16 protein-coding genes, 11 tRNA genes and 2 rRNA genes (2 of these 29 running past the window's edge) are annotated in these 57,671 nt (G+C 49.3%); 1 reads left to right on the top strand and 28 read right to left on the bottom strand.

Features of this window, described 5'->3' with window-relative positions:
- The 15 genes from ACT89M_RS24555 to ppc form a co-directional block, all read right to left on the bottom strand.
- On the bottom strand, positions 1-16,585 hold the 5' portion of the coding sequence (locus ACT89M_RS24555) for a non-ribosomal peptide synthetase (RefSeq protein ID WP_308723185.1). The gene continues 2,354 nt to the left of window position 1, outside the view; the window shows 16,585 of its 18,939 coding nt (coding positions 1-16,585); its start codon is at positions 16,583-16,585; the stop codon falls past the left edge of the window.
- Positions 16,586-16,624: 39 nt separating this feature from the next.
- Positions 16,625-18,358, bottom strand: coding sequence for an ABC transporter ATP-binding protein (locus ACT89M_RS24560; protein ID WP_308723184.1), 1,734 nt, complete (start codon positions 18,356-18,358; stop codon positions 16,625-16,627).
- Positions 18,355-20,184 carry an ABC transporter transmembrane domain-containing protein gene (locus ACT89M_RS24565; RefSeq protein WP_154891782.1) on the bottom strand — a complete coding sequence of 610 codons (1,830 nt, stop codon included), beginning with the start codon at positions 20,182-20,184 and terminating at the stop codon, positions 18,355-18,357. The genes ACT89M_RS24560 and ACT89M_RS24565 overlap by 4 nt, the downstream gene beginning before the upstream one ends.
- Positions 20,174-23,482 (bottom strand): non-ribosomal peptide synthetase, encoded by a 3,309-nt coding sequence (locus ACT89M_RS24570; protein ID WP_487344861.1) that lies wholly within the window; start codon positions 23,480-23,482, stop codon positions 20,174-20,176. The genes ACT89M_RS24565 and ACT89M_RS24570 overlap by 11 nt, the downstream gene beginning before the upstream one ends.
- Positions 23,483-23,634: 152 nt before the next feature.
- Positions 23,635-38,487 (bottom strand): amino acid adenylation domain-containing protein, encoded by a 14,853-nt coding sequence (locus ACT89M_RS24575; protein WP_487344862.1) that lies wholly within the window; start codon positions 38,485-38,487, stop codon positions 23,635-23,637.
- Between the two features lie 642 nt (positions 38,488-39,129).
- Positions 39,130-40,413: a diaminobutyrate--2-oxoglutarate transaminase gene (ectB, locus tag ACT89M_RS24580; RefSeq protein ID WP_308723180.1), complete on the bottom strand. Its 1,284-nt coding sequence runs from the start codon at positions 40,411-40,413 to the stop codon at positions 39,130-39,132.
- Between the two features lie 866 nt (positions 40,414-41,279).
- Complete coding sequence (gene glmS, locus ACT89M_RS24585; protein ID WP_308723178.1) at positions 41,280-43,112, bottom strand: glutamine--fructose-6-phosphate transaminase (isomerizing); 1,833 nt, start codon at positions 43,110-43,112, stop codon at positions 41,280-41,282.
- A 156-nt stretch (positions 43,113-43,268) separates the two neighbouring features.
- The gene (locus ACT89M_RS24590; RefSeq protein ID WP_154891779.1) at positions 43,269-43,514 is read right to left on the bottom strand and encodes a hypothetical protein; all 246 of its coding nucleotides are present in this window, start codon (positions 43,512-43,514) and stop codon (positions 43,269-43,271) included.
- Positions 43,515-43,545: 31 nt separating this feature from the next.
- Entirely contained in the window at positions 43,546-43,698 is a 153-nt protein-coding gene (locus tag ACT89M_RS24595) for a hypothetical protein (RefSeq protein WP_186331813.1), read from the bottom strand.
- 180 nt (positions 43,699-43,878) lie between these two features.
- A complete protein-coding gene (glmM, locus tag ACT89M_RS24600) occupies positions 43,879-45,219 on the bottom strand; it encodes a phosphoglucosamine mutase (RefSeq protein WP_154891778.1) in 1,341 nt (446 codons plus the stop codon).
- Positions 45,220-45,296: 77 nt separating this feature from the next.
- On the bottom strand, positions 45,297-46,796 hold the full coding sequence (locus ACT89M_RS24605) for a CdaR family protein (RefSeq protein WP_487344863.1): 1,500 nt from the start codon (positions 46,794-46,796) through the stop codon (positions 45,297-45,299).
- On the bottom strand, positions 46,789-47,628 hold the full coding sequence (gene cdaA / locus ACT89M_RS24610) for a diadenylate cyclase CdaA (RefSeq protein ID WP_090924354.1): 840 nt from the start codon (positions 47,626-47,628) through the stop codon (positions 46,789-46,791). The genes ACT89M_RS24605 and cdaA overlap by 8 nt, the downstream gene beginning before the upstream one ends.
- Positions 47,629-47,917: 289 nt before the next feature.
- Positions 47,918-48,532, bottom strand: a complete 615-nt coding sequence (locus ACT89M_RS24615; RefSeq protein ID WP_090924355.1) for a zf-HC2 domain-containing protein — start codon at positions 48,530-48,532, stop codon at positions 47,918-47,920.
- 135 nt (positions 48,533-48,667) lie between these two features.
- The gene (sigW, locus tag ACT89M_RS24620; RefSeq protein ID WP_090924356.1) at positions 48,668-49,234 is read right to left on the bottom strand and encodes an RNA polymerase sigma factor SigW; all 567 of its coding nucleotides are present in this window, start codon (positions 49,232-49,234) and stop codon (positions 48,668-48,670) included.
- Between the two features lie 255 nt (positions 49,235-49,489).
- On the bottom strand, positions 49,490-52,282 hold the full coding sequence (gene ppc / locus ACT89M_RS24625; protein WP_154891776.1) for a phosphoenolpyruvate carboxylase: 2,793 nt from the start codon (positions 52,280-52,282) through the stop codon (positions 49,490-49,492).
- A gap of 581 nt (positions 52,283-52,863) precedes the next feature.
- On the opposite strand from ppc, the gene ACT89M_RS24630 reads away from it, so the two are divergent.
- On the top strand, positions 52,864-53,223 hold the full coding sequence (locus tag ACT89M_RS24630; protein ID WP_145334652.1) for a WGxxGxxG family protein: 360 nt from the start codon (positions 52,864-52,866) through the stop codon (positions 53,221-53,223).
- Positions 53,224-53,466: 243 nt separating this feature from the next.
- Here the strand turns inward: ACT89M_RS24630 and ACT89M_RS24635 are convergent.
- The 13 genes from ACT89M_RS24635 to ACT89M_RS24695 form a co-directional block, all read right to left on the bottom strand.
- Positions 53,467-53,537 (bottom strand) — tRNA-Gly (locus ACT89M_RS24635).
- A gap of 11 nt (positions 53,538-53,548) precedes the next feature.
- Positions 53,549-53,622, bottom strand: a tRNA-Pro gene (locus ACT89M_RS24640).
- Positions 53,623-53,638: 16 nt separating this feature from the next.
- Positions 53,639-53,715, bottom strand: a tRNA-Arg gene (locus ACT89M_RS24645).
- 6 nt (positions 53,716-53,721) lie between these two features.
- Positions 53,722-53,796, bottom strand: a tRNA-Gly gene (locus ACT89M_RS24650).
- A gap of 11 nt (positions 53,797-53,807) precedes the next feature.
- Positions 53,808-53,888: transfer RNA gene (locus tag ACT89M_RS24655), tRNA-Leu, on the bottom strand.
- A gap of 12 nt (positions 53,889-53,900) precedes the next feature.
- Positions 53,901-53,973 (bottom strand) — tRNA-Lys (locus ACT89M_RS24660).
- A 9-nt stretch (positions 53,974-53,982) separates the two neighbouring features.
- Positions 53,983-54,057, bottom strand: a tRNA-Gln gene (locus ACT89M_RS24665).
- 8 nt (positions 54,058-54,065) lie between these two features.
- Positions 54,066-54,141 (bottom strand) — tRNA-Val (locus tag ACT89M_RS24670).
- 45 nt (positions 54,142-54,186) lie between these two features.
- Positions 54,187-54,258 (bottom strand) — tRNA-Glu (locus ACT89M_RS24675).
- A gap of 10 nt (positions 54,259-54,268) precedes the next feature.
- Positions 54,269-54,341, bottom strand: a tRNA-Thr gene (locus tag ACT89M_RS24680).
- A 3-nt stretch (positions 54,342-54,344) separates the two neighbouring features.
- Positions 54,345-54,420, bottom strand: a tRNA-Asn gene (locus ACT89M_RS24685).
- Between the two features lie 84 nt (positions 54,421-54,504).
- Positions 54,505-54,621, bottom strand: a 5S ribosomal RNA gene (gene rrf, locus ACT89M_RS24690).
- A 139-nt stretch (positions 54,622-54,760) separates the two neighbouring features.
- Positions 54,761-57,671, bottom strand: a 23S ribosomal RNA gene (locus ACT89M_RS24695) (it continues 17 nt past the right edge of the window).

Consider the following 57,671-nt stretch of genomic DNA (forward strand, 5'->3'; position numbering starts at 1 on the left):
TATCCAACTGATTTTCATGCACATATTCCATAAACGGCACAATTAACGCTGGCGTCGATTCAAAAAGGGTCACCCGCTCCTGCTCGATCCAGTGATGCAGACGCGACGGGTCAATCCGATCGTCCTTCGGCACAATGACCATCGTGCCTCCGTTGTACAGCGTGCGTGCGATATCACCCACGAACACATCAAACGAGAAGCTGGCCAGCTGTAGCAACCGTACCGGGAACTGATCTAATCGGTATTCCCGTCGGTATCCTGCCGCCGTATTCACCAGGCTGCGGTGCTCGATCATGACGCCTTTAGGCTGTCCTGTCGTTCCCGACGTGTAGATTACATAGGCCAGATCCTCTGGACGGGCTTCGTGGAAGCTGTCCATACCAGAACTTATCGGCGCATTTGCCCGCTCCTCGCTGTACGATGCTTCGTCATCGAGATACAACACTGCAGACAACGCCAGTTCCTCTTCACCCAGCCATGTTTCAGCACGCTCTCGCAGTGGCGTTTGCGTTAATAGTACCTTCGCTCCACTGTCTTCGAGCATGAACCGCACACGGTCTGCCGGGTAATCCGGATCGAGCGGTACATACGCGCCGCCTGCTTTCCAGACAGCCAGCACAGCTACCAGCAAATCCACCGAACGTTCGGCAAGAATGCCGACGATGGATTCACGACCAATGCCACTTGCACGTAGCGTAGTCGCCAAACGGTTCGCCCGCTCATTCAGCTCCGCATACGTTAGACGGTCGTTCTCGTACACAACGGCCTCCGATTCAGGCGCTTGCTGCGCCTGTTCCTCGAACAGACGGTGAAACGTAGCTGCAGGAGCAGCTTCCACTTCTGAAAGCGCCGGGTTAAACACGCAGAGAATTTGTTCTTTTTCCACAGTGGTTAAGATATCCAATTCAGCAATGGTCCCTGACGGGTTACGGAGAATGGACTCGAGCAGTTGCAAGTAATGAGATGCCATTTTCTCCACCGTTTCGGTTTTATAAAGAGCTGTGGCATATTCAAACAGATATTCCAACCCTTCCTCAATCTCCGTGACGTCTAAACTTAGATCGAATTTAGAAACAATCTCTTCGCTGGCGTACGTCGATAAGCGGAGTCCAGGAAGCTGAATTTCCAAATTCTCTGTATTCTGCAAAGCAAACATCGTATCAAACAACGGATTACGGCTTAGATCCCGAGCCACACTCACCTTATCTACCAGTTCTTCAAACGGATAATTCTGATGTTCAAAAGCACCCAGGGTGGTCTCCTTGATTTCCTTCAAATAGTCTAGGAACGTCTTATCGGCAGCCGGATAACTGCGAATAGCCAAAGTATTAACGAACATGCCGATCAATGGCTGAACGTCACTATGATTTCTTCCCGCAATCGGTGTACCGACGACCACGTCTTCTTGTCCTGTGTATTTCTGCAACAATATCGTATATCCAGCAAGTAGAACCATGTAAAGTGTTGCACCGTTCTCGGATGCAAGTCGTTTCAGACCCTCGCTTTGCTCGCTATTCATAAACAATTGAAGTGTACGTCCCTCGTAACGCTGCATTGCCGGGCGCGGATAGTCAGTCGGCAATTCCAAAACTGGCAGTTCTCCGCGGAACATGTCCAGCCAGTAGGCTTCTTGCTTGGCAAGCTGCGCCTTCTGCTCGTTTGATTGTTGCCATACCGCGTAATCTTTGTACTGAATGCGGAGCGGATCAAGCGACTTACCGCTGTACAAATGTACGAATTCTTCGATTAGTACGTCCATCGAGACACCGTCAGATACGATATGATGCGTATCAAACATCAGAATATGCCGGTCCGGCGCCAGTTCGGCAAGACCTACACGCAGCAGTGGCGGCTTCGCAAGATCAAATGGACGAACGAATTGGCGCACCGTCTCTTCCGCTTGATCTCCGCTGATATGCACATATTCCACATCGAAGACGACTTCATCATAAATCCGCTGAATCGCTTCGCCTTTTATCATCTCAAAGCCAGTACGCAGCGTTTCATGACGAGCTACGAGTTCTCGGAATGTTTCCGCAATCCGCTGTCGGTCAAGCTCACCTTCGAGCAACATAGCTCCCGGTATGTTGTAGCTCAGCTCGGCTCCTTCCAGCTGGTTCAAAATATAAAGACGTTTCTGAGCGGAAGAGAGCGGATAATACGCGCTCGGTTCCGCAACCGGAATAGCTGTGAACGAGCCGTTCTCCAGCTTCTCCATAGCCGTGGCCATTTCCTCAACCGTGGAGTAGCGGAATACGTCGCGAAGCGGGAATTGTACGCCTAGCTCTTTATGCATTTTGCTGACCAGCGTTGTCGCCCGCAGAGAGTGTCCGCCCAGATCGAAGAAATTGTCGGTTACGCCCACTGTTTTCTCCCGCACAAGCACATCTTGCCAGATAACAGCCAGCTTGGCCTCCAGTTCGGTGCGCGGAGCCACATATTCACGACCTCCATCTGCTCCCGTCTCTGGTGCCGGCAGTGCCTTCCGGTCGATTTTTCCATTCGGCGTCAGAGGCAGATGCTCCATTTCTACGAAGTATGACGGGATCATGTACCCCGGCAACTCGCTTGAGATGGCTCGTTTCAGGTCTGCTACGGTTAAGCCTTCTTCCGCAGTATAATAGGCGCACAATGCTTTCTGACCTTCTTGATCTTCCCTTACTACAACGACGGTTTCCTTCACACCCGTTGCACGCAGCAACTTTGCTTCGACTTCGCCTGTTTCAATCCGGTAACCCCGGATTTTTGCCTGGTTGTCCATCCGACCAATGAAATCCACGTTGCCGTCTTTCGTCCATCTTGCCAAGTCTCCCGTGCGATACAAACGCTCACCTGCTGAGAACGGGCTGTCTACGAACTTCTCTTCCGTCAGCTCTGGACGGTTCAAGTATCCGCGCGCGACCCCAATCCCGCCAATAACCAGTTCGCCCAGCACCCCGACAGGCACCGGATTCAGGTGTGCATCCACAATGTAAAACTTCGCATTTAGCCATGCTTTTCCGATAGGCACATGCCCCGTCTCGGGAAGCATTTCCAGTGACTCGTCGTAGAAACTGGAGTCAATCGCCGCTTCCGTTACACCATAAGCATTGATAATTCTGAATTGCGAGCCAAAGCGTTCCTGCAAGGTTCGATAATCTGCTACGCTGCAGCTGTCCGAACTTGTGATAAGCAGCTCCATCCCGCTCATATTCAGCCCCAGCTCATGCACATATTCCATAAATGGCACAATCAGCGCTGGCGTCGATTCAAAAATAGTGACCTGCTCTTGCTCAATCCAGTGGTGCAAACGAGACGGATCGATCCGGTCATCCTTCGGCACAATGACCATCGTGCCTCCGTTATACAGCGTGCGCGCAATATCGCCCACGAACACGTCAAACGAGAAGCTGGCAAGCTGCAATAGCCGCACCGGGAACTGATCTAATCGATATTCCCTCCGGTATCCTGCCGCCGTATTCACCAAACTGCGGTGCTCGATCATGACGCCTTTAGGCTGTCCTGTCGTTCCCGACGTATAGATTACGTAGGCCAGATCCTCTGGTCGGGCTTCGTGGAAGCTGTCCATACCGGAGATTTTACCGGAGACGGAGTCCGAAGCTATACCAGATTTCACCGTGAAATCCTCCTGCTCATCGCTATACGATTCCTCGTCGTCCAGATACATTACCTTCGCCAACGCTAGTTCCTCTTCACCCAGCCATGTTTCAGCACGCTCTCGCAGTGGCGTTTGCGTTAATAGTACCTTTGCTCCACTGTCTTCGAGCATGAACCGCACACGGTCTGCCGGGTAATCCGGATCGAGCGGTACATACGCGCCGCCTGCTTTCCAGACAGCCAGCACAGCTACCAGCAAATCCACCGAACGTTCGGCAAGAATACCGACGATGGATTCACGACCGATGCCACTTGCACGTAGCGTAGTCGCCAAACGGTTTGCCCGCTCGTTCAGCTCCGCATACGTCAGACGGTCGTTCTCGTACACGGCGGCCTCCGATTCAGGCACGCGCTGCGCCTGTTCCTCAAACAGACGGTGGAACGCAAGCGCAGGAGCCGTTTCTGCTTCCAGTTGCACTGGATTAAAGCCACCGAGAATTTGTTCCTTTTCTGCCGCTGTCAGCAGTTCCAACTGATTCACACAGATGTTCGGATTAGCCGCGACCTGCTCCAGTGCCCGGGCAAAATGACCGTGGATCGACCTGATATCTTCTTCTCTGAAGGTCAGCGCATTGTACGTAAACCGCAGCCAAATATGCTCTTCCGGAATGACAGTAATGTCCAGGTCGTAATTCGTTTGCTCCGGTGACTGGATATTAGCGATTTTAAGCGCTTCTTTGTCCCCGCCAACAACCTGCTCAATCTGTTCCTCCATCGGATAATTTTCAAAGACCATGATATGGTTAATCAAGTCGCGCTTTTGCTTACTCAGCGACTGAATTTCGAACAACGGATATGTCTCATAAGCTCCCGATGTCAGTGCCTGATCCTGAGTATTTCTCAAAATATTAGCTACCGTTTCCGATGGTTTGCTTTGAATACGAACCGGAATGGTATTAATAAATAAGCCAATCATACTTTCGATGCCTGGAATTTCAGCCGGACGCCCGGATACGACCGAACCGAATACGACATCCTCACTGTTGTTGTATATTTGCAGAACCAGTCCCCATACGGTTTGCATGAACGTATTAAGCGTCACCTGCTGCTGGCGTGCCACCCGTTCGATTTTCCCGGTCAATTCCTTGCTGAGTTCCACATCCATTTCAGCCATCTCAAAAGCATGCGGATTCAGCTTCATTTTTTCCTGAGGCAGTTTGGTCTGCTCGTCGTAACCCTTCAAATACTCGGACCAGTAGTGTGAAGCTTTCGCAACATCTTGCGTTTCCAGCCATTCGATATACTTGGAGTATGAAGTAACCGGTGGAAGCTCCAGCTTCCGATTCTCTTGCAACGCGAAGTAGGTGTCGAACACTTCCTTGATCATAAAAGACATGCACCAGCCGTCCATCAAAATATGGTGGTGACTCCAGATCACATGGTAGGACTCGTCGCCTGTACGCAATACGGTCACTCGCATCAAAGAGCCTTGAGCCAAATCGAACTTGTTCGCTTTATCGGCGCTAACGAAATCGGCTATGGTCTTCTCCAGGTCTTCACCGCTTACCGAGCGAATATCTTCAAAGTACACTTCACACTTTCGCTCACGGAATACCACTTGAATCGGCTCGTCTCTCCAGCCCGTAATAAAGTTGGTCCGCAATGCCTCATTCCGTTGCACCAACGTATCCAATCCTTTAGCAAAGGCTTCGACATTCAAGCTTCCGTACAGATCGAAGGTCACCTGTTCGAAGTACGCTTCCGAATCAGCATCCAGCAGGCTGTGGAACAACATCCCTTTTTGCAGTGGAGTCAGGATATACACATTCTCCAGTTCGCCAATCGCCGCTGTCTGTTCAGCTAACTGATTTAATTCCTCCACTGTCACATCTCGAAGCAGTACATCGCTAGGTGTAAGCTCTGGTCGCTCTTTCGAAACACAATGAAGGATGACTTCGCGTAAACTCGATTGAAGCAAGGTTCCTAATTTCTCTATCGTTTCCCTTTTATACTGGGTCTCCCCGTAACGGATCGTGAATTCCAGCATGCCTTCTGACACCATACCATTGATATCGAGGACAAAATCCATCACTGCATTCGGGCTTGAATCCGCGCCCGCACTAAATGGAGACGGCTGCACCCCGTTGCTTTCAACATCCTGGTCGAACTGACCCAAGTAGTTAAAGCTGATCTCTGGTTCCAAAGTAAAGGCCTCACCGTCACGCGGTGCCGACAAATAACGCAGGATGCCATAACCGATTCCTTTGTTCGGAATACGGCGCAAGCTTTCTTTCACCTGTTTTACCTGATGACCAAGAGCCTGAACATGACTCAGCTCCAGTACAACAGGGAATTGACTTGTAAACCAGCCTACTGTACGTGTAATGTCCACATCTGGCAAAAGTTCTTCCCGGCCGTGGCCTTCGAGATTCACCAGCACACGTTCCTGACCGCTCCAAGCTTGTACCGCAAGACCAAGCGCGGTCAGCAACAGATCGTTCATTTCCGTATGGTATGCACGGTGTGCCTGCTTCATCAGCTGTTCCGTTTCCTCTGCCGACCAGCGAACAGTCACAAGCCCACTGTCCATCAGCCTGGATCTGCCTTGTTCAAAATCTTTCGGAAGCGATTCATAGGTCAATTGCTCGACTTGTTGCCAGTACGCTCTTTCGCTATCTATTGCCGAGCTGTTGGCATAATCAGCGAGCTGTTTTGCCCACGTTTGGAATGAATCCGTTTTGAGCGGTAGACGAATTGGCTGTCCTTGCAAAGCCTGCTCATAGCCAGTAGCCAAATCCTCAAGCAGAATCCGCCAGGATACACCGTCTACAACCAGATGATGAATCGCAATCAGCAGATGATCGCCGTCGTCACAGTGGAACAAACCGAGCTTCACCAAGGGGCCGTTTTCCAGATCGATGCTCGCTTGAATGTCATTCGCCTTAGCCTCTACCATTTCTTTAACGTCGCGGACTCCCTTGAGATCGATAACTTCCAGATCGAACAGCGCTTCATTCTCCAGGGCGCTTCGGTTCCAAGCTGTATAACCGTTCTCGCTTTGACGGTAAACCGTGCGGAGAGCGTCGTGATGCACAACTAGCTGATGCATCGCATGGCGTAATGCTTCTTCGTCAAAACCTTGCTTGGAAAATTGCATGAACGCCTGGTTGCTATGATGCACGTCAGCCGGATTTTGTCCAAAGAACCAGTGCTGAATCGGAGTTAAGATCACCTCACCCGTTACTTCGGCTTGGCTAGCCGTTTTTTCCACCGTTTGCAGTCTTAAGCTAAGGGCAGAAATTGTCGGGTAATGGAACAAATCTTTCATGACCAACTTGTAGCCCGTTTGCAAAAGACGGGACGATACCTGCAAGGCCTTGATCGAATCACCGCCGAGCGCAAAGAAATTGTCCTTTGTGCCGACCTGATCCACACCAAGTACAGACTGCCATACTAACGCAAGTGCTTGCTCAGCATTAGTACGTGGTGCCGTGTATGCAACCTCGGCGCGAATACTCCCTTCCGGCACAGGTAACGCTTTTCGGTCTACCTTTCCGTTCGGCGTAAGCGGCATCTGATCCAGACGCATCATGCGCGCAGGCACCATATGGGAAGGCAGGGCTGTGTCCAGATGAGCCACCAGTCTTTCCAGATCGAAACTTGATTCGGCTACGACATACGCGCACAAATATTTCTGCCCCCGCTCATCCATCCGATCCATGACAAGCGCTTGACGTACACCAGCCACATTATTCATGGCTGCTTCAATCTCACCAAGCTCGATCCGGTAACCGCGAATTTTCACCTGGTTGTCGATCCGACCGATGAAATCTACGTTGCCATCAGGCATCCAGCGGGCCAGGTCACCCGTCCGGTACAACCGCTCCCCAGCAGAGAACGGGCTATCTACGAATTTTTCCGCCGTCAAATCCGGACGGTTCAAATAACCGCGGGCTACACCCACACCGCCAATAACAAGCTCACCGGGTACGCCGATTGGCACCGGCTTCAGGTTCGCATCCACGATATAGAACTTGGCATTCAGCCACGCCATCCCGATCGGCACACTCCCCGTCTTCGGCAGTTTCTCCATCGGCTCATCATAGAAACTGGAGTCAATCGCGGCTTCCGTTACGCCGTAGCTGTTAATAATACGGAACTGGGATCCGAAGCGCTCCTGCAAAGTACGGTAATCTGCTACGCTACACGCATCGGAACTTGTGATCAGTAACTGCATCGAACTGATATCGAGACCTTCGGCATACACATGTTCCATAAACGGTATGATTAACGCCGGAGTCGATTCAAACACCGTTATGGCATAGTCACGAATCCAGCCGTACAGCCGGCTTGGATCAATTCGGTCATCCTTCGGTACGATGACCATGGTGCCGCCATTATACAGCGTGCGCGCAATATCGCCGACGAACACGTCGAACGAAAAGCTCGCGAGCTGTAATAACCGAATCGGAAACTGATCTAGACGGTATTCCCTCCGGTAGCCAGATGCCGTGTTCACCAAGCTACGGTGTTCCACTGCCACGCCCTTCGGTCGGCCTGTTGTACCTGAGGTGTAAATGACGTAAGCCAAATCACCCGCCTTGTTCACATTTGCAGGATTGGATGCCGGATCTGCTACTTGTGTGCGCTTCTCAGCTTCTGCTGTGGCAGAGGTTTCGGCAGCAGCCAATTCCACTTCCGCCTGCAACGTAGCTCTCTCTTCAGCGCATGTTTCACCCCAAGCTTGTGTACCTACAGCCCCATTTTCCCCTGCAAGTCCGTACGTTGTCTCGTCATCAAGCGCAAGCACCGTTTGCAGCATCAGATTTGTATCAGTACGCCAGACTTCTGTTTGCTCCAGCAGGCAAGTCTGCGTGAGCAGGACAGATGCACCACTGTCCGCGAGCATATACTCAATTCGTTCCGCAGGGTAATCCGGGTCAAGCGGTACATAAGCGCCGCCTGCCTTCCATACGGCAAGCACCCCAATCAATAGCTCCGTGGAACGACCAGCCAAAATGCCAACCACCTGCTCAGACTTCACTCCGTGCGTCCGCAGTATATATGCCAAACGGTTCGCTTTGGCGTTCAGCTCCGCATATGTCAGCTTGCTATCTTCGTAGACAACGGCCAGCGCTTCTGGCGTACGCTCCGCCTGTTGCTCAAATCGCTCGTGGAATGTTCTCTCCCGCCAAGCTTCATGTGCTTCCGGACCTGTGCCCTCTTCCTCTCCGGAGGATTGTTTCGCGAGAGCCAGAGACGACACGTCAAACCCAACCAGCAAATCATGCTTTTCGTCATCCGTCAGGAAATCCAGATCCGCAATCCGTGCTCCAGGCTGAGCCAGAATCGACTCCAGAAGATGCTCGTAATGCCCTGCCAGCCGTACGATCGTTTCAGGTCTGAATAGCGAGGTAGCATACTCAATCTTGCAAACCAGTTCTCTCCCTGCTTCCACAATATCCAAGCTAAGATCAAACTTTGCTGTCTTTTCCTCGATGTCGAACAGCGACCATTGCAAACCTTCCATCTTTAAATCCAAGCTCTCGTGCTTTTGTAAAGAAAACATCGTATCAAACAGCGGATTCCGGCTCAAATCCCGGTTCACCTGAAGTACTTCCACCAGTTCCTCAAACGGATAGTCCTGATGCTCATAGGCTCCAAGCGTTGTTTCCTTCACTTCCTGCAAGTATTCCATGAACGTCCGCTCTGCCGCTGGACCCAAACGAAGAGCCAACGTGTTGACAAACATGCCGATAATCGGTTGCAGGTCGGCGTGTGAACGGGCGGCAATCGGCGTGCCGATTACGATATCCTCCTGTCCCGCATATTTATGAAGCAATACGGAGTATGCGGCCAGCAAAAGCATGTACAGCGTTGAGCCCGTATCACCTGCAAGACGTTTAAGGGCTTCACTTTTGGCTTCATCCAGTGTAAACGTGAGCGTTTGACCGTCAAACTGCTGAACAGCTGGACGCGAGAAGTCAGATGGTAGCTCAAGAACCGGAAGCTCGGAGCTAAATACCCCACGCCAGTATTCCTCCTGTTGCTCAACGCGCTGTCGCTGCTCCTCGGATTGTTGCCAAACGGAATAATCCTTGTATTGAATATGCATCTCCGGTAACTCTTCCCCATTGTAAAGCCGCACGAATTCACGCAGTAGTACGTCCATAGAAAGGCCGTCGGAACCAATATGATGAATATCCAGTGCGAGCAGGAACTGCTCTTCTCCCAGTTCGATCAGCAGGGCACGTAGCAAAGGCGGCGCGCTCAAGTCAAAAGGCTGAATAAAGCCTTCAAGAATGGACGCAATCTGATCTTCACTGGCTCGAAGCTTCTCGATCTTGAAAGCGACATGTGGATGGATACGTTGAACCGGCTCTCCATTTATGATTTCAAAACCGGTGCGTAACATATCATGACGGGCCATCAAGGTATCCAGTGCTCTTTCCACTCTGGCCTCATCCAGAACACCTTCTAATCGCAAGGCGCTTGGGAGGTTGTAATTCAGCTCCAAGCTATCCAGTTGGTTCAGGACATACAGCCTTTTTTGCGCAGAAGAAACCGGATAGTATGCTTTGTCCTCCGCTTTGGGAATGGAAGTATGTTTCGTTACTTCTAAGCTGGCAATAGCCTCGGCCATCGCCCCTACCGTCATATAGCGGAATACATCACGTAACGGGAGTTCGACGTTCATCTCCTTCCTGATTTTGCTGACAAGGTTTATTGCCCGCAAGGAGTGGCCTCCGAGCTCGAAGAAATTGTTCAGGACTCCAATGCCAGAATAGCCCAGCACTTCCTCCCAAATTTTCACGAGTTGAGCCTCCAACTGGTTACGCGGTGCTACGTATTCAATGCCTGTTTCCATGCCACCTTGTGGCTCAGGCAACGATTTGCGATCGACTTTACCGTTGGACGTCAGCGGCATACGCTCCAGCTGCACGAAGTATGACGGGATCATATATCCCGGCATTTCCTCCGCCAACGCAGTTCTCATGGCACTGACTGTCAGCGTACAATCCGCCACAAAGTAAGCGACAAGCGCCTTCTCACCTCCGCTGTCCTCACGAGCGAGCACCACTGCCTCTTCCACGCCCTCTACATTTAGAAGCTGAGTCTCGATTTCGTCCAGCTCAATCCGGTAACCGCGGATTTTCACCTGATGGTCGATCCGGCCTAGATATTCGATGTTGCCATCCGGTAGCCAGGCCGCCAAATCACCCGAGCGATACAGTTTCTCCCCCTCCGCAAAAGGAGAATCGACGAACTTCTCCGCTGTCAGATCCGGACGGTTCAGATATCCTCTAGCTAACCCTTCCCCAGCCACATACATTTCGCCGGACACGCCAATCGGCACAGGACGGCGGTTTTCATCCAGAACGTATACGCTCAGCGTAGGGATCGGTTTACCGATATTACTTTTGGCTGCCTCTATCTCGACCCACGTAATTTCCTTATACGTCACATGAACCGTTGTCTCCGTAATACCATACATGTTGATCAGCTTCGTATCAGGGTATTTCGTCTTGTAGCCCTTGAGCAGCAATGGACTAAGCGCTTCTCCCCCAAAAATGACATTGCGAATCCTCAGATCATATGCATGATCCGTCAATACCTCCCGCAACAGTTGATAAAAGTACGTTGGCGTCTGGTTCAGAATGGTGACTTGTTCGTGGCCTAACAGTGCCAGGAAATCGGCTGGATTTTTCGCTGTGAGTGGTGGTACAATGACCAACTTACCTCCGTACAGTAGTGCTCCGTACATTTCCCAGACAGAGAAGTCAAAGCAGAATGAATGGAACAACGTCCAAGTATCAGACGGTCCAAAGTCGAACAGGTTTTTGTCATTAAACAGGAGGCGCACAACGTTTTTATGCTCGATCAACGTTCCTTTCGGTTTGCCCGTCGTTCCCGATGTGTAGATGACATAGGCCAGATTGCCCGGGCCAGAGATCGGTTCCAAGTTTGAGACATCCAGTGCACTTCCCAAGTCCGCTTTGCCATCTCCCCAAACAAAATCATCCAATTCAAGCCGGGTTCCAGCGAAGTCCGTCTTCTCATGCAATTTCTTTTGAATCAGCAATAATGGTGCACCGGAATCCTCGATCATGAAACGAATACGCTCTTCCGGATAGTCGGGATCGACAGGCACGTAAGCTCCGCCCGCTTTGAGAATCGCCAGAATGCCGACGACCATATCAAGCGAACGTTCGGCCAAAATGGCCACCAACTGATCCGCTTCGACTCCGGTCTCCCTCAGTTTTCGTGCGAGGCGATTCGATTGTTCATTTAACTCGCGGTAAGTCAATTGCTTCTCATTCATAACAGCCGCCACGTTATTCGGGTAGAGCTCTGCTTGTTCTTCGAACAGTCCGTGAATGGTTTGCTGACGTGGGTAGTCCGCCTCCGAATCGTTAAACCCGTGCATCAGCTCGTGGATTTCCTCACCCGTAAGCATCTCCAGTGATGCAATGTCCCTGTCCGGTGCTGCTACGATGGTTTCGAGCAACTTGTCATAATGTCTGGCGAACCGCTCCGCAGTTTCCTGTTTATACAGAGCCGTAGCGTACTCCAACCGACATTCAAGCTGACCATCCAGCTCCGAAATATCTAGTAGCAAATCGAACTTGGATGTTCGGTTTTCCAGCGGATAAAAAGATTGTTCAAGTCCCTCGATGACAATTCGCTCGTTCTCCGTATTTTGCAGGGAGAAGAACGTATCAAAGAGCGGATTCCGGCCAGTCGCGCGCGCAATGTGCAGACTCTCCACCAAGTCTTCGAACAAATAATTTTGATTTTCAAAAGCCCCAAGTGTGATGTCCTTAACTTCATCAAGGTAGGAAAGGTAAAGCTTGGAACGCTCTGGACGGCTACGAATGGCCAGTGTGTTGATGAACATTCCCACGATAGGTTGCACTTCTTCTTGCGTTCTTCCGGCAATCGGCGTTCCTACGATCAGATCTTCCTGGCCCGAATATTTATGCATAAGGATGGAGTACGCCGACAGTAGCACCATATACAGGGTCGTTCCCGTCCGTGCCGCAAGTTCTTTCAACTTCTCCGTTCGTTCTTTTCCGATATAAAACTTCACAGTCCGGCCGTCAAAGCTCTGCACCGCAGCGCGCGGGTGATCCGTCGGTAGCTCCAAAACAGGCAATTCACCCGACAACTGTTCCAGCCAATACTCCTTCTGCGGCTCAAGCATCAGCCCATAGGCTTCGGAATGTTGCCACACAGCATAGTCTTTGTATTGAATGTTTAGCGGAACCAGCGTCTCACCCCGATATAAGCGGCTGAACTCGTCGAAAAGCAACGCAGTCGAAATGCCATCGGAGACGATATGATGCATATCAAACAACAGAATGTGGCGATTCTCGGCGACTTGGATCAGGCCGATACGTAGAAGTGGCGGCTTGGTCAGATCAAACGGGCGATAATAAGCCTCCACCATTTGATCGAATTCCTGCTCGCTCGCCTGGAAATAATCCACGGCAAACTGCACCTCATCATAGATGCGCTGCACAAGCTCGCCCTGAACCTGCTCGATCCCGGTGCGCAGCGTCTCATGGCGCTGAATCAGTGCCCGGAATGCTTGCTCGACGCGCGTATGATCCAATGCACCTTCGAGTAGAAGCGCCGCTGACATATTGTAGCTACGCTCGGCTCCATCAAGCTGGCGCAGGATGTACAAACGCTTTTGTTCAGAGGAAACCGGATAGTACTCTGCCTGGGCTGCCTTTGTAATCTCGTATGTCTCCTGCTGCTTTAAGCCACCGATTCTCTGGGCCAACTGTTCAATCGTGGTGTAGCGAAAAACATCCCGCAACGGAACCTCGACTTGCAGTTCCTTCCGAATCTTGGAAACCAGTGAGGAGGCCCGCAAGGAATGCCCTCCCAGGTCGAAGAAATCATCTTGAACGCCAACTCGCACAATACCCAGCACCTGCTGCCATATGAGAGCAAGTCTTGTTTCGAGCCCTGTGCGAGGTGCCACATACTCATGCCCTGCTTCTACCTCTCCGCTCGGTTCAGGCAATGCTTTACGATCAATTTTACCGTTCGGCGTAAGGGGAAGCTTATCGAGTGATACGAATCGAGCCGGGATCATATGGACAGGTAGCTCTTCCTTCAATTGAGACAGCAGATCGCTTATCTGCAAAGATACATCGCTAGCAACGTAACCACACAAATACTTCTGCCCCTGCTCATCCGTGCGGTCGATCACTACAGCCTGATTAATACCAGGATAACGTAACAGAGCCGTTTCGATTTCCCCGAGTTCGATTCGGAACCCGCGAATTTTCACCTGGTAGTCGATCCGGCCGATGAAGTCCACGTTTCCGTCTTCCAACCAACGAGCCAAGTCCCCTGTACGGTACAGACGTTCGCCCGGCACAAACGGGCTCTCTACAAACTTCTCAGCGGTTAAGTCGGGACGGTTCCAGTAGCCGCGCGCTACCCCAGCACCACCAATAACAAGTTCCCCCGGAACCCCTATAGGCACTGGCTTTAATGCAGCATCAACAATATAAAATCTGGCGTTCAGCCAAGCTTTGCCGATTGGCACATGGCCCGACGTCGGCAGTTTGTCCAACGGCTCATCGTAAAAGCTGCTGTCAATCGCCGCTTCTGTAACACCGTAGCTGTTAATAATGCGGAATTGTCCGCCGAATCTTTCCTGTAACAAACGATAGTCGTTGACACTGCAAGCATCCGAGCTGGTAATCAGCAACTGCATGGAGCTAACGTCCAGCTTTTCTTCATAGATATGTTGCATGAACGGCAAAATGAGCGCAGGTGTCGATTCAAATACCGTAATGTTATGATCCCGAATCCAGCCGTATAAACGGTTCGGATCAATCCGATCATCCTTCGGCACAATCACCATCGTACCCCCGTTGTACAGCGTGCGTGCGATATCTCCGACGAATACGTCAAACGAGAAACTCGCCAGTTGCAATAGCCGTACCGGGAACTGATCCAAACGGTACTCAAGGCGGTATGCATCCGCCGTATTTACGAGACTACCATGCTCAACCATGACACCTTTCGGATGTCCCGTTGTACCCGAGGTGTAAATTACATAAGCCAAGTCTTGCGGAGCACTGTCGACAGAGTCAAATTCCATGCCAACCGCGTCCCCGGTATAAAGCTGCTCATCGTCCATGGCATAAATCGCTTGAAGCTTCAGCCTGTCATCAGCCAGCCAACCTCCGGCCCGCTCCAACAAATGACGTTGCGTAAGCAACACCGATGCCTCGCTGTCGCTTAGCATATACTCGATTCGCTCTGCCGGATAATCAGGATCTAGCGGCACATAGGCTCCGCCCGCTTTCCATACAGCGAGTACCCCTACCAGCAGTTCGACCGAACGTTCCGCCCAGATCCCAGTAATGCTCTCCTTTCCCACGCCCTGTTCACGAAGGAGAGCAGCCAGACGTTCGGCGCGCTCGTTCAATTCGCCATACGTCAGCTGCTTGTCCGTGTAGATGGCTGCAGGATGATCCGGTATTTCCCTAGAAAACTTTTCAATATATCGATGAAACGCTTTTCCCTCGTTAAGCTCTGTAACTGGCGGGTTAAAAACGTCCAGAATGCGATGTCTCTCCTCATCACTGAGCAGAGAAAGTTCACGTACCCGTAGTTCGGGAGTCTGAAGAAACTGATCCAGCACAGTTACATACTGTTCCATAATCCGATCGATCTCTGCCTTTCCGAACAGACCCGTACGGTAAGAAGCATGGAGAATGACATGTCCTTCATTCAGCATATGGTCGAAGCGTAGCAATAAATCGTCCATCTCATGTCTGGCAAAATGAGCCTCCAGACGTACTTTGATTTCTTCGTACTCCTCAATTTTCAGAGGCAGATATTCCAGAGATGTGCGGAAAAGCTCTGAAAGATCGTTCCGTCCATGTTGCTCACGCAAATCCTGGATCAATTGGTTATACGGATATTTCTGATACCGCAGATCCGCCGTATTTTCCTTGGAAACGGTCTGGATCAGGGACATCAGATGAGCGTCTGGATCAAGATGAATCCGTGTGGCCACAGTGCTGACGAACATACCAATGGTTTCTTTTTCCTTTTTGCTGGTACGATTGGCGAAAACCGTGCCGACCGGCACATCGGTGCTGTCAGTCAGCTTGTACAGCAGGGCGTACATGGTGGACAGAAATAACGTATATAAGCTGACCTGATATCGTTCACTGAAGGCCAGAATGCGTTCATACCGGGAACCGTCCAAAATGATGGCGAGTTTATTGGACTCACTGCCAACGGAGAATGATGGCACCGATTTAATGCCCGTCGTTTCAGGCAACGTACTGTACTTTGTCAGCCAATATTCCTTGCCTTTTTGATAACGTTGTGATTGCTCATACTCTTGCTCAGCAGAAATATAATCCAAATAGGAGGGAGCCTGATCATTACCTGAGATATCTTTATCTCCGCCATTCTCATTCTCATTCTCTTTGACTTTGCCTTTTACCTTACCTTTGTCTTTGCGCAGTTTCAGATATTTTTCCATCACGGCATGCAACAAAGCATTTACGGACAAACCGTCAGCAATGATATGATTTATCGTCAAATTAAGCCATACCTGACCGTTCGCAAAATGAATCATTGTAAATTGGTAAAGGTTTTCGTCAAACACGCTTACCGGTTTTTCGCTTACTTCGTTTACCCATGTATAAAATTGTTCAGTTGTATCTAATTCGAGGTGGCTTATCCTGGCTTGCACATTCTCCAGTTCTTCAAACCACTGTGTTGGATGTTGTAAATCTCCACTAAGACGGATGCGGAAAGCATCATAGGTTTTGACGATTTCACCCGTCGCTTGCTCCAGAAGCGGTGTGTCAATCTCACCCGTAATTTGGTAAGTTGCGGAAAGCATCGTGATGGACGTACCCGGATTCATAATTTCCATAAACCATATTCGGCGCTGGGCTTGCGTTAATCCGTATTGCTTGTTGGTATTTTCTCTCACATCGACACACTCCCGTTTTAGAGATTGTTTGTTAATCAGCTAACTGTAAAGCCGGGCGTAATAACCTCCGAGCGCGAGCAGATCCTGATGCCGGCCCCGCTCAACGACTGTCCCTTGGTTCATAACCGTAATCAAATCTGCATGTTCCACGGTGCTGAGACGGTGCGCGATCAGAATAGTCGTACGCCCCTTCATCAGTACGTTCAGAGCCTGCTGTACCCAATGCTGGGATTCGTTATCCAGTGCAGAGGTTGCTTCGTCCAGCAGGAGAATTGGTGCATTCTTAAGAATCGCCCGCGCAATCGCAATGCGCTGCCTTTGTCCGCCTGACAACGATGCGCCTCTCTCTCCAACCGACGTTTGATACTGCTCAGGAAGTTCCTGAATAAAATGATGAGCGTATGCCGCCTTGGCAGCTTCGACAACTTCTTCATCCGTGGCTTCCGGCTTGCCATAGCGGATATTTTCCTCAATCGTGCCTGCAAACAAGAACGGCTCCTGCGGAACATAAGCAATCTGCCTGCGGATTTCCTCCAGTGTGTAATGGCCAAACGCTTTGCCTTGGAGCAGGATTTCTCCACTGTCCACCGGATAAAAGCCGAGCAACAGCTTGATCAGCGTACTTTTGCCGCTACCGCTGGCTCCCACAATTGCTGCGACCTGGCCGGGAAACACCTTCAAGGACATGCCTTCAATCACCTTTTTATCCATCTGATAGGAAAATTCCACATCGCGAAACTCCACCGCAGCATCCGAAAAATGTTTACTATCTGGAGATCCTAGTCGCTCTGGTTCCTCTTCCTCTGCAAGTACCTCTTGAATCCGGTGAGCCCCCGCGAGCGAATTCTGGGTCATGGACAGAACCATCCCCAGGTTCAATAAAGCGTGCGTCAGATTCACTTGCAAAACCGCCAGGGCAGCAACACTCCCCATTCCCATAAGTCCATAGGCATAGAGAAGACTACCGATGACGATAATGCCACAGAACGTGACGTAACTAATAAAATGATTCACCGCAGCCTGCATGCCGTTCTTCTGTGCAGTTTGCCGAAGCGTCTGGGTCATCTGTTCGTTCAACGTCTCATACTGGCTATAAATCGAACGGATTCGAAACAGTTTCACCATCTGAATGCCGCCCATAAAATCTTTGAATTTTTCAGTCATTTTACCAAGCGTTTGCAATCCTTGTTCGGACAAGACACGAATATCTCGTGCAAATTTCAGGCTGACCGCGGAGGACAATAGCAGAATGACAAAAGATACGCCAGCAAACCGCCAATCGATCAACACCATGGAAACAATAGAGCCGATGCAAAAAACAACTTGTAACAACAGAACGAAGTAAACCTGTGAAAATGTAAACTCAACTGTCGTTACGTCGTTGTTCACCCGCGACAACAAGTCCCCATGGTGCGTCTGCTCCAGAAATCTCGGACGTACTCGGCACAGCTTGTTATAAAGACGCTCGCGGATGTTCAGTACAGTCAGCTCGACACTACGCTGGTACAAGTAAATGAACCAGGGCGAAATAATATTTTCCAGAAACAGCGCCGTGCCCAAAATGATAAAAGCATTCACCATCAGGGACGTATCTCGGGACACGGCGAAATCAACCAAGTTATGTACGACCAAACTGAAGGCGATCAGAAACAATGTCTGGGTGAGAGCCGTTACAGCCAGGCCGGTGGCGTACTGATTTTTTTGCTTGCGGTTCATAAATGTCAGCAAATAGCCAAGTTCTTTAACTTGCGAGATCCATCCGCCCTTTTTCATGTGTGCGCCACCTCCCTGCGTTCGGCGGACTCGGTAAACTCCTGGTAGTAAGACTGGGCATACAGCCCATTCATCCCCAGTAATTGTTCATGAGTGCCCTTCTCCACAATATTTCCCTGTTCCATGACCCAAATCTCGTCGACACTTTGTACCGTAGAAAGTCGGTGAGCAATAACCATCGTTGTTCTCTGTTTCATCAATACACCCAGAGCTTTCTGAACCGCACTTTCCGACTCCGGATCAAGGGCCGACGTAGGCTCGTCCAACAACAGCACGGGAGCATCCTTTAAAAAGGCCCGAGCCATGGCGATACGCTGACGCTGTCCGCCGGACAAAAATCCTCCGCGCTCTCCGACATACGTCTGGTATCCATCAGAGAGCTGCATAATGAAGGAATGCGCCTGAGCAACTTTGGCAGCTTCAATAATCGCGTCCATCGATGCTCCCTCCTGCCCGTAGCCAATATTTTCGGCAATCGTCCCGCTAAACAAATACGAATCCTGAGTGACCACGGAGAAATGTGACCGCAGTTGCTCCGGATCGGCACCATCAATCTGGCTGCCAAACACGCGGATTTCGCCTTCGCCTTTCTCCGGTAGCGGATAAAAGCCGCAAACCAGCTTAAACACCGTGCTCTTCCCTCCGCCGCTCGCCCCGACAAGAGCAATCGTCTTACCTTCCGGTACCGAGAAGCTAACATTCCGCAGGATCGGAGAGTGATCTTCATATCCGAAGGTCACGTTCTTGAATTCAATAGGAGCTGCGTTCGCCTTCGGAATTAAACGGCCATTTTCTGTTTCGGTTGGTTGCTCAACGATGTCGGAAACCCTTCTCAAGGCACCGGCCATTTCGAACGTACGCGTGATAAGCTCGGGAATATGTTCCAGCGGTTCCAGACACAGATTCAGCAAGTATAAGAAGGCAACGAGTTCTCCCGCTCCTAGCTGCCCTTGATAGATCAAATAACTTCCGTAACTGACTGCAAAAATGATCGGACTGATCATCAGTGTAGATAGCAACGGGTTGACCCAGGCTTCCCGCTTTTTTACCGCCAGTTTTTTTTGAGCTGTCAATTGCAGCAACACTTGGTAGGATCGAGATAACATCCCGGATAACAGGTAGCTTTTTACAACAGGCATCCCCCCGAGCGTATCCTGGAGGTTAACGTTCATTCGGCCCATATTGGTCTGAGCTTCCTCCGTCAACCGCTCCAATTGCTTGCCAATCCACTGAGAAACCAGCAAGGCTACCGGAAATAACAGCAGACTGTACAGCATCAGCTCCCATTGGAGGTAGATCAAATATGCGAAACAGCCAATGAACAATAGCGGATGATAGAACCACTGGGCAAAATCCCGCATCATAAACTGCTGGATGAGCTGCAGATCATTATTGATCCGTGACAGCATGTCACCCGAGTGCTGTTTTTCCAAATCGGAGACCCGAAGTTTACCGATATGACGCATGACATCGTTACGGACATCCTGAACCGCAGAGGCACTGCTTCGCTCCACGCCGAAACTCATGAAAAACTTCGCAGGTACACCGATCAGGATGACCACAAAGACCGCATACACGATCTGTAACACGATTGGCCCTGCCCCTTTCTCGGCCTGCGTGGTCAGTTGCTCGATCAGACTTCCCGTCCATATCTCAATGACGGCCGCAGCAATTGCGGACAATATACCGACGATCATCCAGCCCTTGTGACGGCCTACATAAGACATCAGCCAGCGAAACGCTTTCCATGTGGCGTAAGCGGTGTGACGCTTGGAAGGTTCCGCTGTGACTTGTTCTCGAACGAATGGTTGCCGCTCAGCTTCCATGTAGTACTCCAGCCTCCGCCTCAATCTGCCGCTTAACTTGCTCTAAAATATCCCGGATGACGACGGCCGTTTCGTCCACACGCACAAGCTCTAATAGTTCTTCATGCGCGCCTTCCAAACGATAGTCGGTGTAAGCTTGCCTTGTCGCACGCCTCCAGGATGGCAATTGGTGCTCCAGACGAAACGCCTCGCTGTCCTTCGCAATCAATTCATAAATCCGGGCCGAGATCGTTCCAGAATTAATAAGCTGTGCCTCGTACATCAAGGTCGCTTTAACCTTACGATGAACCCGCTCCCGTACGAGTGAGTTACTCATTAATTCCTTCTCTTCTTCGTCAAAATCGGCAAGCATTTCTTCAAGCTCTTTCTCTGACGTTTCAGCAGGCGTCAGCGTTTCCTTAATCCACGAGTCCACCATAAGCACGTCCGTTACGACATGCCCTCTTTTTTCCATCACTTTAGCTACCTCAAACGTCAGGTTGCCTCCAAAGCAATAACCGAGTAACACGTAGGGCCCTTCTGGCTGGATGCGAACAATCTCATCCACATAGCGGTTCAGCATGGACTCGTAATCGGTGGCATCGTCGATAAAATCAATACCGTAGAGTATGAATCGTCCATCGAGCCTACTTGCGAGTTCCCGGTAACCTATGCCGAAGCCGCTACCGGGAGGGAAGCAGAACACGTTAAGATCACCTGTTTTATTCAACTTAATGAAAGAGTCTCCCCCTTGATCTAGCCCCATATCTCCCTCTCCAAAAGCCATGGCTTCAACGGTGAAATGATGGAACTCGCGGTTCAGCGGGATCTCAATTCCTGTTTCATCGTAAACAGCTTGAACGAGCCTCATCAGGCTTAACGAATTGCCTCCAAGTTCAAAAAAGTTATCCTTTACGCCAACCTGCGGAACGGCAAGCGTATCTTGCCATACACGGGTGATTTTCATCTCAAGCAACGTTCTCGGCGCGACATATTCGGCTTCCCTGGCCGCGGTTTCCCCTGGCGCGGGTAATGCTTTGCGGTCAATTTTCCCGTTCGAGGTCAGCGGCATCTGCTGAAGCTGAACGAAGTGAGAAGGAATCATATACCCCGGAAGTTGCTTGGAGAGTTCCTCCTTAAGTTCATGCGCCGAAAACCTGGTTTCTGCGACGTAATACGCAACAAGAAGCTTATTACCGTTCGCGTCGTCGCGATCAAGCACTTTGGCTTCCTGCACAGCTTCAATCTTCAGCATCTGGTTCTCGATCTCATCCAACTCGATCCGGTACCCACGAATTTTCACCTGATGGTCGATCCGGCCCAGATATTCGATATTGCCGTCTGGCAACCAAGTCGCCAAATCGCCCGTGCGGTACAGTTTCTCCCCCTTTACAAACGGGGAATTGACGAACTTCTCCTCTGTTAGATCCGGACGGTTCAGGTATCCTCTCGCAAGGCCTTCCCCGGCAACGAACATTTCACCCGCTACACCAATTGGAACGGGTTGGCGGTTTTCATCCAGAACATACACACGAAGCGTAGGGATAGGCTTGCCGATATTACTCTTCGCCGCCTCTATTTCGGTCCACGTAATTTCCTTATATGTCACATGAACAGTCGTTTCCGTAATGCCGTACATGTTGATCAGCTTTGTCTCTGGGTACTTCGTCTTGTAACCCTTGAGTAATAACGGACTGAGCGCTTCGCCTCCGAAGATGACGTTACGAATCCGTAGATGATATGCATGATCGACCAAGACCTTACGGAGCAACTGGTAAAAATACGTTGGCGTCTGATTCAAAATCGTAACTTGTTCGCGGCTTAGCAGCGTCAGAAAATCAGCGGGACTTTTCGCCGTCAGCGGTGGTACGATGACCAGCTTACCTCCATTCAGCAACGCTCCGTACATTTCCCAAACAGAGAAATCAAAGCAGAAGGAGTGGAACAGTGTCCATGTGTCAGCTGGCCCAAAATCGAACAAGTTCTTGTCGTTAAACAGAAGGCGCACGACATTTTTATGCTCAATTAGCGTTCCTTTAGGTTTACCAGTCGTTCCTGACGTGTAGATAACATAGGCCAAGTTCCCCGATCCAGATATCGGTTCTAAGTTTGAAGAGTCCAGTGTACCTTCGGAGCCGAGCCCATTCTCTTCCCAAACAAAATGATCTAATTCAAGCCGAGTCCCTGCGAAGTCGGTCTTTTCATGCAAATGCTTTTGAATCAGTAATAACGGTGCGCCTGAATCTTCAATCATGAATCGGATGCGCTCCTCTGGATAATCGGGATCGACAGGCACGTAAGCCCCGCCGGCTTTGAGAATCGCTAGGATGCCAACAACCATATCAATCGAGCGTTCGGCTAGAATCGCGACCAGTTGATCGGCTTTGACTCCTGTCTCCCGCAACTTCCGCGCAAGGTGGTTGGATCGTTCGTTTAATTCGCGGTAAGTCAGCTGCGCTTCATTCATGACAACGGCTACGTTATCCGGGTAAACCACTGCCCGTTCTTCAAACAAGCCGTGAATGGTTTGCCCGCGTTCAAATCCGGTTTCGGTGTCATTAAATTGATTCAGGAGCGTTTCCCTCTCATCTGGAGATAGTACATCGGCTTGTCCAAGCTCCAGATCCGGCTGAAATAAAAGTAAGGATAGTAGTCGAACCAGATGATCAGCTGCCTGTTCCACAAACGCATGCTCATACCGTTGCCCGTCATAGCTTATCTCCAACTTGATCGAGCTGTCTTCGCGGTCGAAGCGAAAAATCATATCGTTCACCATCCGGTTGCTCAGCGGTTCAGGATGAATCGGGGCGAAGGTGACCACGGTATTAATGACCGGGAAGCCGTCCTTCGTGTAACCCAGATGGAGCGGCTCCACCATTTTCCGAAAAGGCAGGTGCTGATGATCCAATGCCTCGCCGATGGAGGTTTTAATTCCTCCAAGTAACGTTTTAAGCGTTGTCTGATGGCTTACAGCCGTTTTGATGACCAGGATTTCATGGGACGTCGGCATCTCATCCGCTTCTGCATGATAAGAAGGCATACCGACCAGTACTTGACCCTGCCCTGTATATTTGAACAGCAGGCCTTTTACTCCTGCCAAAGCAACCATGTATATCGCCAAATCGGAACCACTCGCTAGGCCAATAATTCTCTCCGAGAGCTCGCTTGGCAGAATGCGGTGAAGCAAGCCCGGCTTGGCCTGGACTTCCCCACTTGCAGATAATTTGGAGGATTGACTGTAAGGAAGGAAGCTCAGGCTGTCACTGGCATCAAACTTGCTGCTCCAGTACTGTTCTTCCTTTTCAAATAAAGATTTCATGGATACCTCCTCTAAAATGAAGTGACCGCATGCCCCGCGCAGATCCAAAATGTTTGTTTTCGGATCTGTGCATCTATGGGCTTGCATGTTGTTCGTCATCTTACTTGGTATGCGTGCAGATTTCGCTAGACATCAAAGGTACGTCTGTAGAGTTAAAACGCGAATTCGATTGTATCCACCGCATTCTTTCCGTCTGTCTCCGGTTTATGGCATTCAATGCGGTTTAGCTCAAGGTGTGGATTTTCCACGATTTGAGACAGCACCCGCAGGTAATCCTCGGACAAGGTACGAATCATCGTCTCTTTGAACAGTTTGGTGGCATAGAAGAAGCCTCCGCTCAGCGACCCGTTGTTTTCATACATAAACAGGGTTAGATCAAACTTGGCTTCTTCCAACTGGTCGAGTTCAACATTTTTCAGGTTGACCCCTTCCAGTTCGACGTCGTGTTCTTCGATATTTTGCAAGTCGAAAACAGCATCGAATAACGGGAAGCGCCCTGGTTCCCGCTTCACATTCAAACGCTCCACAAGCTCTTCGAACGGATAATCCTGGTTCTCAAAAGCACCCAAAGCTGTCTCCTTCACTTCTTCAAGGTAGGACAAAAACGTTTTGTCGCCTGAAGGACGATTGCGGAGCGCCAACGTATTAACAAACATCCCGATGACTGGCTCCAAATCGGCATTCGTTCTTCCCGCCACCGGGGTACCCACGATGATATCCTCTTGTCCGCTGTACTTGGAGAGCAACAAGGTATACGCCGCTAGTAGCACCATGTACAGCGTGCTTTCTTGCTGAGCTGCCAATTGACGCAATCGCTCAGATAGAGAAGCATCAACGTCGAAATCCAGATGCATGCCTTCGTAATCGCGAATCGCAGACCGTTCATAGTCCATCGGTAAGTCGGCCCTTGGGAGCTCGCCTTCAAAGGCTTTCAGCCAGTACGCTTCCTGCCGCCCGATCCGGTCTTGGTAATCCTTAGAGTGTTGCCAAACAGCATAATCTTTGTATTGAATCCGTAGTGGAGGCAGTTCTTCACCGGCATATAAACTTGAGAACTCATCCATCACAATTGCCATCGATACGCCGTCGGACACAATATGATGCATATCGAACAGGAGAATATGCAGGTCCCGCTCCAGTTCTATAACCCCGGCGCGCAGAAGTGGCGGCTTGCCAAGGTCAAACGGGCGAACGAAGCCGCGAATGGTCTGCTCCATTTGAGTCACATCCTCTGGATCTGCTTGATGGTGTTCGATAGCAAAATCAACCTGCTGGTAAATGCGCTGAACCGCTTCACCCTTCATAACTTCAAAACCGGTACGTAGTGATTCATGGCGAGTTATCAATTTACGCATGGCATCTTCAAAACGCTCTAAATCAAACTCACCTTCCAACTGCACCAGTTCCGGCATGTTATAAAGCTGGTCTGCTCCGTCCAGCGTGTGCTGAATGAACAATCGCTTCTGCGCAGAGGAGAGAGGGTAGTATTCTCTCACATCCGCTTGAGGAATGGCGTCATGCTCCCGTCGCTCCATCCGGGCGACTACCTCGGCCATCGCTGCAATGGTCGAGTGACGGAATACGTCGCGCAGCGGCAGATTGACATTTAATTTCTTAAATACCTTGCCTGCCAATGACGTTGCCCGTAGAGAGTGACCACCAATGTCAAAGAAGTTCTCATACACGCCGATCTCCTTCGTTAGCCCCAGCACCTCTTGCCAAATCGAGGCCAATTTCATTTCCAGTTCATTGCGCGGTGCGACATACTCCGCTCCGCTTCCTGCCTCCCCTTCCGGGGCTGGCAACGCCTTCCGGTCAATTTTTCCGTTTGGCGTCAGAGGCAGATGCTCCATCTTCACGAAGTACGATGGGATCATATACCCTGGCAACTCCTGTGCCAGCGCTCCACGCAGATCGTTTACTGCCAGATTCGTTCCTGTATCCGGTGTGTAATATGCACATAGCACTTTCTGCCCGTTTGCGTCATTTCGAACCAGCACCACGGCTTCGCGTACATTTTCCACCCGCAAGAGTTGTGACTCGATCTCGCCCGTTTCGATCCGATACCCCCGGATTTTTGCCTGGTTGTCCATCCGACCGATAAAGTCCACGTTGCCGTCTTTTGTCCATCTCGCCAGGTCTCCCGTGCGATACAAACGCTCACCTGCTGAGAACGGGCTGTCTACGAACTTCTCTTCTGTCAGCTCTGGACGGTTCAAGTATCCGCGTGAGACCCCAACTCCGCCAATAACCAACTCGCCCAGCACCCCGACAGGCACGGGATTTAAATGTGCATCCACAATGTAAAACTTCGCATTTAACCACGCTTTGCCGATAGGCACATGCCCTGCCTCGGGAAGCATTCCCAGTGGCTCATCATAGAAACTGGAGTCGATCGCTGCTTCCGTTACACCGTAGGCGTTGATGATTCGGAATTTCGAGCCAAAACGTTCCTGCAAGGTTCGATAGTCTCCTACGCTGCAGCTGTCTGAACTTGTAATGAGCAGTTCCATCTGACTCATATCCAGCTGATTTTCATGCACATATTCCATAAACGGCACAATCAGCGCTGGCGTCGATTCAAAAATGGTCACTTGCTCCTGCTCGATCCAGTGGTGCAGACGCGATGGATCGATCCGGTCGTCCTTCGGCACAATGATCATTGCGCCTCCGTTATACAGCGTGCGTGCAATATCACCCACAAATACGTCAAACGAGAAGCTGGCAAGCTGCAATAGCCGCACCGGGAACTGATCTAATCGATATTCCCGTCGGTATCCTGCCGCCGTATTCACCAGACTGCGGTGCTCAACCATGACGCCTTTGGGCTGTCCTGTTGTTCCCGACGTATAGATCACGTAGGCCAGATCCTCTGAACGGGCTTCGTGGAAATCATCCATGCCAGAACTCAGCGGCGCATTGGCCCGCTCCTCGCTGTAGGATGCTTCGTCATCGAGATACAACACTTCCGCCAACGCCAGTTCCTCTGCTGTGAGCCAAGCTTCAGCACGCTCTCGCAGTGGCGTTTGCGTGAGTAGCACCTTCGCTCCACTGTCTTCGAGCATGAACCTCACGCGGTCTGCCGGGTAATCCGGATCGAGCGGTACATACGCGCCGCCTGCTTTCCAGACGGCCAGCACAGCTACCAGCAAATCCACTGAACGTTCGGCAAGAATGCCGACGATGGATTTCCGGCCGATGCTACTTGCACGCAGTGTAGCGGCCAAACGGTTCGCCCGTTCATTCAGTTCCGTATACGTTAGCCGTTCGTTTTCGTACACAACAGCCTCCGATTCAGGCGCGTGTTGCGCCTGTTCCTCAAACAGACGGTGGAACGCAACCGCAGGAGCAACTTCCACTTCCAGCTGCACCGGGTTAAATGCGCTGAGCATTTCTTTTTCCTCAGCCGTTAAAAAGCTCAGCTCAGCAATCTTCGCATCCGGACGGCTTACAATCGTGACAAGCAACTGCTCATAATGTTTGGCCAGCTGTTCGATGGTTTCCCTTTTATAAAGAGCCGTCGCATATTCGAAGCTGTAATCCAAGCCGCCGTTCTCCTCACCCACATCCAAGCTAATATCAAACTTGGCGGTATCCATTGCGCTCGGATAAGAAGTCAAGCGGAGCCCTTCCAACTCGAATTCCTCGTTCTCCGTATTCTGCATCGTAAACAACGTGTCAAAAAGGGGATTACGACTTAAATCACGGGTGACTTGCACCTTGTCCACCAATTCTTCGAACGGATAGTTTTGATGCTCGAAAGCATGAAGGGTCGTTTCTTTAATCTCGTTCAGGTATGACAGGAATGTCTTCTCCGAAGACGGATAACTGCGAATCGCCAGTGTATTCAAGAAAATCCCGATTAACGGTTGCACATCTCCATGGTTCCTTCCGGCAATTGGCGTACCAACAACTACATCTTCCTGACCTGAATATTTGTGCAGAAGCACGTTATAAGCAGCAAGCAACACCATGAACAGTGTCGTGCCCGTTTCTGAAGCCAACTGTTTCAGGGCATCGGTTTTCGAAGCTTCTAAGAAAAACTCCAGTGTGTGACCATCGTAGCTCTGCACAGCAGGACGCGGATAATCGGTTGGCATTTCCAGCACCGGAAGTTCTCCTTGGAACATGTCCAGCCAGTACGTTTCCTGATGCTGAAGCCGTTCCTTCTGCTCCTGTGAATGTAGCCAAACGGAATAATCTTTGTACTGAATGCGTAAAGGCTCCAGTTGTTCTCCCCCATATAAGCGGACGAATTCTTCAACAAAGATCTCCATCGATACACCGTCGGAAATAATATGATGCATATCGTACATTAGAATATGGCGTTCCGGAGCAAGCTGGACAAGGCCTACTCTCAGTAACGGAGGTTTCGCCAAGTCAAACGGACGGACAAAACGATGAACGATCTCTTCGACCTCTTGCTCATCTGCTGAATAGAACTCCACGGCCAAATTCAAGTCTTGGTAAATCCGTTGCGCTGCTTCGCCATCCACCATCTCGAAACCGGTGCGCAACATTTCATGTCTATCCACGAGCTTACGGAATGCGTCTTCGAACCTTGCACGATCCAAAGCCCCCTCTAGCACCATGGCTTCCGGCATGTTGTAACTAAGCTCCGCACCTTCTAGTTGATTCAAAATAAAGAGACGTTTTTGAGCAAAAGATTGTGGGTACACCTCACGTCTCTCCGCCAGCGGAATAGCAACGAATTTCTGCTCATCTAGCCGGGAAATGGCAACCGCCATGTTCTCGATCATAGAATGACGAAACACCTCTCGCAGTGGCAGATCCACGTTCAACTCTTTATGAATCTTGCTGACCAGTGTCGTTGCCCGTAGGGAGTGACCGCCGATGTCGAAGAAGTTCTCGTACACGCCGATCTCCTTCGTAAGCCCCAGCACCTCCTGCCATATCGAGGCCAATTTTCTTTCTAGCTCATTGCGTGGTGCGACATACTCCGTTCCGCTTCCTGCCTCCCCTTCCGGCGCTGGCAACGCCTTCCGATCGATCTTTCCGTTCGGCGTCAGAGGCAGACAGTCCATTTCCACGAAGTACGATGGAATCATGTATCCCGGCAACTCTTGTGCCAGTGCACCTCGCAGAACGTTCATTGCCAGATCCGTTCCCGTATTCGTTGTGTAATACGCGCATAACATCTTCTGTCCTTCTCCATCAGTTCGAACCAGAACGACTGCTTCGCGGACACCTTCCACACGCAACAGCTTCGCTTCGACCTCACCTGTTTCAATCCGGTAGCCCCGAATTTTAGCCTGGTTGTCCATTCGACCGATGAAATCCACGTTGCCGTCTTCCATCCACCTCGCCAAGTCTCCTGTACGATACAACCGCTCACCTGCGGCAAACGGACTGTCTACGAACTTCTCCTCTGTTAATGCTGGACGGTTCAAATATCCGCGCGAGACCCCAACTCCGCCGATAACCAGTTCGCCCAGCACCCCTACAGGCACCGGATTCAGGTGCGCATCCACAATGTAAAACTTCGCATTCAACCACGCTTTTCCGATAGGCACATGCCCTGTCTCGGGCAGCATTTCCAGTGGCTCGTCGTAGAAACTGGAGTCAATCGCCGCCTCAGTCACGCCGTAAGCGTTGATGATTCGGAATTGCGAGCCAAAACGTTCCTGCAAGGTTCGATAATCGGCCACGCTGCAGCTGTCCGAACTAGTGATGAGCAACTCCATCTGACTCATATCCAGCTGATTTTCATGCACATATTCCATAAATGGCACAATTAACGCTGGCGTCGATTCAAAAAGGGTCACCCGCTCTTGCTCGATCCAGTGGTGCAGACGCGACGGATCAATCCGGTCGTCCTTCGGCACAATGACCATCGTGCCTCCGTTATATAGCGTGCGTGCAATATCGCCCACAAACACGTCAAACGAGAAACTGGCTAGCTGCAACAGCCGTACCGGGAACTGATCTAATCGGTATTCCCGTCGGTATCCTGCCGCCGTATTCACCAGGCTGCGGTGCTCAATCATGACGCCTTTGGGCTGTCCTGTCGTTCCCGACGTATAGATCACGTAGGCCAGATCCTCTGGACGGGCTTCGTGGAAATCATTCATATCAGAACTCATCGGGGCATTGGCCTGCTCCTCGCTGTAGGATGCTTCGTCGTCGAGGTACAGCACTGCCGACAAAGCCAGTTCCTCTTCAACGAGCCAAGCTTCGGCACGTTCTTGAAGTGGTTTCTGGGTGAGTAGTACCTTTGCTCCACTGTCTTCCAGCATGAACCGAACGCGATCTGCCGGGTAATCCGGGTCGAGCGGTACATACGCGCCGCCTGCTTTCCAGACAGCCAGCACGGCTACCAGCAAATCCACCGAACGTTCGGCGAGAATGCCGACGATGGATTCACGGCCAATGCCACTTGCACGCAGTGTGGCCGCCAAACGGTTTGCCCGCTCGTTCAGCTCCGCATACGTTAGGCGGTCGTTTTCGTACACAACGGCCTCCGATTCAGGCACGCGCTGTGCCTGCTCCTCGAACAGACGGTGGAACGCAGCTGCGGGAGCCGTTTCTGCTTCGGGTTGCGCCGGGTTAAATGCGCTGATCAATTCTTCCTTTTCCGCTATAGTCAACAGGTGTAGCTCAGCAATCTTCGCATCCGGACGGCTTACGATCGTCGCAAGCAAATGTCCGAAATGAGCCTGCAACCTTCGAATCGTGCTTTCTTTGTAAAGAGCCGTTGAGAATTCAAAGTTGCACTCCAACACGCCGTCTTCTTCTGTAACATCCACACTCAAGTCGAACTTGGCTGAGCCGTAGTCACTAGAGTACGGTGATAACTTCAGTCCTTTCAGTTCTACCTTTTTTTCCTCCAAGTTTTGCAGGGAGAACATCGTATCAAAGAGCGGGTTGCGGCTCAGATCACGAGTGACTTGCACTTTGTCGACAAGCTCTTCAAACGGGTAGCTTTGATGCTCGTAAGCTCCTAAAGTCGTTTCTTTCACTTCTTCCAAATACGAAAGGAAGGTCTTGTCCGAAGTCGGATAATTGCGAAGCGCCAGCGTATTAACGAACATTCCGATTAAAGGCTGCGTGTCTACATGTGTTCTGCCCGCAATCGACGTTCCGACGATCAAATCGTCTTGACCTGTGTATTTATGCAATAGCACGGTATATGCCGCAAGTAACACCATATATAGCGTCGTTCCTCTTTGAGCGGCCAGTTGCTTCAAACATTCGTTCGTCTTCTCATCGACGAAAGATGTTAACGTCTGTCCTTCAAAACTTTGCACGGCAGGACGCGGGTAGTCGGTCGGCATCTCCAGCACTGGCAAATCGCCTTGGTAACGTTCCAACCAATAGCTTTCTTCCCGTTTCGACTGCTCCTTTTGCTCGTCTGACTGTTGCCATACCGCATAGTCCTTGTATTGAATGCGTAAAGGCTCTAATGTCTCGTCGCTGTATAGACGGACGAGTTCATCGACGAATACGTCCATCGAAACCCCGTCAGAGATAATATGGTGCATGTCAAACATCAGTAAATAACGTTCGGTCGCCAGCTCTACGAGTTTCGCTCGCAGCAGTGGAGGCTTCGCCAAGTCGAAAGGCTGGATGAAGGCCTGTACAACGTCTGGCGCTTCTTCCTCGTTCGCATGGCAGTACTCCACAGCAAAGTGGGCACTCTCATAAATGCGCTGTACTGCTTCGCCTTGCACGATCTCGAAGCCGGTTCGCAGCGTTTCGTGCCGTGCAATCAGTCCGCGGAAAGCCTTTTCCAGCAGACTCCGATCGATTGTTCCTTCCACCAGTAACACACCAGGCATGTTGTAGCTCTGATCTGCTCCTTCCAGCTGATTCAGGATATACAACCGCTTCTGAGCTGATGAAAGTGGATAATATGCTCTTCTGTCTGCCAACGGAATCGACGAGAACATCTGCTCTCCGATCCGGGATATGGCTAGGGCCATCTCTTCAATTGTCGAATAGCGAAATACGTCCCGCAGAGGCAATTCAACGTTCAACTCCTGGTGCACCTTACTTACGAGTGTTGTCGCCCGAAGTGAATGGCCGCCAAGGTCGAAGAAATTATCATGAACGCTAATGTGCGCGAGTCCGAGTACACTTTTCCAAATATCAGCCAGACTGGCTTCGAGTGGGGTCCGTGGTAGAGTCCCCTCTTCTCCAACCTGCAAGCTCTCCTCTGGCGCCGGGAGAGACCTGCGGTCAACCTTGCCGTTCGTTGTCAGCGGGAGTTGCTCTAGCTGGATCAAGTATGACGGAATCATATAGGCCGGTAGCTCCTGGGAAAGTACACTCTTCACCTCAGCCGCTGGAAGCTCAACGTCTGCTTCATAATACGCACAAAGTTGCTTTTCGCCGGAAGCACTCTCTCTGGCAAATACCGTTGTTTTCCGAATGCCTTCCACTTTCTGAAGCTGAGCTTCAATCTCGCCGAGTTCAATCCGGAAGCCACGAATTTTCACTTGGTCATCCGTCCGTCCAACGTATTCAATCGTACCGTCCGGCAACCATTTCGCTAAATCCCCCGTTCGGTACATGCGTGCTCCCGGTTCAAAAGGATGTTCCACGAATTTCTCTGCCGTCAGCTCAGGCCGGTTATTATAGCCCTGTACCAAGCCTTCTCCACCAACGCATAATTCGCCAGCCACACCGATCGGCAGAAGTCGGTTCCGGCTGTCCACGATATACACCGTTGTATTACTGATGGGTCTTCCTATAGGAACGGTAACGGCTGCGTCATCAATGAAGTCGACCGGAAGGTATGTGGTATACACTGTGCTTTCCGATGGGCCATACAGGTGGTTAAGTTTTCCCGGTCCGATATGGGCGAGTGCTTTACGCACATGGCCAACCGACACTCGCTCTCCTCCGAACAATATTGCCCGGACATCTCGCAAGCAGTCGATGTTCACATCTATAAGCACGTTGAAAAACGCCGTCGTTATCAGCATCACAGAGATATGCTCACGCTGAATGAGATCTGCAAGCTGACCAATCTCCAGCACAGTCTCACGGGGAACTAGTACCAACCGTGCTCCGTTGGTTAAAGCACCAAAAATATCGAAGATCGCTCCGTCAAACGAATAACTCGAAAGCTGGAGGACATGATCGTGCTCCGTGATGTCGATATAATTCGTATTTCGCACGATACGCACGATGTTACGATGTGAAACAAGGTTGCCTTTCGGCTTGCCCGTCGTGCCTGACGTATAGATGATGCATGCCAGATCTGTCGCTTCTGTGCCTGGATGTAGATCAGTGCTGTCCTCGTGATAGAAAAATTCATCATCCAATAAGATCACGGAGTCCGAATCCGCCAGACGTTCACGCAAGTGGCTCTGGGTCAGCATGACCTGAGCTCCCGAATCATCGATCAGAAAACGGATACGCTCCTCTGGATATTCTGGATCAATTGGTACGTAACCCGCCCCGGCTTTGTGTGCCGCCAGCATACCCACCACCATTTCAATGGAACGCTCAGCCATAATAGCGACTAGTCTCCCTCGGGTTATCCCGTGACTACGCAAGGTACGGGCAAGGCGGTTGACACGTTCATTCAGAGCGCGGTAGGTCATCTCGTGTCCATTCAAGGTGACAGCAGTTGCATCCGGGATGCGCCCCGCTTGTTCCTGGAACAATTGAATGAGCGTCTTATCGCGAGGAAACGCTGTGGTGGTATCGTTAAAACGTTCGAGTAGGTCCGTCTTTTCTGCCTCCGTCACAAGTTCCAACTCACCCACCGCAATTTTCGGATTAGCCGTCACCTGCTCCAGCAGATGTACGAGATGCCCCTTCAGTCGCTCGATACTATCTTTGTCGAACACTTCAGCATTAAAATCGAACCTGATTTCGATCTCGGCTCCTGGTGATACGGTCACGTTGAAGTTATAGTTCGTCTGCTCCTCCATCTGAACGTCTGCGATCGTCAGTTCCCCATGGTTCTGGTCGCCCGCTTGCTCCATCTGTTCATCTACAGGATAATTCTCGAAAGCGATGATATGGTTGATCAGGTTCTGCTTTTGCAAGCTGAGGGCTTGAATCTCATACAGCGGATAGTAATCATAACTCCCGGACTCCAGCGCTCGCTCCTGAAGCTTCACCATCAAGTTGGCAAATACGGTGTCGGCTTCACTCGTGACACGAACCGGAACTGTATTGATAAACAGACCGATCATGGACTCGACGCCTGGAATCTCCACCGGTCTTCCGGCTACAACGCTACCAAATACGGCATCGTGGGTTCCGTTATATTTTTGCAACATCACACCCCATGTAGCCTGCAAAAGTGTATTTACCGTAACCAGGTGCTGTTTCGCTACCTGATCCATCCGTTCACTTAAATCCTTGCCCAGCAGAGCTGTGACGTGATCGGCTTTAAATCTGTTATGCGGCGCTGATTCCTTTTGCCCGGGGAGTACCGTTTGCCCCTCATAACCTGCCAAGAATGCCGTCCAATAATCGGATGCTGCCTTATCGTCCTGCTTCTCCAACCATTCGATATAAGTACCGTAATCTGCTCTTTTATCTACCACCGGTTGCTCACCAGAGATCAAAGCAGAATACACCTCGAACAGCTCCTGTGTCAGCTGAGACAGACACCAACCATCCATTAAAATATGCTGGAAACTCCACAATACATGGTAGCTTTGCTCTTCAGTACGGTGGATCGTAAAGCGAACAAGTGCATCATGTTCCATGTCGAAGCCGCGAAGTTTGTCATCCTCGGCCTTTTTGTCCAGATAGGCCTGTTTCTGTTTTTCATCCATTTTCAAATGAAGCAACTCTTCATATTCGAAGCCAACTGGTTTATCACGGTACACAATTTGCAACGGCTCCCCTGTCGGACCTTTCACAAAATTCGCCCGTAACACCAGATGTCGTTTCGCAAGCTCCATCCAGCTTTTCTCGAAAAGCTGGACATTGAGTGCTCCCCGCATCGTAAATCGCGTCTGCTCGAAGTAAGCAGCTGTTTGCTGATCAAGCGCGCTGTGGAACCACATACCCTTTTGCATCGGCGTAAGCGAGTAAATATTTTCGATTTCCCCGAGATGACCGGAACGCTGAGCGATTTGCTCCAATGCTGTAATGGTCAAACCTTTAAATTGTACGTCGCTTGGTGTCAGTTCGGTATGTTCTTTCCCTACACAGTGCGCTATGAGCTCTCGGAGACTTTGCTCAAGTCCTTGAGCAAAAAATTCCATTGTTTCCTTCCGATACTGCTTTCGACTGTAGCTAAGATCAAGCGATAAAGCTCCGTCCAGCACCATGCCGTTAATATCCAGCACAAAGCTGCGGGCCTGCCGATCACTAGCCGGGCTACCACTGGAATAAGCAGATATGCCGATCTCATCTTGATTGACATCATCGTCGAACTGACCGAGGTAATTAAAATTAATTTCCGGCTCTGCGCCCCAAACCAAGCTATCCTCCGACTTGGAGAGATAACGGCATACGCCATAGCCAAGACCTTTGTTAGGAATGCGGCGCAAGCGTTCCTTGACCTGTTTAATCTGGTAGGCCAAATCCCGATCGCTTTCCGGCTCCAGGACCACTGGGAATTTGGTCGTAAACCAGCCAACTGTGCGATTAATGTCGATATCAGTTCCGATGGATTCACGTCCATGTCCTTCGAGATTGATCCGCACACGTTCGTGTCCTGTCCAATTACGAATGGCTATGCCGAGCGCCGTAATTAAAATATCATTCATTTCAGTGTTATAAGCTCGGTGAACCCGCTTCAGTAACAGCTCTGTTTCTTCGGGAGTTAGACGGACGAATAGTGATTCGCTGTCTTGTTGTGTCGTCATATCCGTCTCCATATCCTTCGGTATGGCAGGAACCTCAATTTGTTCCACGTCCTGCCAGTAGGCTCGCTCCTTCGCAAGCTCTGCACTTTGTGCGTAAGCGGCCAATTGTTCTGACCAAGTGCGGTACGCATCCGTTTTCGCCGGGAAACGAATGTTCTCGTTTTTGACTGCCTGCTCGTAACCCAGTGCGAAATCCTCCATCAAAATACGCCAAGATACACCGTCCACCACGGCATGGTGAACCGTCAGTAACAGATGATCGCCATCCGCACACTGAAAGAGTCCCGCTTTCATAAGAGGCCCATTCTCCAGATTAATACCTGCTTGAATGTCCGTTGCCTTCGCTTCCACAACCTGCCCGGTGTGTTGCTCATCCTTGAAGTCGAACACATCCAGCGTGAACAACCCGCCTTCCTGAATTGCTCGGTTCCGGGCACTGAACCCTTGTTCCGTCTTACGGAATACTATTCGCAAAGCGTCATGATGTTCGGCCAGCTTTTGCAGTACATGTTCTACGGTTTCTTCGTCGAATCGGTCCTTTCGGTACAGCATCACCGACTGATTGAAATGATGGGAATCCACAAAGGAGCTCTCGAAAAACCATTGCTGGATCGGCGTCAGTACTGTTTCACCCGTAACTTCTCCTTGATCGATGGTACGTCCAATCGGTTTCACATGCAGACTGAGCTGTGAGATCGTCGGATATTTGAACAAATCCCGGATTTCCAGCTTGTACCCGGCTTGATGAAGACGCGAAGATACTTGAATGGACTTAATCGAGTCTCCACCAAGCTCAAAGAAGTGATCCGTTACCCCAACGCGATCAGCGTTCAATACGGCCTGCCATACATCAGCAAGAGTCCGCTCCACTTCATTTCGGGGAGCTACGTACTCGCCTCCAATCAGTGCATTTCCTTCTGGGGCAGGCAAAGCCTTGCGGTCAATTTTGTCGTTCGGCGTAAGGGGCATCCTTGGAAGCTGAACAAAATGGGCCGGAATCATGTAATTCGGCAAGTTTTGTGCCAGCGTGCTTCTCAGCTCACCTAGTGTAAGTGGGTGGCTCGCGACCAGGTAAGCACACAGTTCTTGGCCGCTTTTGCCTTCCCTCGCTATTACGATTGTCTCCTGTACAGAGTCAATCTTCAGAAGTTGCTCTTCAATCTCCCCGATCTCGATTCGGAATCCACGGATTTTAACCTGATGGTCGATCCGTCCCAAATACTCCATATTTCCGTCTGGAAGCCAGCGGGCCAGATCTCCCGTCCGGTAAAGGCGTTCTCCCGGTGCAAACGGATGTTCCACGAACTTCTCTGCCGTTAGCTCCGGTTGGTTCAGATAACCTCTCGCAAGTCCCACACCTGCTACGCACAACTCGCCGTCCACTCCTAGAGGTACAAGTTGCAGGTAGGCATCCAGAATAAAAATCTGGTGATTCGCCAGTGGACGCCCGATCGGAATCACTCTGTGTTCCGGTTGCTCCTCATTCGCATCCCAAAGTGTCGTAACAATGGACGCTTCAGTAGGACCATAAGCATTGAAATAGTGAACCTTCGTTTTCCACTGTTGCACGAATTCGGCTGATACTGCCGAGCCTCCCGTTACGAGTTTCGTTAAACTAGGGAGTTGATCCGGGTGCAAATAAGCGCTATACGTTGGCGGCAAAATGGCCGCTGTAATTGCATGCTCATTCATATAACGCTCGAACAAACGAGTGTCGAGAATCGTTTCGGCTGTAGGAATGTACAAAGTCGCACCAAAGTAGAGCGCTTTGAACATTTCCCAGCAGGATGCATCGAATGACAGGCTGGCGAATTGAACAATTCGGTCTCGCTCCGTAATACCAAGCCTGTCCGCAAACATCAATTTCAAGCTTACCAAACCCCGATGCTCCAGCATGACTCCTTTGGGTTTGCCTGTCGTACCTGACGTATAGATGACATAAGCGAGGTCATTCGGACCACTAGCGAGCTCCAGATCCGCCCCATCGTTGTCATAGGAGTTCTCGTCATCCAGTGCAAGAACAGTCCCTTTGAAAGGTACTTGGTGCATCAGTTCCCTTTGAGTCAGCAGTAACTGCGCGTTAGAGTCATCCAGAATGTAACGGATTCGTTCTTCGGGGTATTCGGGATCAATGGGCACGTAAGCACCGCCAGCTTTTAGAACCGCCAAAATACCAACAACCGTCTCTAGCGATCTCCTTACCATCAAGCCGACCAATTGATTGGGTAATACGCCGACGGATCGTAGCGTTCTCGCCAGCCGGTTAGCTCGTTCATTCAACTCCGCGTATGAAAGTTGCTGATTCTCAAAAACAACTGCCGTCGCTTCTGGCACCCTCTGTACCTGTTCTTCTATGAGTTGATGGATTGTCCAATCCCGGGCATAGTCCTGCTTGGTATCGTTAAAGCTTTGGAGCAATTTAATTTTCTCTTCTTCAGACAACATATCAATCTTCACGATGTCCAGTTCCAGCTCGTGGAGACCCACAGTTAGCAAGCTGTTGAGATGACCAACAACCCGAGTCATGAATTCAGAATCATATAAATGCTCGTTGTATAAAAGAGCTAACTGTATGGTCCCGCCGGTTATGCTGAACTCAAAAGAACAATCCGTGACCACATATGGTGTGATTTCATCCGTGTGTAGCTCCTTTAGAGATACTAGTGTATGGATGATTGGCTTCCCGTCCTCATATTGCAAGTCCAGCTTCTCCGTCATTTTCGAGAACGGAATATGTTGATGCTGAATCACTTCCGGTAAGGAAGTCCTCAATTCATTCAGAAGTGTTTTAAAAGTCACACCCGCCGCAAACGAGTTTTTTAATATGACGGTATGATTAATGGAGCGTCGCTGTTCCGTCTTTTTCGGTACAATCGGCATACCAACCAAAATGTCGGAAGCGCCTGTATATTTATATAAAAGTGACTGCACACCCGCAAGCATAATCATAAACGTCGCCAGCGGAGTCCCCTTACTCATTTGTAGGACACGTTGCGACGCTTTCTCTGAAAGCGAACCACTAACGGTTGTCATCATGGGTCTTAAAGGGCTTTGCGTTTTGCTGTAAGGTAACCGCGTCAGAATATCATCATCACTACCGAGTTTTTCGTTCCAAAACAACGTTTCTTTTTCAAAAGCCACCTGGATCGTTCCCCTCTCTTCATCGGTAAAAGCAATCCGGCAGAGCCTATGCCGCAGCAATGCTCCCCGCCTTTTCAAAATGTGATAACAATAGCTATGGCTTATGCCAAATCACCGCTCTGCTTATCCAATTGATTGCATATGGCAATCTTCTGCCTGGTAACGATCTCGAACGACTACCCTGCTTGAAAAAAATAGAGACATCGTTTACGCAAAAGGTGTATCTGTTACTGACTCCCTTGCTTCAATATGTTTACTGTGAACACAGATGCCCGAAAACGGACCTTGCATTTAACCTTGGATTCGGAATTGGAATTAGAGGTGGACAAGGGAGGCTCCTCCCATTGATGTAAGACGTGCTGTAGGATTCCAGAGGCAGCAGAAAATCAGCCGTACCTTCGGATTTTGCAACGGAGTTACCTTGATCAAAACCTATGTTAAGGGGCATTGATACACTCTATGTACGCTTAATGAATTCCCCCGCAGTCCCGATGTGGATAAGTCAAGATCAGGCCGCGGGGTAGTGATCTTTTCCCGGGCGATTACATGTGAAGATGGTATTTCATGAGGTTCACAAAAATGCTCTGTATTAGATGAACGGGTTAGCCCTAGGAATAGAAATGAATTCCATGTTGTCTGACGCGCGGCCCCCTGAAAGAAGTTCTAGCCCTATTACCAGTGCACCCGTCAGTTTGACCAAGCTTAGGTTGTTACCAGCAAACGCTGGGCCTCTTGAGAGATTACCTGCTGAATACTAGACTTGATAATATCGCAACCAGCAGCCAGATTCTCCATGGAAACAGTCAGCGGAGGCATGATCTTCAGGACGAGATCCCCTCTGCCGGCCCTTTCAATAATAAGCCCATTCTCAAAACTGATCTCCGACATCCGCTTCGCCCCGGCTTCATCCGTAAAGCCCGAAACGTCAATGCCCCAGATCAGGCCAATTCCGCGGATGGTGATGGAAGGATGTAAAGGTTTGATTTCTTTATCAAGGAACGCTCGCACGAACTCTTCCTTCTGCTTCACCTGTTGTTCCAAGGCTACTCTGTCCCGGAACTCAAGAGCAGCCTTGGCAGCCACAAAAGCGAGCTGGTTGCCGCGGAAGGTACCGTTGTGTTCCCCTGGCGTCCAGATATCCAGTTCAGGCTTCAGGAGCAGGAGGGACATTGGCAGGCCGTACCCGCTGATCGACTTTGACAGGGTAATCAGATCCGGCTCAATCCCCGCACGTTCGAAGGAGAAGAATTCGCCAGTTCGGCCGCAACCGACTTGAATCTCATCGGTAATGAGCAGTATATCGTGCTTGCGGCAAATCTGTTGCAATCCGCGTAACCACTGTGCGTCAGCAACATGAATGCCGCCTTCAGCTTGAACTGTTTCGAGCAGAATGGCAGCCGGCTTATCAACTCCGGAGTGCGAATCCGTTAGAATATTTTCAATATAACCAAGTGTATCCATATCTGCGAAAGCTCCACTCGGATGTGGTATGAAGGTAACTCCATCCAGAGGAAGCCCCGCTCCTTCCCTCATCGACTTAGAGCTTGTTGCCGAGAGGCTGCCAAGTGACATGCCGTGGAAACCACCCATGAATGCAAAGATGCCGGTTCTTTTCTTCGCCTTGCGTGCAAGCTTGAGTGCCGCTTCCACTGCATTTGTGCCCGTCGGACCGCAGAATTGAAGCTTGTAATTCAGCTTCTTTGGCTCCAAGATCCGTTCCGAGAAGCTCTGGATGAATTCGCGCTTGGCCATTGTGTACATATCGAGACCATGCATAATCCGATCGGAGGTCAGATAATCTAGAATCCGACCTTTAATATAATCGTTGTTATGACCATAGTTCAGTGCTCCAGCACCTGCAAAAAAATCAATGTATGCTCTTCCATCCTCAGCATATAACAGGTCTTCCTTGGCCCGGTCGAATACTACCGGAAAGCTTCTGCAGTAAGATCTTACGTTAGATTCCAGCTTTTCAAAAATGCTCACGCGCTTCATCCTCCATCGTAATTGGGATAAGTTTAGCTTCATTCTTTCTGAAACTTCTGGCGTCATCGAGCAAAAAATTCTTGGCTGTCGTTACCACAATTGTCGGTCCTCGCATGCCGGCTTGCTGGGTATCCAGTAGACTGGTCTCTCGCGCACAGCTTAGGTATGTATAAAAACCCACCAATTCTATTTTTTTCAATAATTGGAAGGTCGACCTGCGTAGAATTATATCAAATTTCCAAAGAATGTATAGTAAAATTTTGGTTAAATTAGATCTTTGAAGTATAAAGTGTTAATATTTCGCCTTAAATTAACACAATTAGGAGGGAAATAAGCAGATTTTGTCATCAATCGAGGAATTAAACAGGAGTAATTTACCAATAATCCGAATGGTACTAATGGTATATATTACCTTCACTTTCTCCGTCGAAGCTTTGAATCCTTTCACTTTACAAAAATTTAACATGATTGTCCTAAATTGATCTCGTTAACTTATATAAGCAGAAGAATTTAAGAAGTTATACTTTTCATTTTAATTTACTTTTGTTTTGTAAAGATTAGCAGAGCTAAAAATTACGTTGATGTCGATTTAACAACTATTTTATGAAGTGCATTACTTGCGATTTCGATACGTGGAAGGCTCTCTCTTCTTCATTTGGCTTCGTCTTTTTCTTTCATTTTCACTACAACGAATGATTAAGGCTGTATCGTATATTTTGAGAACTAAAAAAAGGAAGCCACGAGTCAATCTCTCGGGCTCCCTTTTCGATGTTAAAACTTTTTTCGTACCATACGATTCAAAACTCTTTTACTGGTTCACAACTTTTTCATCACTGAACATGTGCTTGTTCATTCAAGCCAGGGTTTTACTCAACCGTTACACTTTTCGCCAAGTTACGTGGTTTATCGACATCGTGACCCAGAGCGAGGGAAGCGTAATATGCCAGCAATTGCAACGCTACAACAGACAGAGCTGGGCTTAGAAGTGGCAGTGTCTTAGGAATCGCAAACGCTTGGTCAACGGATTTAAGCAATGGAGCTACGTGCTCTTCGTACGTAATCGCCAGTACGTCTGCGCCACGTGCTTTTACTTCTTTGATGTTACTTACCGTTTTCTCCAGTACGTTCTCCTGTGTTGCCAAGGCAATAACAGGAATACCGTCCTCGATCAACGCGAGTGTACCGTGTTTCAACTCACCTGCAGCATAAGCTTCAGAGTGAATATAAGAGATTTCTTTCAGTTTCAATGAGCCTTCTTGTGCTACCGCATAATCCAAACCACGGCCGATGAAGAAGAGATGTTCATGTTTAGAGATTTGCTCCGCATACCCTTTAATCGCATCCGCTTGCTCCAGCATGGATTCCACTTGTTCAGGCAGTGCTTGCATCGCTGCCAGTGTGTGTGCAATCTCATCCGGTGTTTGTGTACCACGTACTTGTGCAAGGTACAGACCAAGCAGGTTGAACGCGATCAACTGGGACGTGTAAGCCTTAGTGGAAGCCACTGCGATCTCAGGTCCAGCCAATGTAGCAATTACATCGTCTGCATCACGTGCAATCGAGCTACCCACAACATTTGTAATCGCCAGTACATGCGCACCGTTAGATTGAGCTTCACGCAGTGCTGCCAGCGTATCTGCTGTTTCACCGGATTGGCTCACTACGATAACAAGTGTATCTTTGTTTACAATTGGTGAACGGTAACGATACTCGGAAGCAACATCCGTTTCAACCGGAATACGAACCATTTGTTCAATCACTGTACGTCCAACCAGACCAGCATGGTACGCCGTACCACATGCGATGATTTGAACGTTACGAATATTTTTAATTTGCTCTTCCGTCATTTTGAGCTCAGGAAGCTGCACTTTTTTGCCTTCATTGTCGATGCGACCCAACATTGTATCACGATATGCTTTTGGTTGCTCATGAATCTCTTTCAACATAAAGTGCTCAAATCCGCCTTTTTCCGCGGTTACTGCATCCCAATCGACACGAATCATTTCCCGAGAAATAAAATTGCCCTCAATCGTCATCAATTCGACAGCATCATGTGTCAATACAGCCATTTCGCCATCATTCAGAATGTACACATTACGTGTATGTTCCAGAATTGCCGGAATATCGGAACCAATGAAGTTCTCGCCTTCACCAACACCAATAATCAATGGACTAGCTTGACGCACAGCAACGAGTTTCTCAGGCTCATGCTCTGTCAATACACCCAGTGCGAATGCACCACGCAACAACGTGATCACTTTTTGCACAGTTTTAACAATATCACCATTGTATTCACGTGCAACCAGGTGAGAAATGACTTCAGTATCTGTCTCGGAAGTAAACGTGTGACCTTGAGAGATCAGCTCATCCTTCAGCTCCAGATAGTTCTCAATAATCCCGTTATGCACAACGGAAAACTTCTGGCTTCCATCCGTGTGTGGATGGGAATTCTCGTCCGATGGTTTACCATGCGTAGCCCAGCGAGTGTGTCCGATTCCGGCATTACCTACCAGCGGAGCACCATCCAGCTTTGCTTCAAGATTCGCCAAACGTCCAAGAGCTTTGGTAATTTGCAGACCTTGCGGTGTAAATACAGCGATCCCTGCAGAGTCATAACCACGATACTCGAGCTTTTTCAATCCTTCAACCAATACCGATTGAGTGTTCTTATTACCAATATATCCAACAATACCGCACATAATTTAGTTCCTCCGTTTGTATATGAATACTGTGTCTGGAAGAGAAACAGGCAGAGGTGGACGTATTGGAAAATGATAGATTGCTTACCGTATCATGAATATCATTTCCTATTCAATTATCAATGATCAGAACGGCCTTCTGCCGCCCTGTTGTGTTCATGCTCTATTACGAATGCAATCATGAATGTACATCATTTTCCCGTCCGCGCGCTGTTTACGCTCTTCAAGCACATTCATTTTGAATTTTATCTGATCCTTTGCACCTACCGGCGCGTTGTGTGGACAGTCACCTATCCATTTTCCGCAATCCGGTTTACGGCTCTGGTGCATCACCGGGAGGTCCCCGCCGAACAATCCGAACACCTCCACCTCGTCAGCTTGATTGCCGTCCATGTTTCCCATGTTATCTCCTGATTAGCAAAAGAGACATCCATCAACATGCGTCCCGCGCAACTCCAAGCTCTGGCGCTTGTGTAACTGTAACCTTACAATCCTCACTTTCCGTGTCTGAATGACGACTCCACTCATTATATGCACCTGAAGTCCATTTTGCAATGGAGCAAAGTACCTGTAACCATTTCAGCATATTTACCCACGCTCCCAGCCAAATAATCAGACCCATAGTCTTATCTGGCCAGGACGCAGGAACAATGAATGAATCGTTAATATATGGAATTAAATCAGCCTCTGTATAACCATATGCCAAGATCTCAATTTTGTGAAAAATAACACTCAAATCGCATGACAACAGGCTTTTTTCAGTAGGTTATACCAGTTCTTTTTGCACAACATCTGCAATCTGGGATACAAACTGCTCCAGCTCATCCTTATCTGGCCCTTCAGCCATAACACGGATCAAGGACTCGGTACCCGATGCACGAACAAGCACACGACCATTATCCCCCAGTTTTTCTTCTACTGCAGCGATCGCTTCTCCGATGGCAACATTGCCTTCGTATTTGCTCTTGTCTTCAACACGAACGTTAACCAGCACTTGTGGGTACTGTGTCATGATTGCTTTCAACTCACTCAGCTTTTTACCTGAAGCTTTCAGTGTGTCGACAAGTTGAATCGCCGTTAGCATGCCATCTCCCGTTGTATTGTAGTCCAGGAAAATAACGTGACCCGACTGTTCGCCGCCCAGGTTATATCCACCACGACGCATCTCTTCCATCACATAGCGGTCACCAACAGCCGTTTTGGCTGTTTTCAGCGCAAGCTTCTCTGTTGCTTTGTAGAAACCAATATTACTCATAACGGTAGACACCACCGTGCTATCTTTCAGCTTGCCTGCCCGATTCATCGCGTCTCCGCAAATACACAGAATAAAGTCTCCATCCACTTCGGCACCCGTTTCATCAATAGCAATCAGACGATCGGCATCCCCGTCAAAAGCAAGGCCAAGATCCGCTTGATGTTTCAGCACCTCTTGTTTTAAATGCTCCGGATGAGTCGAACCGCACTGCTCGTTAATGTTCAGACCGTTCGGCTCAGCGCCAATGGCAATAACTTCAGCCCCAAGCTCACTGAATAATTTTGGTGCCAGCTCATATGCCGCACCATTGGCACAGTCAAGTACAATTTTGAGACCTGAGAACGACTCGGATACAGTGGTTTTCAGATAATCCAGATAACGATAACGAGATTGTTCATCCACCGTCACCGTTCCAAGACCTGCACCAACGGGGCGTGGCAGTTCATCTTTTGCCGCATCCATCAGCTCTTCGATCCGGTTCTCCGTCTCATCCGATAGCTTGAAGCCATCTCCACCGAAAAATTTGATACCGTTATCCTCAACAGGATTGTGGGAAGCCGAGATCATTACACCCGCGTCTGCTTTGAGCAAACGAGTAATATAAGCGACACCTGGTGTAGACACAACGCCCAAACGAATTACATCCGCTCCAATAGACAACAGACCCGCTACGAGTGCTGATTCCAGCATAAGTCCGGAGATTCGTGTGTCCATGCCGATCACTACTTTAGGTCTTTCCACCCCACCTGCAAGCACATAACCACCACAGCGTCCGATGCTGTAAGCCAGCTCCGCCGTCAATTCTTTATTCGCAACCCCTCTTACACCATCTGTACCAAAATATTTACCCATGATCTAACTCCTTCTATTTGCATCATATATGAGCACATCAATATCATTTTTAGATTTGAAAATAAAAAATTGCATAATTACGGATTAGAACCAGATTTACTGCCGTTATTATTATTTGCATTGTTATTTACACTACTACGATTGGTCGCTGCACTTCCCTGCTGAGTTTGATCCTGCTGTTCCGTATTCGATTCGTTTTGCTCTTCTACAGGATCCGTGTTTGGCTGTCCATTCTCGACTTCTGCCGGTGATGGATCTGGCCCTGAGGGATTATCCTCACCAGAATTTTGCTCTGGAGGAGCAGTCGCATCTGCGGCTTTCTCACTGATCTTCACCGTGGCACTTAAATTATTAGACGCCTCATCCAGCTTAGCGAACCGGGGCAGATTAGCTTCCAGTTTAATCTCATGTGTGCCCACACCAAGTCCCTGGAGATTGGCTGTAAGCTTGATGTCATCACCATTGAGACCTTCAAGCATGGTTCTTGGCCCACTTAGTGTAATGTTCTGTCCACCATTTTTAGGAGTAACCAACTCACCTTCCAGCCCGTTCCCCACGCCAGTTAAATGAATCGGCACGTTGGGAAAGACTTTGGTCGTTGTTTCGACCTCATCATATGGGGACACCGTCACCTTGATCTGAATCGAACTAGGCTCGATTTTCTCAGAACCAGAGGGCGGCGTCAAGTCCACGTTAACTGTAGAGGTACCAGACTCCGTGAATTGCGTAAGATCAAGAGTAGCTTGGTCGTAGGACTGTATACCTGCAAGTGCTCCCTCACTCCCATAAATCGAGACTTCTTTCACGCTCGGCTCGACCGAAGACAGCACCAGACCCTCTGGTAACTGTCCCGAATATTTGATCCTCAAGGGAACTTTGGTGTAGGGCTGATTGACTGGTATTCGAACTTCGACTGTTTGAGGTGATATGGTTGCATTCTCGATGACTTTACCCTCAGCATCATATGCCTGAAGCTTCACTTTTTTCTGAATTACATCTTCCTTCGCATCTTTCACACTGACACTGCCCTGAACACTCGCCACAGCATCAAGCTGTCCTTCCGGCAGAGTTACCTTAACTGGAGCAGAAGGCTCAACCACGGGCGTTCCAGCCGTATATCCAGCCGAAGGCTCTCCTTCGGGTACAATATTCACATTGAACGATTTGGTGCCCAATTTCTCCACGTTCACCGTTACCATGGAAGGTTCCATACTGACCACTTCAACGCCGGAAGGCAGGTCAGGTACAAGCGGCAGTGTGTTCGAACCATCTTTAACCTGACTCAAATCAACCAGAACCTTATAATCATCATTGGTAAAAATGGACGTCAGCATCGAACGCTGTCCTTTGATCTCTAGCCGCACCTCATCTGTGCTAAGTGAAGTAAGAACATAAGCATTACTATCCAGCCCATATGGCTGAACAGGTACAGTACGCTCCACAACCTTGCTCGATATCCCCGTTGTGATGGTTGGTGTAGTGGGTACCTCATCCAGATGAATCATGAACCAGAGAAGCAGGCTTACCGCCAGTGCAAGTATTTTCGCAAAGTTATTGTTGTTAAACCATTTATCCATTGTTACGTCCCCCCTTCCGTTTCCAGAAGGTTGACCATGCATTCTTTTTGCTCAGATTGGAGGTCGGACGCAATTCCTCATACAGCTTGGCAATCAGCGACTCTTCCTTAATATCACGAACTACCTGTCCATTCATCGCCAGAGAAACTTGCCCTGTCTCCTCCGAAACAACCAGACAGATTGCATCGGCCACCTCCGTTATTCCGATTGCCGCACGATGGCGCGTTCCCAATTCCTTACTGATAAACGGATTCTCGGATAATGGCAGGTAACAGGCTGCTGCAGATATTTGTTTTCCTTGAATGATGACTGCTCCATCATGGAGCGGTGTATTGGGAATAAAAATGTTAATCATCAGTTCAGAACTGACGAGAGATTGCATCTTGATCCCGGATTCCGTGTAGTCATTCAGTCCTGTTTCACGCTCGAAGACGACAAGTGCACCAATTTTACGGCGAGACAAATAGTTAACGGACTTAATAATTTCACCAATTAACACGGTTAACTCTTCATCACTTGCGGCGGCTGAGCGCCCAAACAGTTTACCTCGACCCAATTGTTCCAAACCACGACGGAGTTCCGGCTGGAATATGATAAACACCGCAACAACCCCAAACGTAAACATCTGGTTCATTAGCCATTTAAGTGTATACAGATTTAGCCATGTGCTTAACGCCCAGATCAACACCAGGAACAAAATTCCTTTCAGTAGCTGAACCGCGCGTGTACCCCGCACTAGCAAAATCAGTTTGTACATAATATAGGTAACGATCAATATATCGATAACGTCCTTAATGGACTCTTTCCACGTTAAGTCAGCAAAATAATTCATAAGCCAGCCCCCGCTATCCCCATTGATGAGTAAACTCTGATCTCATATTAACCATTTGGGATTTTACATAATCCCTTCTTCGCATTTATTCAATGCTTATCTATATGTAGTATGTTCTCATTACTATCTAGGTTATAACGTTACCGTTCAGGTTGCAAGTTACTCCAGTCACAAACTGCATATAAGCTTCCTTTTCGCACTTTCTCTGTCATTTAGGCAATAAAAAAAAGTACCCCACGCAATTCGGAGGTACCCTGCTTGGTATATACCCGTGAAGTTATACCCTGACTTAGCGGTAAGCTACTTCATTTACCATATTGGTTATTTTGTACCAAAACCAATCCAGCGCCTGATCGATACTTTTCACCTGACCTGACACGTGCGCTGTAGAAGCTTGAAACAGTTGTCCGTCGATGACCGTCAGATTGCCATTCACATCACCATACACCTGAGCGGTTCCATTCTCTATCGTAAGATCGCCAGCAACTGACTTACCTTCTGGAACAATAACCGTGTTGCCTTGAATCACGAGCTGATCCAGACTGTTCCCCTTAACGACCATTTCGTTGTTCTGATTCCAGAAATTGAAGGCGCTAAAGAGCATCACGACCAAAAAGAAGGCTGCCGCCGTCAGCGCGGGATGTCCTTTGACCCATCTGAGCCATACTTGTTGTCTCTTGGGCTGTGGCAGAGCATTCATAATTCGATTGGTCAGCTCATCCGAGGCAGACGGTGAATAATGTTTCATGGCAAAGAGTAGCATTTCCGTCTGTTCCAACTCTTTAAAGCGCATGCGACAATCCGGACAGATCAACAAATGGCTTTTCAATTCAGTTTTCTGATCCGGGGACAACGACTCATCCAAACATTCATGCATTAAAGAGACGGCCGAGTTGCAATCCATATGAGAGCCAATCCTTTCCTTAGACACTTAGTCCATGCACCTGCAAAAAGCATGCATAAGACTTGCATACATTTCATACGCACCCGTTTGAGATATGTTTCAAATAATTTTGCCCAAAATTTCGGGTGATTGTGATTATAACTTATATTCTAGTTTTTTGCGCAGAAAATCACGGCCACGGTGCACCCTTGTCTTAATCGTTGTTACGGGCATACCTGTGACATCACTGATCTCCTGTAATGACAAGTCCTGTAAATATCTCAAAACCATAACGGACTTATACTTGGCTGGTAAGCTATCAATCGCCTCACGGATGAGGGTCTGTGTTTCGGAAAGCAGTGCTTCACTCTCTGGTGTTCGATCATCACTAGGAAGCATTGCGTAGCCGTCAGATCCTTCCTGATCATTCAGTTCTGCATCAAGTGAGTAAGAAGGTTTCTTTCTCCGTAACCGATCGATGCACAAATTCGTTGCAATCCGATAGATCCAGGTCGAGAATTTCTGATTCGGATCATACTTTTCCATATTTCGAAACACACGCAAAAACGTCTCCTGAACAACATCCTCCGCTTCGTGACGGTTGCTCAGCATCCGATACGCCAAATGAAACAGCTTGTCCTTGTATAATTCAACGATTTCTGCAAAGGCTCTCTGGTCTCCCTTGAGTACCAGCTTCACAAGCCTGTTCTCCAAATTGTCCACCCTGATTCCCCCAGACATGCTGATGGGTCTTCCGTCTTCTGATACCCGTCCACACTTGTAATTCACCAATCAAATCGTAAATCAACTTTGGTCAAAAATCAAGACTGTATGACAAATATCCTCCAAAAACAGTAAAAACGGGAACTCCCTAAGGAGTCCCGTCTAATCTCTCTTTTCAAAAGAAGAGATAGATATTTATTTTATTACATAAATCATTCATCATATGAACGTTGTGAATGATCTTGTGATCAAACATCAGCCTGTATTCCGCAATCCTGCTGCAATACCATTAATGGTTAACAATACTTCACGAAGTAGTTCGGTATCATCCTCACCACGTTCCCGCATGTCACGCAGTTCACTTAGCAACTGTACTTGCATGTAGGAAAGTGGATCAACATACGGATTACGCAAACGAATCGATTCCTGAATTACAGGTACATCATCCAGAATTTCAGCTTCACCTGTAATTTTCAGAATCAGCTCTTTGGTAAGCTTAAACTCCGATTCGATCTGACCAAAGATACGGTCACGAGCTTCTTTATTGGAAGTCATGGCAGAATACTCTTTAGCAATCACGAGATCTGCTTTGGCAACCGCCATTTGCACCGTATCAATCAGCGTACGGAAGAACGGGAAGTTAGCATACATTTCTTTCAGGACGTTCAGGTTCTCCTCTTTGCCCTGATAGTAACTTTGCAACCCCGTACCTGCCGCATACCAAGCCGGAAGCAAGTAACGGCTTTGTGTCCAGGCAAATACCCAAGGAATCGCACGCAAGTCTTCAAACTTGTCACTGCCCTTCCGTTTGGATGGACGTGAACCAATATTGAGTTCGCCTACTTCTGGAAGCGGCGTAGACTCTTTAAAGAACGTGAAGAAATCCGGGTCACGGAAAATGAGATCCTGATACTTCGTCAGTGACACTTCCGAGATGTCCTTAATAATCTCATCCCAAGCTTGCTCTGACGCCGACTCTTGCGGCTCCAGACCATTCAAAGCCGCTGTGATTAGCGCCGAAGTAGCCTGCTCCAAACTGCGGTAAGCAATTCCTTGGAGAGAATAACGAGATGAAATAACTTCACCTTGCTCCGTAATTTTGATGCCGCCGCCAATCGTATGAGGAGGCTGTGCAAGAATACTACGGTTCAGTGGCATGCCGCCACGTCCGAGCGCTCCGCCGCGTCCGTGGAAGAATTTCAGCTTCACACCATGCTCATTGCCCACAGCCGTAATCGCATTCATCGCTACGCGCAGTTCCCAGTTTGCCGTAACTACACCGCCATCTTTATTACTGTCGGAGTATCCAAGCATAATTTCGTGCAACTCATTACGTCCAGTCACGCTTGCACGATATATAGGTAAGTTAAACAATCGTTGCATAATTTCCGATGCTGCATGAAGGTCGTCAATCGTTTCAAACAACGGAACAGCTTGCAGTGTAGAGATCACTTCACCGTTTGCCCCTTTGGAGAACAAACCAACCTCTTTGGCAAATACCATCACTTCAAGTAGATCACTTGCTCCTTGTGTCATACTGATCAAGTAACTCGTGATACAGCCTGTACCGAACTCATTCTGTGCACGCTTAATTGCACGGAAGACATCCAGACACTCTCTCGTTCCTTCCGTGTACTGATGATACGGAGAAGTAAGCGGTCTTGGATCATCCAGCAAACGAGCAAGCAGATCGATTTTCCCGTCTTCCGTCAGACGTGCATAATCGTCTACAATGTTCATTTTTGCTAAAATTTCCGACATCGCACTTTCATGCTCCTTGCTGTGCTGACGCACATCCAGGGCAGCGGTATGGAATCCGAACAGTTCAACCTGACGAATCATTTTACGAACCGTTGTGTCTGCTACATAGTCAGCAAAATGATGACGCAAGCTACGGTCGATAATTAACAGATCATCAATCAGATCTTGAGCGTTCTGGTAGCGATCCGGCTGACCAACCTTGTCCTCATCAAGGACATTGTTCAGCTTGGCAATCATGTAAGCCAGTTTAATGCGATAAGGCTCTTTTTCATTACGCCAAATGTCCACTTTTTTCAAAGTAACACAGTTGCGATCCTGCTCAATCGACTGCGCCAGTTCATCCGAGATATGAATGATGTTGGTGCTGAAGCTGAGGTGTCCCATAAGTTCAATCATAATCCGCTGATACTCACGCAAAGCGAGCTTGCGTTGCATGAGAAGCGTTTGCCATGTTACATCTGAAGTTACCGATGGATTTCCATCCCGGTCTCCACCAATCCAGGAACCGAAACGCAAATACGTCGGCACATGCCAGTCATGGTCTGGATAAAATTTATTCAGGCAACGTTCCAGTTCCTGATATACATCCGGAAGTACGTGGAACAACGTTTCATGAAAGTAATACATCCCGTTCCGCACTTCATCGAGTACAGTCGGTTTGCGATCGCGAAGCTCATCTGTCTGCCAGAGCGTAATAACCTCATTCAACAGTTTCTCACGCAGTTGTTCACGTTCACGCAACGTCAGCGTAGGATTGTCCAGTAGCATGACATCTTCAGAAATCCGTTTATGGATATCCAGAATAACCCGGCGCATCGCTTCTGTCGGGTGAGCTGTCATCACGAGTTCCAGTGATAAATCATCCAGAATCTCTTCTACTTCGGTATGAGACAATCCACGTTCTTTTAGGTCCTGTACTGCCTTTTCAATCGAACCTGGCTGTACAGCATCTCCCGCAGAACGCTCATAATCCCGTTTACGCCGAATCCGATGGTTTTGTTCAGCAATATTAACTAATTGAAAATAAATAGCGAAAGCCCGAATAACCTGATGACGATTGTCCGAGTCTAATTCCTGGATCATCGTTTTGAACTCTTCATACAGTTCTGGCAAAAACTCTGCACGCAACGATTTGCTCGTTTCCCGAATCTTCTCAACGACATCTAGAAGCTCCGTGCCTCCTTGATGGACAAGAACTTCTCCGAGTATGTTGCCCAGGAACCGCACGTCTCGCCGAAGCAGGTTGTTGGATTGGCTTTTGCTGGCGGTTACCGTAGTTTCAGTCATGCTTATCCTCCCATCTGATCGTTCCATTCGTACACGTAAATTTGACACCTTCATAACATCATACAATAAAATGGTACGAAAATCTTTATTTTTCTACTAGTAAAAATGGGGATTATCCCCGAAATACATCACAAAAACACGCTTTTTTATTCATTTTCTTGTTCTGCTTCTATGAATAGCCATATGCTGTCGCATGATACCTTTTTCACGTACTTTTTATACCTTGAACATCTCATAACTAATCTAAAAAATTCATAATTATGCAGTCACATTATTCTAGGTTTTGGAATACGGAAGTAGGCTTTCAATTCTCCAGTTTTAGCATTCATGGATAACAGGCGCTCCTAAGAAACATGACCGGCAAAGCAAGCTTTTGTATACTTTACCACACTGACGCAATGAATTAAAGAGAAATTTCGATTTTCTAACACTTACCGTTGTCTTTAGACATATTTCTTATGTATTTCACAGTAAAATTTGTTTGTCCCCCATAACTTAACACTCCTCCTGCTACATAATGTTCTTGTGTATTTGGGCAGATTACTTGATAGTTCTTACAACATAAAGGAGGAGTTCACATCATGAAAAAAGCCACAACCATTATTGCTTCCATGTTAGTCGTTGCCGCAATGGCTGGTTCTGCAGGTGCTGAGGGCCATATGACCAACGGGATGGATACCAACGGTTCACGTGTAAAGTCTTATCAGAATAGCAACTACATGGACCGTACAAACAGCAACTTGAACATGAACATGGATGGTAACTATCGTACCAATGGTGATTACCGAAACAATGGGGATTACCGCACTAACAGTGTACGTACAAATGCAGCTACAACAACAGACCGCGACAACGGAATGGACTGGGGATGGCTTGGTTTGCTCGGGTTGCTGGGACTGGCCGGTATGCGTAAGAGAGCAACTGATCATCACGAGCGTTAATTGATTGGTTCTTTTGTGAAAAAAAGGACCTCCGCTACTAAGCTGGTCATCACTGACCTTTAGCGTAAAGCAACATAAAAGAGCCGAACCCATTGTGTACTGCTTCACACAATGGATTCGGCTCTTAGATACATACAAGGCGATCTGTGTCTTAGATCGCCTCCTAACACGATATATCAACGTTTCAGATTCATTACAAAAAAAAGTCTCTGCTATAAGTGCAGAGACTTTTTTGAATCAGTAAGCGGGTGATGGGAATCGAACCCACGCTATTAGCTTGGAAGGCTAAAGTTCTACCATTGAACTACACCCGCATAAACAAAAATCGGGATGACACGATTTGAACATGCGACCCCCTGGTCCCAAACCAGGTGCTCTACCAAGCTGAGCTACATCCCGATATGAAAGGTAATAATGGCGCGCCCTGAGAGATTCGAACTCCCGGCCTTTTGATTCGTAGTCAAACGCTCTATCCAGCTGAGCTAAGGGCGCAAATATTGGAGCGGAAGACGGGAATCGAACCCGCGACCCTCGCCTTGGCAAGGCGATGCTCTACCGCTGAGCCACTTCCGCAAAATAAGGGATGCGCGTGGAGGGACTTGAACCCCCACGTCAAAGACGCTAGATCCTAAGTCTAGTGCGTCTGCCAATTCCGCCACACGCGCATGTAGTAAAAGTGAGTCATGAAGGATTCGAACCTTCGACACCCTGATTAAAAGTCAGGTGCTCTACCAACTGAGCTAATGACTCATATTAAAATGGCTGGGGATATAGGATTTGAACCTATGCATGACGGAGTCAAAGTCCGTTGCCTTACCGCTTGGCTAATCCCCAAAAATAGATGGTGGAGGCTGAGGGGATCGAACCCCCGACCCTCTGCTTGTAAGGCAGATGCTCTCCCAGCTGAGCTAAGCCTCCATCTTTGGGATGTTCATCCCTAATTAAAAACATTAGATAAAACTATGACCCGTAGGGGATTCGAACCCCTGTTACCTCCGTGAAAGGGAGGTGTCTTAACCCCTTGACCAACGGGCCCCATTTGCAGAGCTCTCAACCGGGATCGAACCGGTGACCTCATCCTTACCATGGATGCACTCTACCTACTGAGCTATGAGAGCAAATGGCTCCCCGAACAGGACTCGAACCTGTGACAACTCGATTAACAGTCGAGTGCTCTACCAACTGAGCTATCAGGGAATAATATGCATTTGCAGTGCAAATGCAATTCATCGTACAACGTCCACATGCAGAGCCTGTTTTCTATGTATGATGAAAGAGTTCGCTTGGCGGCGTCCTACTCTCCCAGGACCCTGCGGTCCAAGTACCATCGGCGCTAGAGGGCTTAACGGTCGTGTTCGGGATGGGTACGTGTGGAACCCCTCCGCCATCGCCACCAAACGAGCATTTGTGAAACAAATGCATTCGCGTTCCATTCGGTCCATCACAGCGGTGTGGATGAATGGTTCAGCGCATATTCAGAGTGTTGTTCTCTGAAAACTAGATTCGAAACGAAACGTGCGCGATCAAAACTTGCATATTGGATAAGCCCTCGACCGATTAGTACTGGTCAGCTCCATGCATTACTGCACTTCCACCCCCAGCCTATCTACCTCGTCGTCTTCAAGGGGTCTTACATACTGGGAAATCTCATCTTGAGGGGGGCTTCACGCTTAGATGCTTTCAGCGCTTATCCCGTCCGTACATAGCTACCCAGCGGTGCTCCTGGCGGAACAACTGGTACACCAGCGGTACGTCCATCCCGGTCCTCTCGTACTAAGGACAGCTCCTCTCAAATTTCCTACGCCCACGACAGATAGGGACCGAACTGTCTCACGACGTTCTGAACCCAGCTCGCGTACCGCTTTAATGGGCGAACAGCCCAACCCTTGGGACCTACTTCAGCCCCAGGATGCGATGAGCCGACATCGAGGTGCCAAACCTCCCCGTCGATGTGGACTCTTGGGGGAGATAAGCCTGTTATCCCCAGGGTAGCTTTTATCCGTTGAGCGATGGCCCTTCCATGCGGTACCACCGGATCACTAAGCCCGACTTTCGTCCCTGCTCGACTTGTAGGTCTCGCAGTCAAGCTCCCTTATGCCTTTGCACTCTTCGAATGATTTCCAACCATTCTGAGGGAACCTTTGGGCGCCTCCGTTACTCTTTAGGAGGCGACCGCCCCAGTCAAACTGCCCACCTGACACTGTCCCCGCACCGGTTTACGGTACCAGGTTAGAACCTAGATACGATCAGGGTGGTATCCCAACGGTGCCTCCACGCAAGCTGGCGCTCACGCTTCAAAGGCTCCCACCTATCCTGTACAGATCGTACCCAAATTCAATATCAAGCTGCAGTAAAGCTCCATGGGGTCTTTCCGTCTTGTCGCGGGTAACCTGCATCTTCACAGGTATTAAAATTTCACCGGATCTCTCGTTGAGACAGCGCCCAAGTCGTTACGCCATTCGTGCGGGTCAGAATTTACCTGACAAGGAATTTCGCTACCTTAGGACCGTTATAGTTACGGCCGCCGTTTACTGGGGCTTCGGTTCACAGCTTCGGGATTACTCCCTAACCACTCCCCTTAACCTTCCAGCACCGGGCAGGCGTCAGCCCGTATACTTCGCCTTACGGCTTCGCACAGACCTGTGTTTTTGCTAAACAGTCGCTTGGGCCTTTTCACTGCGGCCCCCTCGTGCTATTCACACTACCGGGGCACCCCTTCTCCCGAAGTTACGGGGTCATTTTGCCGAGTTCCTTAACGAGAGTTCTTCCGCGCGCCTTAGAATTCTCTTCTCGCCTACCTGTGTCGGTTTGCGGTACGGGCACCTTCATCTGGCTAGAGGCTTTTCTTGGCAGTGTGAGATCATGACCTTCGCTACTGTAATTTTCACTCCCCATCACAGCTCAGCCTTACGGTTAGCGGATTTGCCTACTAACCAGCCTTACTGCTTGGACAGGCATCCATCAGCCTGCGTCACTACCCTACTGCGTCCCCCCATCGCTCGTAACGATTTACGGTGGTACAGGAATTTCGACCTGTTGTCCTTCGACTACGCCTTTCGGCCTCGCCTTAGGTCCCGACTTACCCTGAGCGGACGAGCCTTCCTCAGGAACCCTTAGGCTTTCGGCGGATCAGATTCTCACTGATCTTTTCGTTACTCATACCGGCATTCTCACTTGTATAATGTCCAGCGCTCCTTACGGTACACCTTCAACCCTTATACAACGCTCCCCTACCCCTGATGCAAAGCATCAAGCCATAGCTTCGGTGGTGTGTTTAGCCCCGTTACATTTTCGGCGCAGAGTCACTCGACCAGTGAGCTATTACGCACTCTTTCAATGGTGGCTGCTTCTAAGCCAACATCCTGGTTGTCTGTGCAACTCCACATCCTTTCCCACTTAACACACACTTGGGGACCTTAGCTGATGGTCTGGGCTGTTTCCCTTTTGACAATGGATCTTAGCACTCACTGTCTGACTCCCGGAAGTAAGTCTATGGCATTCGGAGTTTGACTGAGCTTGGTAACCCTTGCGGGCCCCGCACCCAATCAGTGCTCTACCTCCACGACTCTGTTTTCCGAGGCTAGCCCTAAAGCTATTTCGGGGAGAACCAGCTATCTCCGAGTTCGATTGGAATTTCTCCGCTACCCCCACCTCATCCCCGCATTTTTCAACATGCGTGGGTTCGGGCCTCCAGTGCGTGTTACCGCACCTTCACCCTGGACAGGGGTAGATCACCCGGTTTCGGGTCTACGTCCACGTACTCATTCGCCCTATTCAGACTCGCTTTCGCTGCGGCTCCGGCTCTTCACCTTAACCTTGCACGGGAACGTAACTCGCCGGTTCATTCTACAAAAGGCACGCCATCACCCCTAAAACGGGCTCTGACTTTTTGTAAGCACACGGTTTCAGGTTCTATTTCACTCCCCTTCCGGGGTGCTTTTCACCTTTCCCTCACGGTACTGCTTCACTATCGGTCGCTAGGAAGTATTTAGCCTTGGCAGATGGTCCTGCCGGATTCATACGGGGTTTCACGTGCCCCGCACTACTCGGGATCCGTCTCGGAGGGAACAGACTTTCAATTACAGGGCTTTTACCTTCTTTGGCGGGCCTTTCCAGACCTCTTCGCTTAACCGGTTCCTTTGTAACTCCATGTGAGACGTCCCACAACCCCAAAGAGCAAGCTCTTTGGTTTGGGCTTCTCCGCGTTCGCTCGCCGCTACTGACGGAATCACTATTGTTTTCTCTTCCTCAGGGTACTTAGATGTTTCAGTTCCCCTGGTATGCCTCTACTTGCCCTATGTATTCAGACAAGAGTAACTGGATATTACCCCAGCTGGGTTTCCCCATTCGGACATCCCCGGATCAAAGCTTGCTTACAGCTCCCCGAGGCAGTTTCGTTGTTCGCCACGTCCTTCATCGGCTCCTAGCGCCTAGGCATCCTCCGTGTG

It is taken from the genome of Paenibacillus sp. NN59 (genome assembly GCF_057597225.1).

Coding starts and splice junctions, on each gene's coding strand:
- ACT89M_RS24560 (WP_308723184.1), bottom strand. CDS start 18,358: ATGAAAAAGGGCGGATGGATCTCGCAAGTTAAAGAACTTGGCTATTTG.
- ACT89M_RS24565 (WP_154891782.1), bottom strand. CDS start 20,184: ATGGAAGCTGAGCGGCAACCATTCGTTCGAGAACAAGTCACAGCGGAA.
- ACT89M_RS24570 (WP_487344861.1), bottom strand. CDS start 23,482: ATGAAATCTTTATTTGAAAAGGAAGAACAGTACTGGAGCAGCAAGTTT.
- glmS (WP_308723178.1), bottom strand. CDS start 43,112: ATGTGCGGTATTGTTGGATATATTGGTAATAAGAACACTCAATCGGTA.
- ACT89M_RS24590 (WP_154891779.1), bottom strand. CDS start 43,514: ATGGGAAACATGGACGGCAATCAAGCTGACGAGGTGGAGGTGTTCGGA.
- ACT89M_RS24595 (WP_186331813.1), bottom strand. CDS start 43,698: ATGCTGAAATGGTTACAGGTACTTTGCTCCATTGCAAAATGGACTTCA.
- glmM (WP_154891778.1), bottom strand. CDS start 45,219: ATGGGTAAATATTTTGGTACAGATGGTGTAAGAGGGGTTGCGAATAAA.
- ACT89M_RS24605 (WP_487344863.1), bottom strand. CDS start 46,796: ATGGATAAATGGTTTAACAACAATAACTTTGCGAAAATACTTGCACTG.
- cdaA (WP_090924354.1), bottom strand. CDS start 47,628: ATGAATTATTTTGCTGACTTAACGTGGAAAGAGTCCATTAAGGACGTT.
- ACT89M_RS24615 (WP_090924355.1), bottom strand. CDS start 48,532: ATGGATTGCAACTCGGCCGTCTCTTTAATGCATGAATGTTTGGATGAG.
- ppc (WP_154891776.1), bottom strand. CDS start 52,282: ATGACTGAAACTACGGTAACCGCCAGCAAAAGCCAATCCAACAACCTG.
- ACT89M_RS24630 (WP_145334652.1), top strand. CDS start 52,864: ATGAAAAAAGCCACAACCATTATTGCTTCCATGTTAGTCGTTGCCGCA.